Source organism: Mitsuokella sp. AF33-22 (assembly GCF_003475755.1).
Taxonomy (GTDB): Bacteria; Bacillota; Negativicutes; order Selenomonadales; family Selenomonadaceae; genus Mitsuokella.
In genome coordinates this window covers 57,672-115,342 of sequence record NZ_QRQA01000002.1, presented here as the reverse complement: position 1 = coordinate 115,342, position 57,671 = coordinate 57,672, and the positions used below count along the sequence as shown (strand labels likewise).

Here is a 57,671-nt window from a genome sequence, read left to right as displayed (position 1 = left end):
GCTTTGCTGACTGGACAAAAATCATCTGGTAGAGTAAGATGAATAGGTATACACTGGTCACTTTGTATCGTTGTAAGGGTGGCCGGCAGTAGAAAAAAGTATTTCTTATAAATGGAGGGAGAAATTTGGAATCACGCGGGAGTTTCTCGACACGGCTCGGCTTTATCCTGGTATCGGCCGGCTGTGCCATCGGACTCGGTAATGTCTGGCGCTTCCCCTATATCACGGGACTTTATGGCGGCGCATCATTCGTTTTGATTTATCTGGTATTCCTGGCCATCCTCGGCCTGCCCATCATGGTCGCGGAGTTTGCCGTCGGCCGCGCGAGCGTGCGCAGTGCCGCGATGTCCTTCGACGTGCTGGAACCGAAGGGGACGAAATGGCACTGGTACAAGTACGGGGCCATCGCGGGCAATCTGCTGCTCATGATGTTCTACACGACGGTTTCCGGCTGGATGTTCTACTATCTTTACAAGATGGCGACGGGGGCCTTTGACGGGCTCGACGCTGACGGTGTCGGTGCCGTCTTCAGCGGCCTTCTGGCCGATCCCGTCACGATGGCCGGCTGCATGATCCTCGTCGTGCTGCTCTGCGGCGGCGTCTGCTATCTCGGTGTCGAGGCCGGCGTCGAGCGCATCACGAAGTGGATGATGCTCTGCCTGTTCCTGCTGATGGCCGTGCTCGTCATCAATTCCATCATGCTGCCGAACAGCGAGATCGGCCTCAAGTATTATTTGTATCCGGATTTCAACAAGGTCGTGGAATACGGCGTACAGGAAGTCGTCTTTGCGGCCATGGGGCAGGCGTTCTTCACGCTGAGTCTCGGCATCGGCGCCCTGGCCATCTTCGGCAGCTACATCGGCAAATCGAAGCGCCTGACGGGCGAGGCCGTCTGGGTCATCATCCTCGACACGTTTGTCGCCATCATGGCCGGTCTCATCATCTTCCCGGCCTGCTTCAGCTATGGCGTCAACCCCGGCAGCGGCCCGAACCTCCTGTTCGTGACCCTGCCGAACGTCTTCAACCATATGGCCTTCGGTCATCTCTGGGGCGCGCTGTTCTTCCTGTTCATGGCGTTCGCGTCCATGTCCACGGTCATTGCCGTCTTTGAGAACCTCATCTGCTGCTTCCTGGAGCTTCTGCGCAAGGACCGCAAGGTCATCATCCGCTGGGGCATCCTCGTCATTATCCTGCTCTCGCTGCCCTGCGTGCTGGGCTTCAACCTCTGGAGCGGCTTCACGCCGTTCGGGCCGGGATCCAACGTACTGAGCCTCGAGGACTTCCTCGTCAGCAACAACCTGCTGCCGCTCGGCAGTCTCGTCTATCTGGCGTTCTGCACGAGCCGTTACGGCTGGGGCTGGGATAACTTCATCAAGGAAGCCGATACGGGCTACGGCATGAAGTTCCCGAAATGGATCCGCTTCTACGTGACCTGGATCCTGCCACTCATTGTGCTCTACATCTTCGTGGCGGGCTATTACGCGATGTTCTTTAAATAAGCGATTCATCGAAATAAAAAAGTCCCCCGGACATCGGAGTTTCCATCCGATGTCCGGGGGACTTTGTATGTCTGATCAGATATTTGTCAAATCAGAAGAAGAACTGGACACGACCCCAGAGCGTATCTACATCGCGGTCGGAATCAATGCCTTTGCCGTTGAAGTACTTGGCCGTAGCGACTACGTTGCGGAACGGAGCGTAGTTGGCACCGACTTCCCAGCCCTTAGCGCCGACTACCTGAGCATCTTCCGTGCCGAAGATGGAGGTGTAGGTACCGAGGTAACGGTAAGCGGCATAAGCACCCCACGTGCCCTTGTTCTCAGCCTGAGCACCCTTGTAGTTGTAGAGAACCTGCCAGGACTTGTCGAGGTTGTCAGCCGTGGTGTTGTTGGCATAAGCGGCGAACAGGCGGCTCGTGCCATCGAAGTTGTAGCCGAGGTTTGCAGACCAGATGTTGGCGTTATCCTCGTCGTTGCTGTTCGTATACGGATCTTTGCCGTTCAGTCCAACTGCTTTAGCGCCTTCCTCATATACCTTCTTGAATGCGTCAGAATTCAGATGATAGTAAGCGGCACCGCCGGTCCACTTGCTGGCCGGGGATGCATACTGCAGCGTGATGCCCTGCATGTTGGCAGCATCATCCTTATCCAGGCCGTTGTAGAGGCCCTTGTCATCGCTGACGTCGATGCGGCCAGCATAGAGCGTAGCCTTGAGATCTTTGCCGAACGATACGTTGGCACCGGAGAGCTCATCATCGAAGACGAGGCCCTGCTCCGGCGTGTAGAGACCGAACTTACCGAGCTGCGTCTGGAAGTTGCCGTAGTTGCCCTGTGCGTAGATACGCTGCAGTTTAACCTGCTCTTCATCATGGTTAGTGCCCGAGCCTTTATCGTCGGACATCTCCGTCGTGGCATCGAGACGGGCATTTACATGCCAATTGCTGTTGACTTCAGCGGACGGCTCGAGACGGAACAGCAGCTTATCGGAGTTCGTGCGGTTCTTGTGGCCGTCTTTGTTTGCATCCTCAGCGCGGAGGCTGCGGTACGTGTAACGTGCCTGGCCGTTCCATTTTACCATGTCGGCATTGCGCTCGAGGTTGCTGACGCGGACGCCGAGGTTGTTGAGCTCATCGGAGAACTCAGCAGCGAGTTTGTCGATGAGGGCCTTATCAGCAGCGGAGACATCGCTCTTGGCCATAGCCTTGGCGATCATCTGAGCCATTTCATAACGCGTGATGTTCTGATTGCCACGGAACGTCGTGTCGCCATAGCCTTCGATGACGCCGTCAGCTGCGAGCTGGGATACAGCATCATATGCCCAGTGATCAGCCGGTACATCGGAGAACGGGTTGGCAGCTGCAAACGTCGTGGAAGCAGCGCCGACGACGAGAGCCGTCGTCAAAGCAGATACGAGAGTCTTTTTCATGAGAATCTCCTCCTAAAATAAAGATAAAACGGTTAGTTTTGCAGGAGATTCAAAAGCATTCACAAGTGTCCATGTTTCCTTGGTCTTCTTTTGAACATCCTACTAAGCTTATCTTAATCCATAGTTTGCAAAGTGTCCATTATTAAACGATTAGATTTGTATTATAGATTGTATTGAATTTTTAATAATCCTGTCTATATTGGATGGCCAGACAAAAAAAGAGCTCCTGGAAAAATCCAGGAGCAAATGCATAGAAAATAGTAAGAATGGTTATGAGAGAAGAAGCGCCTCGTGAACGACATGAGGGAAAGAAAAGAAGATGTGTTCACGAGTTTTGCCTCTTACTGGCAATTTAGTGATGGGTGATTTTTAACCTGTATCACGCTGTTAATGTTATAGTAATATGTAATTTGCTAAATGTCAACTATTAGTTTGCGAAACGTCTGCTATTTGAACAGAATGCCACGTCGATGCATGGCAGGAAACCTTGTTCAAGAGGACGTTCTATACTATAATGATAGACGTAATTTTATGTTAGTAAAGAGGGAATTTTATGTCATTTCAACGTGCACGCAAAGCGGAACAGATTCAAGAACGGCGGCAGGAGATCCTCGATGCTGCCTGGGACCTCTTCGTGGAGGGCGGACTGGAGATGGTGACGTTCTCGACGATAGCCAAGAGGATTTCCTTTACGCGCCAGACCATTTATACGTATTACCGGTCGCGGGAAGAAGTCCTGCTCGATTTGCTCGGCATACATGTCGAGAAATTCTACGACTATGTCAGGCACATGTTCCCGAAGGATAAATACATCACGCAGCACGAATTCTGCCAGCGGCTGACGACGCATGTGCTGACGCACAAGAAGATGCTGCTGCTGTTTTCCCTGCATATTACGCTGGAGCAGAATTCGCGTTATGAGAACATCCTGGAATTCAAGCGCATCATGTACGAGGCTTTTCCCACGTTCTGTGATATCCTGCGCGGACAATGCCCGGAGGAGAAAGATGAAGCCTTTTGCCATTTCTGCATCACGATCATGATTTACATCGGCAGCATCTACCCACTGATGGATCAAAACCCGCTGCAGCTGAAGGCGCTGAGTGAAGCGATGGGTGGCCTGGAGGTTCCGTCGGTGGAGGAAACGGTGATGTCGTCCCTGCTGCTCATGACGGCGTCCTTCCGTTTTGTCGGCGATGCACTGGCAGGTGCCTCGGAACAGAACTGAGGTGCATGCGCTGAGCAGCAGCCGGTAAAGCAGAAGAATACGACTAGCAAAGAGAGGATGGACAAAAGGATGCGCAATCGCAAGAAACGCTGGGGAACACTGCTGGCTGCCATCGCGATGATGACGGTGATGCTGGCGGGCTGCGGCAATTCTGCCGGGGAGCAGGGACAGGCCGCGGAGGAAAAGACGCTCGATGAACAGGTCGATGACATCGTCGCTTCGATGTCGATGACGGAGAAAGTCGGGCAGATGGTCATGATTGGCGTCAAGGGCACGGAAGTCAATGATGACAGCCTCTACATGCTGCATCAATACCATATGGGCGGCATCATCCTGTTTGACCGCAATATGGAGTCGGCTGAGCAGACGAAGAAGCTCATCGCCGATCTGCAAGCGCAGGCCGAGCAGAAGGTGCCGCTCTTCATCGGCGTCGATGAGGAGGGCGGTGACGTGGTGCGAGGCAAGAGCTTCCTGACGCCGCCGCCGTCGCAGCGGGAAATCGGCCAGACCGGCGAAGTGACGAAGGCAGAGGATTCGGCAGACAAGACGGCCGTGGCACTCAAGAAGCTGGGTTTCAACGTCAATTTCGCGCCGGTGGCCGATGTCGATAGCGATGCACGCTCCTTCGGTCCTGACGGCGAGCAGACGACCAAGTTCGTGCAGGCGGCGTCCCAGGGCTATGAGAAGAACCGCGTGATGTATGCCCTCAAGCATTTTCCGGGCATCGGCCGCGGCACGGTGGACTCGCATCAGGACATCTCTACGATCGCGGCTTCGAAGGAGGAGCTCGAGAAGCGTGACCTCCTGCCGTTCAAGGCCATCATCGATGAACGCCAGCCCGAGGATTATTTCATCCTCGTCTCGCATCTGCGCTATCCGGCCTACGATGCCGAGAACCCGGCCAGCCTTTCGAAGGCCATTCAGACGGATCTTCTGCGCGGCGAGCTCGGCTACCGTGGCCTCATCATTACGGATGATACGGAGATGGGAGCGCTCGCGAAGCATTACAGCTTCCGTGAGCTCGGCGTGCGTGCCGTGACGGCCGGTGCCGACGTCGTCATGGTCTGCCACGAGTACGAGCATGAGACGGACGTTTACCTCGGCCTGCTGGATGCCGTGAAGGACGGCACGATTTCGGAAGACCGCATCAATGAATCGGTGCGCCGCATCGTCAAGGCCAAGCTGCTGCATGCGAAAACAGAGGCGTAAAAAAATGGGTGAGCTCACGATTGGCAAGTGAGTTCACCCTTTTTGTTTTGCCGGCCGAGGCGGCTGGCATCAGCGGCGTACATGTGCCAGGCGAATCTCCGGCACGTGGTCGATGAGATTCATCTCATGTGCGAGCCGGTAGAAGGTCCTGAGCCCGTCGAGATACTCGTCGGTCAGTTCCCAGCGGATCGTGGGACCGAGATAATGGTCGAGCTGTTCGTAGGTAAACGGCTTATGCGGCAGCACGGCTTCGATGGCCTCTTTTTTATGGGTCAGGCCCGTGGCGAAGGCATGGTGGATGCGGTCGTAAACGAGCTGGAGGAGTTCAGGGGATTCTTCGGCGAATTTCCTGCTGGCCACCCAGAGCGCATAGACCATTTTCTTGCCCGTGAGCTTCTTCCACTCACGGCCCAGGTCGTAGTAGTAATAGCCAGGCTGCCGGTGGTAGTAGAGCCAGAGCGCATCGTCGCCGATGAGCAGCGAGCCCGTCGCGTCCTCGGGAATCGGGTCCTCAGGGGTGATGTGGCGCACATAATAATTGGGGATGGCACCGTATCCGAGGCGCAGGATGATCTTGAGCAGACAGTGCGACGTGGCGGATTTTGCCGTGAGGATGAGCTTGTCATCCTGGAGTTCTTCAATCGGCTTGCGTGAAACCAGAAGGATGCTTTCGACGTCGCCATCCGTCGAGACGCAGACATCCGGCAGTACGACGAGCTCCTCGCTCTGACGAGCGTAGACGATGGACGAGACATTGCTGACATCGAGGCGGTGATTGATGATGTCGTTATTGAGCACGGCGGGCACGCCACGCGTGATCGCAAGTTCCCGGTCCGCGCCGTGTGCGTAGCTCCAGGAAAGCGGCAGTACATTCAGGAAATTGATGTGTCCGACTCTTGGGTAAGGCATGAAAGGTCCCCTTTCTTGTTTCGATGCTAGTGTTTCCATTATACACGTTAAGCGTCGCAAAATACATGACATTTCTTTATGTATACCGTATTTCTGTTGAACATGGTGTTCCAATATGCTACAATGGGCATGTATGATAATTGATTGAATCAACTTAATCAAAGAGGAAGCAATGAAAATCTGCCAGGGGATAGGCGGATGCATGCTTTTGAGGGGAGGAATTATCATGGATGAGTATATCAATATCGGGCGCTGGTTCTCGGTGCTGCACCGGCGTTCTCAGATTTTTGTCGTTGAGGCCAGTGCCAAACTGAAACTGACGTATTCTGAGAACGTCATGCTGCTGCGGATCTTCGATCATGAGGGCGCGCGCCAGGATGAGCTGGCGGCGATGCTATATCTCGACAAGGCCGTCGTGACGCGCACGATGAACATGCTGCAGCAGAAGGGCCTCATCTACCGCGAACAGGACCCGAATGACAAGCGGGCCAAGCACGTCTATCTGACGGAGTATGGCCGTGAGCAGCACACATACCTGCGCAATATTATCCAGCGTTGGGTCGATTACCTCGTGGAGGGCATGGACCCTGCGGAAGTCGATACGATCGTGCGCGGGCTCGACCGTCTCGTGGCGCGGGCCTGCAGCGCGGATATCCCGCAGCTGGCCAAGGATATACCGGCTGACCATCCGATTGGAGGGAAACATGTTGGGGAAAAATAAGGGAATCGTCCTGCTGCTCCTGCTGGCCATGGCCTGTGCACTGCTGACGGGCTGCGGCAAAGATGCCAAGCAGGCGGATAAGGCGCCGCTCGTCAAGACCCAGCAGGCCGGCAGCGGCACGGAAAACAATCAGGACACGTACTCAGGTACCGTGCGCGGCCGCTATGAGACAAACCTTTCCTTCCAGGTCGGCGGGCAGATTCTCGCGCGCAATGTCCAGGCGGGCAGCCGGGTCAGTGCCGGTGATGTGCTCATGGTCATCAATGCCAAGGATGTTGTACAGAAGGCCAATGAGGGCGATGCGCAGGTATCGCAGGCCCGCGCGCAGCTCGACCTGGCTCAGCGCAATTTAGCCCGCTACAGCGAACTCTATCAGGAAGACGCCGTCGCGGCGTCCGTGCTCGACCAGTATCAGGCCAATTACGATGCGGCGTTTGCCACATATCAGCAGGCTCTCGCGGCCGCTGCCCAGGGACATAACGCCGTGGGCTATACGAATCTGACGGCCGGCGCGGATGGCGTCATCTCCCAGGTTGCGGCGGAGGAAGGCCAGGTGGTCGCCGCCGGACAGACTGTCATGACGCTCGTGCAGACCAGCGAGCTCGAGATTGAGATCAACGTGCCGGAAAACCGCATCCAGGGCATCCAGACAGGCATGCCGGCCACGGTTTCCTTCTGGGCGCTCTCCACGACGGCCGACGGCGTGATCCGCGAAATCTCGCCGATGGCGGACAGTGCTTCCCGCACATACAAGGTGCGCGTCTCCGTGCCGCAGCCGCCCGAAGGCATGCAGCTCGGCATGACGGCAAGCGTGACCCTGGCGGATATGCCGGTGCGCCGGCACCGGGGGCCGTGCTGCCGCTTTCCGCCATCTACCAGACGGGCGATACGCCGCAGGTCTGGGTCGTCACGGATGACGACACGGTCGAGCTCAAATCCGTCGAGGTCGAGGATTTTGGCGATAACACCGTGCTCGTCCACGGCCTGCAGCCGACAGACCTCGTGGTCACGGCCGGCGTGCACAAGCTGCGTGAGGGCCAGGCCGTGCGGACGGAGGCGGGACAATGAGAAATCTGACAGAAGTCTCTCTGAAGAACAAGGTTCTCGTCTGGTATTTCATCATCGTGACGGCCATTGGCGGCATCTTTGCCTACAATGAGCTCGGCCGCATGGAGGACCCGCAGTTCACGATCCGTCAGATGGTCATCTCGGCGGTCTGGCCGGGCGCGACAGCCCAGGAAATGCAGGACCAGGTCACGGATAAGCTCGAGAAGCGCCTGCAGGATACGCAGGGCCTCGACTACATCAAGAGCGAGACGCGCGACGGGCAGACCGTCATCTACATTTCCCTCGATGAGACGCTGCCGAAGGCCAAGATCCGGGATACCTGGAAGGATGTGCGCAATCTCTGTGAGGACATCAAGAAAGATCTGCCGGAAGGCGTCTACGGCCCGTATTACAATGACCGTTTCGACGATGTCTATGGCTCCATCTACGCCGTGACCGGCGACGGGTATTCGTATGAAGAGATGCGCCAGCAGGCGGAAAAGACGCGGCGGCTGCTCCTCAATGTCGACAGCGTCCAGAAAGTCGAGCTCATCGGCGTGCAGGAAGAGAAGGTCTACGTGGAGATGGACCGCGCGAAGCTCGCGGAGCTCGGCATCAGTCCGCAGGTCATCGCCGATGCGCTTTCCTCGCAGAATGCCATGACGCCGGCTGGTGAGATCGAGACGGATACCGACAATGTCTACATCCGTGTGACGGGGCAGTTCGATGATGTCGAGGCCATCCGCCAGATGCCCGTGAATGCAGGCGGCAAGATCCTGCGGCTCGGCGATATCGCCAAGGTGGAGCGGCGCTACGAGGAGCCGGCGGAGCCGAAGATGTTCTACAACGGTGAACCGGCCATCGGCATCGCCGTTTCGATGGAAAACGGCGGCAACATCCTGAAGCTCGGACAGGACCTCAAATCCCTGATCGGCACAATCCAGCAAGATCTGCCGGTCGGCCTTGAGATCCACCAGGTATCGGATCAGCCGAGCGTCGTCGATGAATCCATCCACGATTTCGTCAAGACGCTGGTTGAGGCCATCGTCATCGTGCTGGCCGTGAGCTTCCTGTCCCTCGGCTTCCGCACGGGCCTCGTCGTGGCTGGCTGCATCCCGCTCGTGCTCTGCGGCGTCTTCGTCGTCATGTATGCTGCGGGCATTGATCTCCATAAGGTTTCGCTGGGCTCCCTGATCATCGCGCTGGGCCTCCTGGTCGACGATGCGATCATCGCCGTCGAGATGATGAGCGTCAAGCTTGAGATGGGACTCAACCGCTTCGATGCGGCCTGCTACGCCTTTCGGGCGACGGCCAAGCCGATGCTGACCGGCACGCTCATCACATGCTGCGGCTTCATCCCCGTGGCCTTTGCCGACGGCATGGCGAGTGAGTTCTGCAGTGCGCTCTTCCCCGTCATCGGGACGGCTCTGCTGCTCTCCTGGATCGTATCGGTCATGGTGGCGCCGCTTTACGGCTACTATCTGATTCGCGTGGACGTCAAGAAGGATGCGGAAGGCAGGATCGATCCGTATCAGAGCCGGTTCTATACCTGGTTCCGCGAGATCCTCACTTGGTTCATGACGCACCGCAAGCTCGTGCTCGTCACGACGGCCTGCGTCTTTGCCGTTTCCGTGTTCATGATGAAATTCATCAAGCAGGAATTCTTCCCGCCGTCGCTGCGCCCGGAAATCCTCGTGGAGCTGCAGCTGCCGAATGGCTCTTCAATGGCGGCTTCGCAGGAAGTCTGCGACCGCATGTCGGCGTTCCTGCAGGAGCACAGCGATAAGCTGGAAAATTACTCGTATTACGTCGGCCAGTATGCGCCACGCTTCGTGCTGACCGTTGATCCGAAGGCCTCGGCCGACAACTGTTCGCAGTTCGTCATCGTGGCCAAGGATACCGAGGCGCGTGAAGCGCTCAAACAGGAGCTCGAGAATGCTCTGCAGAATGAGTTCTCGGATGTGCGCGGCAATATCCAGTACATCCAGACGGGGCCACCGGCCGACCATCCGCTGATGCTGCGGGCCACGGGCTACACCGTGGAGCAGGCCAAGGAGATCGCGGCGGATGTCGCGGACATCGTGGCCAAGGACCCGAACAACTACAACATCGGCATGGACTGGGGCGAGAAGAGCAAGGTCCTGCACCTGGAACTCGATCAGGACAAGCTGCGCTCGCTGGGCATCTCGTCTGAGGTTGTCGCCAAGACCATCTACACGGAGGTCACGGGAGCCAAGGCTGCTGAGTTCTACACGGGCGACCGCACGATCGACATCGACCTGCGCCTCGCGGCCGTCGACCGCAGCAACCTCGCCGAACTCAAGGACCTGCCCGTCTATCTCGGCCAGGCCGGCTATGTGCCGCTCGGGCAGATCGCCAAGATTTCCTACGATGCGGAGGAAGGGCTCATCAAGCGACGCAACCTCATGCCGACTGTGACGGTTTACGCCGATGTCCATGAGGGCACGGCCAACGACGCGACAAAGAAGGCGTACGACGCCACGGAAACGCTGCGTCAGGATCTGCCGCTCGGCTGCTCCATCGAGGAGGCTGGTTCCCTTGAGGACAGCAACAACTCGATGAAGTACCTCGTCAAGCCCATCCCGGTCATGATCTTCCTCATCATGACGCTTTTGATGTTCCAGCTCAGGAATGCCAGGGACATGGTGCTGACCCTCCTGACGGCACCGCTTGGCATCATCGGCGTGACGGCGGGCATGCTGCTGCTCGACAAAGCCATGGGCTTCGTCGCCATCCTCGGCGTCCTGGCACTGTCGGGCATGATCATCCGCAACTCCGTCATCCTCATCGACCAGATTCAGAAACATCTGGCCGACGGCGAATCGCCCTGGGATGCCGTCGTCGACTCGGCCGTCCTGCGCTTCCGGCCTATCATGCTGACGGCTGCGGCCGCTATCCTCGGCATGATGCCGCTGATGGCCAGCACTTTCTGGGGCCCGATGGCCGTCGCCATCGCCAGCGGCCTGCTCGTCGCGACCGTGCTGACTCTGCTCGTGCTGCCGACCATGTATGTGGCCATGTACAAGATCCATAAGGACAGCGACTGATACCATCAACGAAAAAACTCCGCCCGGATTGAGCGGAGTTTTTTTAATACAGGTTATGGCAGATTCGGGATGTTGCGGCTTACGGCCGTATGGCGGATGATGTCATCGACGCGCAGGTCGGTGGCCAGGGCCTCCTTGTGCAGGCTTTCGGCCTTGGCAAACTCGTCGGGGTTGTCATCGGAGATGCCCTGCAGGAAGTGCTGCCAGGCTTCAATCGTGATCGCGGTGGCCTGCTGGCGCTGCGAAGCGAGGTAGCGGGCTCCTGAGGGGACGTCGATGGCGTCGAGCTTCTGCTGGCGCTCCTGCAGGGCCGGGATGACTTCCTGCTGCAAAAGGGCCGTGAGACTCTGTTTCTGGGCCGGTGTGAAATTGCCGGGGCCGGCGCTCGCAAGTGCCGTGAAGCGCTGCTTGTATGCTTCGAATTTTTCGTTATAGGCCGCGACGATATCCTTCGTGCTGTCGATGTACTGGGCGATGTCGTTATTGTGCAGCGGAGTGACGGCATCGAGGTAGGCGCGGTAATTCTTGATGTAGGTGACCTGCCAATGGCCATCGGCCGCCTGCTCCATCGCGAGCTCCAGCGTGAACTCCGTCTGGGTGTCCTCGTCCCTTATGGTCATCTTCGCCGTGGCTGTCGTGCCGTCGCGTTCGACCTTGCCGAACTGAACAAAGGAGGTATGACGCATCTGCGTGCGTTCGAGGAAACGCTCGTAGTCAATGCCGAGCTGGCGTCCCTTGAGAATATCGGTCCCTTCGGGCATTGTCCAGCTGCCGTCTGCCACGCGGCGCATGATAGTATCTTCTGTACCGCTCGTGAGCTGCGGCTTCACCATGATGTAGAATTTCTCATAGGAAGCCTTGGTGGCCGCGGTCAGCGTCGCGTCGTAGGAAAAGAGATCGGCCGTGAGGTCGTCGTAGGCGCGCGAGGTCAGGAGGTCGAGATTGACGTAATGACGGAATGTATCGGCGTCGTGCTTCTCGATGGAGGTCTGGATTTCCTTTAGGGCGTATGAAGGCGAGTGGCGCTGGTTGTAAAAATACCAGGCTGTGCCCGCGATGGCGGCAATGATCAGGAGCACGACGAGCCCGAAGACTTGCCGGTTCCGATGGATGCGCCGCCTGCGTATCGTTTTTTTCCAAGTATAGTCGTCCATTCTAGTCCTTCCATTTCGTTTGTACTGCGTGCTGTTATTACCAATTCATTATACTATACTGTCCTGCCCGCGTCCAAGGGGACTGGGAAAAGGCTTGTGGCACGCAGTCCGGACGATAAATTTCGTCGATTTTGTGCAAGGATTGTGATAAGATTGGATAAAGAAGAAAATGAGAAGGAAGGGGTTTCGTTTTTTTATGAAATGGGTCAATCACCAGGTGCTGACGGGCGTGATCGTCTATGCCGCGACAGATGATATGCTGCTGACGATTTACAGCATGGCGGGGGCTATCCTGCCGGACAAGGTGGAGGGTAATCCGCGCTCCGGCAATTATTGGCGCTGGCGCAGCCGCCACCGCGGCTGGTCGCACTGGCCCATCCTGTATCTCGGCATCATCGGGCTGATCCTGCACTGGGAGACGCAGCCACTGGCGAATCTTCCCATGACGGATCTTTCACGCATCGGTATCTTCCTTTGCGTCGGCGCCCTGCTGCATATCGCAGAGGATGCGGTCTGCGGCAAGGTGCCGTTTTTGACCCCGTATCAAAAGATTGGCATCCGGCTTTTCCAGGTGGGATCCGTAGCGGAATACCTATTCACGATTGCGGCCGTGCTGCTCTGCTACGGACTGCGCACGTACATGGCCTGAAATCCGGGTGGAAGACTTGGATGGAATCAAATAGAAGTGGCATAAGATAGGGTAGAAACTGTTTCTAGCGAATGGAGCGATGCAGCATGATGTATCTGAACGATCCCAACACCGGCAAGAAAGTCAGCAAGATCCTGCGCCTGATGGCAGAGAAATATCCCACGAAGGAAGCCGTTTACGAGAAACTCATCTATTTGCAGTCTTACCTCTCGCTGCCCAAGGGCATCGAGCATTTCATGAGCGACCTGCACGGCGAATACGCGTCATTCTTCCATATCCTCAACAACTGCTCTGGCGTTATCCGTGAAAAGGTCGATTACGTCTTCGGCGTACGGCTGACGGAGGAGCAGAAAGCGGAGTTCTGCACGCTCATTTATTATCCGCAGGAAAAGATAGAGCAGATGCGCGAGTCGCGGCGGGCGACGCCGGCCTGGTACCGGGAGAATCTCGCGCGGCTGCTGGAACTCGCCAAGCTCATGAGTTATAAATATCCGGTTTCAAAGGTCAGCGGCTTCATCCCGCAGCGGTATGCCTCGGTCATCGTCGAGCTCATGAATACGCGGCCGGAGGCCGATCAGGCGCAGTTCATTTATCTCAAGAAACTGTTCAACACCATCGTCCAGATTGACAGCGGCGCGGAATTCATCGAGGCGTTCACGGTGCTCATCAAGCGGCTGGCCGTCGACCGGCTGCATATCGTCGGCGATTTCTTCGACCGCGGCAACCGGCCCGATGCCATCCTCAATCTTTTGATGCAGCACCCCGCGGTCGACATCCAGTGGGGCAATCACGATGTGCTCTGGATGGGCGCGGCGCTCGGCAGCGAAGCGTGCATTGCGACGGTTGTGCGCAATTCCCTGCGCTATCACAATACCGATGTACTCGAACGCGGCTACGGCATCAGCCTGCGGCCGCTCACGACATTTGCCGCGCGCATTTACCCCGATGAGGCACCGCTCAAGGCGGCAGAACGGGCCATCACGATGATGATGTTCAAGCTGGAAGGCCAGCTCATCGCCCGCTGCCCGGATTTCCAGATGCAGAGCCGCCGCCTGCTCGACCGGATCGATTTTCGTTCTTCGTATGCGGAGCTCGGCGACGGGAAACGGTATGAGCTTGAAAGCGCGTATTTCCCGACGATTGACACCTCGAACGCGACGACCGATGTCTATGCGCTTACGGAGGCCGAGCAGGCCATCATCGCCGATTTGCGCTCGTACTTCCTTGAGAGCACGGTACTGCACCGTCATGTGGATTACCTCTATCAGAAGGGCAATATGTACCTGCGCTGCAATGGCAATCTGCTCTTCCATGGCTGCGTGCCGCTCAACGAAGACGGCAGCTTCCGCACCATCGTGTATGCGGGCAGGGAATACCGCGGGCGCAGCTGGTTCGATTTCTGCGAGCAGATGGCGCGCTCGGCCTGGCTGCACGGCGGGCAAGAAGCCCTCGACTTCATGTACTTTCTCTGGTGCGGGCGCCTGTCGCCGCTCTCGGGCCGCGAATTCAAGACGTTTGAGCGGGCTCTGATTCCCGATGAAAGCACCTGGAAGGAGCCGTCCGACCCGTATTTCCGCTATATCGATACCGTGGAATGCTGTGAGCATGTCCTGCAGGAATTCGGCCTGGACCCGCAGCGCGGGCACATCATCAACGGTCATGTGCCGGTCAAGGTCAAGAAGGGGGAGAGCCCCGTGAAGGCAGGCGGCCGGGCCATCATCATCGATGGCGGCTTCTGCCGGGCCTATCACAGCAAGACAGGCATCTCCGGCTACACCCTGATTTCCAATTCCCGCGGCCTCCGGCTCCTGCAGCATCAGAAGATTGCCGATGTCCGGGAGGCACTGCGGGCCAATCACGATATCGAGTCGGTGTCGGAGACCCTCGAGCTCCAGTCCTGCCACAACACGGTCGGTGATACGGACCAGGGCTGTGCCATCCAGGATGAGATCACGGATCTTTACAATCTGCTGCTGGCCTATCAGAATGGTCTGATCAAGCCGCAGGCCTGAGATTCATCATCATCGCGTTTGTTTATATTATTGAGGAGAAATATCCATGGAAGAACCAATTCGTCCGGAGCTGGCTGAGAAATATGAGAAGCTGCAGGATATCCTGCGCAGCCTCGGGAGCGTGGCTGTCGCGTTCTCGAGCGGCGTGGACTCGACCTTTCTCGTCAAGGTTGCACATGATGTGCTCGGTGAAAAAGCCGTGGCGTTCACGGCTGCGTCCGATTTCGTGCCGCAGCGCGACGTGGAAGAGGCTGCGGCCTTCACGAAAAAGGAAGGCATCGAATTTCACCGTGTGCCGTTCCCCATCCTCACAGTGCCGCATGTCAAAGAGAATCCCTCGGACCGCTGCTACTACTGCAAGCATGCGCTGTTTTCCCATATGAAGGAACTGGCGCAGCAATACGGCCTGTCCTGTGTCGTCGACGGCTCGAACCTCGATGACGACGGCGATTACCGGCCGGGGCGCCGTGCCCTGCGGGAGCTCGGTATCGTGAGCCCGCTGCATGAGGCCGGGCTCCATAAGCAGGATATCCGCGACCTTTCTCATATGCTGGGGCTGTCGACCTGGGACAAGCCGTCGTTTGCCTGCCTGGCTTCGCGTTTCCCGTATGGCATGGAGCTCACGCCAGACGGGCTCAAACGCGTCAATCAGGCCGAAGAATTCCTGATGGCACGCGGCTTCCGGCAGCTGCGCGTGCGCTCGTACGGCGACATGGCGCGCATCGAACTTTTGCCCGAGAATATCCCGCGCATGCTGTCGCGCAATCTGCGGGAGGAAACCGCGGCTTTTTTCAAGAGCATTGGCTTTTTGTACACCTCGCTGGATCTTCGCGGGTACCGCACGGGCAGCATGAATGAAGAACTCGCGCAGCACTGATATTTGCGCTGCGGGCGGCTATGATGTACTATAGAGGTTAGCAGTCTTTTTTGAATGGAGATTTTTTGGATGAAGGTATCAAATAAGATTTTATCGGGCTTGATTGTCGCAGCCCTGTGCGTGCCGGGCACGGTCAGCGCTGCGACGTACCGGTCCGATTCCGATACGAGCCTCGGGCTCCTCGACTACCTGGAAAATGAACATCGTGCTGCCCGGGACAAGCAGAAGGTGACGCCGGAAGAAACGCAGCTCCTCAAGGATACGGCGGAGATGGCCAAGCACCTGCGCTATCCGGTGGATCCGACGAAGGCCGCTCCTGTGGCTTTTGAGGGCGACGACCTGACCTGGAATCAGGCGACCGGCGATTTCGAGGCCAAGGGCAAGGTCAAGATCACGCAGCTTGATAATCACCGCTTTACGGGGGAGGATGTCGATGGCAATACCATCACGCAGCGCATCCATATTCCCGGCAAGGGGCATATGATGCAGCTGACGCCGGGCCAGACGAAGGTGCTGCTCGACGGCTACGAGACGAATTACAACTACAAGGACCGCACGGGCACGATGGAGCGCGCCAAGGGCCAGGTCGCGGACAGCTACATGTCGGGCAAGCGCTTTGAGTTCTATCCGGATAAGATCATCATCTACGATGGCACGAAGACCAAGTGCAGTGCGCAGCATCCGGACTACAACCTTTACGCGCAGAAGATAGAAATCTACCCCAACGACAAGATGGTCATGCACCATGTCAAATTCCTGCTCAAGGGCAATGTCATCATGACGAAGTCGAAATATGAGGTGGATTTGACGAAAGACCAGAACCCGACGGACTGGCTGCCGCGCGTCGGCTACGACAAGACGAATGGCGTCTGGGTCGAGCAGAGCTACCATACGCCGGTCGCACCGCATGTGGATGCCAATCTCAACCTCATGTATACGACGAAAAAGAGCTGGCGCAACGATGTCAATATGGGCTGGTCGAACCGTACCGTCTACACGCGTGTCGTTTACGGCTATTTCGATGACAACGATGATAACTGGCTGAAAAAGGAACCATCCCTGCTCTGGGGCCATAACCGGCGCATCGGGCATACGCCGTTCCATTACGGCATCAATGGCGAGTACGGCCGCTGGTATCAGAACGGCATTCGCAGTAATCACAACCGCTATACATTCGGCATCAGCCGTGATGCCATTACGTTCGCCGGCTGGCGCCTGCACCTGAGCTCCAGCTATGAGGTCACGAAGGAATCGTACGATGATTCGACGGTTCGCGGCTTTAACTATGATGCCGTACTGATCAAAGACTTTGATGACCGCTGGTCCGGCTATGCGGCTTATCGTTATCAGAAGAACAACACCCAGAATTCGCTTTTCGATTTTGATAACGACAGTTTCTCCCGCAAGATTGAAACAGGCTTCAGCTATCGCCTGGATGATAAGAACCGCATTGCGTTCGGTGCAAAATATAACGTAGAGGGCAGTGACTGGGACAAGCTCGATTACTACTGGTTCCACGATATGCACTGCTCGCAGCTCATCCTGCATTATGAAGGCCGCGACAACACCTGGAAGGTCAAATGGCATTTCCTGCCATTCTGACCGCGAATACCGATAATAGAGAAATGACGCAGAAAGGAAGAGATACATGAAGCAGGAATTCAGTTCCGTGATCGCAGCTTTGCAGGGGAAACGCATCCTGGTCATCGGGGATATGGTGGCGGACATCTACCTCGACGGACGCATCTCGCGTATCTCCCGGGAAGCGCCGGTACTCGTTCTGGAACAGGTCGGCGAGAAAATCGTGGCGGGCGGTGCAGCCAATGTCGTCAACAATATCGCGACGTTAGGCGGCACGGTCTATGCGGCCGGCCTCGTCGGTGCGGATAAGGGTGCCAAAGGGCTCAGGGACATCCTCGAGCAGAATGGCGCGCACACGGAAGGCATGCTGACCGATCCGTCGCGGCCGACGATTTCCAAGACGCGCATCATCGCGGGCGGCCGCGCTACGGTCAGCCAGCAGATCGTGCGGATTGACAAGGAGAGCCGCGAGCCCATGAGCCCCGTCCTCGAGGCGGAGATGGAGCGCTATCTGAAGAAAGTCCTGCCGGAAATCGATGGCGTGGTCATTAGCGACTATGGAGCCGGTACGGTGACGGAAGGCTTGCAGCAGGCACTCATCACGTACTGCCGGCAGCACGATCTGCCGAGCATCGTGGATTCACGCTATGCCATTCGCCGCTTCCGCCATATCGGCTACGTCAAGCAGAATGATGCAGAGCTGGCGGCCGCCGTCGGCCGTTCGCTGCATGGCGCGGAGGAAATCATTGCCGCGGGGCGTGAACTCCTGCAGGATCTGGAGGCTGACGGCGTGCTCGTGACGCGCGGGGAACTCGGCATGATCCTCATTGAGAAGGATGGAGCCGTACACGACATCCCCGTTTCAGATAAGAGCGAGGTCTTCGATGTCTCCGGCGCCGGTGATACCTGCGTGGCCACCGTCATCCTCGCCCTGGCAGCCGGCGTGCAGCCGGCCAGAGCAGCAGAGCTCAGCAACATCGCCAGCGGCATTGCCGTGCGCAAGCTGGGTACGAGCACCGTTTCCTCGCAGGAACTCCTGCAGGCCCTGCAACGCTGACACGGAATCATCCATTCACTCATTCAGAAGAAAGACACTTGCCGTGACGGATAAGAGAGAGGAAGGAAAACATGCTGATCGATGGCAGAGATATTGCCGAATTTTGCCGCATCCTGCGGGAAGCGGGCACGAAAATCGTATTCACCAACGGATGCTTTGACATCCTGCACGCCGGCCATGTCCGTTACCTGGAAAAAGCGCGTTCCTTCGGTGATGTGCTCGTGCTGGGACTCAACACCGATGCTTCCGTGCGGGAAAACAAAGGGCCGACGCGTCCCATCAATCATGAGCTCGACCGTGCGGAGGTGGTCGGCGCGCTGAAGGCTGTGGATTACGTCGTCCTGTTCGGTGAGAAGACGGCAGAGACAATCATCGCACAGGTCAAGCCGGATGTTTACGTCAAGGGCGGCGACTACACGCTGGATACTCTGCCTGAGGCCAAGATCGTGCAGAGCTACGGCGGTGAAGTCAAATTCGTCAACATGGTGGAGGGCCGCTCCACGACGAACATCATCAAGAAGATTCAGGCGGAGAGTTAAGAGCATCATGAAGAATATCCTGATTGTCAAACTCAGCTCCATCGGCGATGTCATCCATGCCCTGCCCGTCAGCCATGCCATCAAGGAAACGTATCCTAAGGCACATCTGACCTGGGTCGTGGAGCCGCCGGCCTATGACATTGTGGCGATGGCTGACTGCGTCGATGAGATCATCGTCTTCCATAAGAAGGAATTTCGTTCACTGGGCGGCTTCCTCAGCCATATCGGCCCCTTCCGGAAGAAAATCCAGGAGCGCACGTACGATGTCGTCCTCGATCTGCAGGGCCTCTTTAAATCGGCTGCCATCGCTTACCTGGCCAAGGCACCAAAAAAACAGAAATTCGGCATGTGGAATATGCGCGAGGGCAGCCAGCTCATCTCGCAGCCTGTTCGAGGCGCACACGTCCACGACCATGTCATTGAGCGCTATCTCGATACGGCCCGTGCCATCGGCTGCAATGTGCAGGATGTCCGGCTGCCGCTTTCCGTGCCGGCGAAGGAACAGGACCTCACGCGCCGCATCGTTGCGCAGGCCGGCGCCGATATGAAGAATCCCTGCGTCGTGCTCGTCGTCGGTGCCAGCTGGCCGACAAAATGCTGGCCGGACAAGCACTTTGCCGCACTCGGCGACTGGCTTTATGAGCAGAAGATCATCCCCGTGCTCGTGGGCAGCGGCCCTGTGGAATCGCAGAAGGCTGCCGCGATTGCCGCGCAGATGGAGATTCCGCCCATCAATCTCGTGGGCAGTCTGAATTTCAAGCAGCTCGCCTATCTGTTCCAGCAGGCTGCTGCCGTCGTGGGCGGCGATACGGGCCCAACGCATCTCGCCGTCGGGCTCAAGGCGCCGACCATCATGATGATGGGCCCGACGCTGCCGAGGCGAACCGGCCCCTACGGGCAGATGGACAATCTCCTCGTCGCCGATCGCAGCTGCAAGGAATGCATGAAGCGCGCGTGCCCGCTCGGTCATGACTGCCTCGACATCATCACGCCGGCACAGGTGGAAGAGAAGCTGCTGCCAATCCTGCGGAACGGCACGAAGAAATCATCCGCAACTGCAGCCAAGTGATCAATCGTCAGGAAGAAGAAAGGGCTTTTCATGTATCAGAATATCCTGGTCATCAATACGATGCACATTGGTGACCTCATGCTGGTGACGCCGGCGCTCCGGACTCTCCGGACGAATTACCCGCAGGCGCATATCGCACTGCTCACGGATAAGCCGCTCGGCGATCTCGTGCGCTGCAACCAGAATATCGACGAATGCATCCTCATCGACAAACACGGCAGGGACAAGGGCCTGCTGGCCCTCCTGCGCTTCATCCACAAGATACGCCGGCGCCATTTCGACCTCGTGATCAATTTCCATCGCAATGAGCGGGCTTCGGCTATTGCGGCCTTTTCGGGCGGGAAACGCATTGTCGGTTATTCTCAGCCGGGCTTCAAGCGGTTCTTCGACCAAGTACTGCCGAACTGCGCCATGGCGGATACGCCGCAGGACAAGGTCAAGCATCAGGTGCTCTGTCATCTCGATGTGCTCAGAGAGGCCGTCGGCGTCAAGACCATCGATGACCGCGGCCTTGAGATGTGGCTGCCGCCTGAAGCTGAAGCGGAAACGCAGCGCCTCTGGCAAAAGGAAATCGGGCCGGATGCCAAGGTCGTGGCTTTCAACATCGGCGCGAGCTGGCTGACGAAACGCTGGCTCGACAGCTATTTTGCCGCCTGTGCCGACCGTCTCATCCGCCGCGGCTATGACATCGCTTTCCTCGGCGGCCCGACCGACGTGTCCATCGTCGACAAATGCGTGGCACAGATGGAGGAGCGCGAGAGTCCGCGCATCCATATTTTCACGGGCAAGGTCAGTCTGACGGTGCTTGCCGGGCTCCTGCGGCGCTGCTGCCTGTTCCTCACGACGGATTCCGGCCCCATGCATGTCGGTGTCGCCATGAACGTCCCGATTGTCACGATGTTCGGCGCGAGTCCGGTGCCGACCTTCTATCCCTATGATGGCAGGGACGTCCTCATCAAGACGCCGGAGAAATGCCATCCCTGCGGCATCCACGAATGTCCGCGCAAGGGGAAGGATAACATGGCCTGCATGAAGAATATACCCGTAGATGTCGTCATGAAGTACGTGGACGAGCTGCTCGCTGCGTATCACGGGGAACCTGCGTACAAGCTTTCCCGGCCGCAGGGGCAGTACCAATGCCGTGTCGTAGAACTTTGAGTGAGATGCTTGATAAAGCATGGAGTATCAGGAAGAGGTGCCAAATGGATAAGGAAGCCTTATACGATTTCGTTGCCCGTAAGACCGGGAAGTGCAAGATCCTTGTAGTCGGCGATGTCATGCTGGATAAGTATTATTACGGAGAGGTCACGCGTATCTCGCCGGAAGCGCCAGTACCTATTAATCATGTGTATAATACGAAAGAAACGCTCGGTGGCGCTGCCAACGTCGCGCATAACCTGGCTTTGCTTGGCTGTGAGACGAGCATATGCGGCTTCGTCGGCGATGATTACCATTGCCAGAGCCTGCTCGACAAATTCACGGCTCGCGGCATCGACTATCATGGCCTTATTACGACGGACCGGCCGACGACGACGAAACTGCGCGTTATCGGCGGGCATCAGCAGATGCTGCGCCTCGACTTCGAGGAATCGGCACCCATCGACGGTCCCTACGCGGAACGCTTCCTCGGCTACATTCGCCAGAAGCTCAATGAGAGCCTGGACTGCGTGATCATCTCGGATTACGGCAAGGGAGCCTGCACCGAGGACAACTGCCAGAAAATCATCAAACTCTGCCATGAACACGGCGTTCCCGTCGTCGTCGACCCAAAAGGCACGAACTGGGTCAAATACGCACATGCGGACTACATCACGCCGAACCTCAAGGAAATCAATCAGGTCCTGCTGGAACCCATCCGCAACGAGGACAAGCCGGTCGAGAAGGCCGCGCATTACGTCATGCGCAAATTCAAGCTCAAGAACATCATTGTCACGCGTTCGGAGCACGGCCTCTCCCTCGTGCGCGACGGCGAGATCGTCCATATCCCGACGAAGGCGCAAGAAGTCTTCGATGTCTCGGGTGCCGGCGATACCGTTATCGCCGTCTTTGCCATGGCACTGGCCGGCGGGCTCTCGGCAGCCGATGGCGCGTACATGGCCAACCTCGCCGCCAGCGTTGTCGTCGCCAAGCTCGGTACGTATGCCGTCAGCCGCGAAGAACTCCTGAAGGTCCTCGAGGCACTCTGATGGTCTTTTCCTGCCGGGACAATGTGCCTGGCAGTTTTATCTGGAAAGGGGAATTTTTCAATGATTATTGTAACGGGTGGTGCCGGTTTCATCGGCAGTAACATCGTCAAGGAACTCAACCGTCGTGGCCGTTCGGACATCCTGATCGTCGATGACCTCAAGGATGGACAGAACTACAAGAACCTGCGCGGCTTGCAGTTCATTGACTACCAGTACAAGGATGACTTCCTTCAGTCCATCGAGGATGACGACTTCGACGGCACGGATATCGACGCGGTCTTCCATGAAGGCGCCTGCTCCGATACCATGGAATACGACGTCAACTTCATGATGCGCGTGAACTACGAGTACTCCAAATCCCTGCTGCACTTCTGCCTGCAGCATCGCATCCCGTTCTTCTATGCCAGCTCGGCTTCGACGTACGGCGCCGGCAAGCATGGCTTCCGCGAAGGCGATGCATGTGAGGATGCCCTGAATCCGTATGCCTTCTCGAAGCTCGCCTTCGACCGCTATGTGCGCCAGGTCATGCCGGAAGCACACAGCCAGATCGTCGGCCTCAAGTACTTCAACGTTTACGGCCCGCAGGAGCATCACAAGGGCAAGATGGCCTCCATCTTCTATCAGCTCTACAACCAGATCAACGAGACGGGCAAGGCACACCTGTTCCGCGGCTGGGGCGAGATCGCCGGCAAACCGGTCGAGGACGGCGAGCAGCGCCGCGACTTCGTCTACGTCAAAGACGTCGTCCGCGTCAATCTCTGGTTCTGGGAAAACCACGGCCCGTCCGGCATCTACAACTGCGGCACCGGCCATGCGCACAGCTACAAGGAAGTAGCTCAGTCCGTCATCAAGGCCATGGGCAAGGGTGAAATCGCCTACCGCGACTTCCCGGAAGTCCTCAAGGGCAAATACCAGAACTTCACGGAATCCGACCCGACCCACCTGCTCGCCGCCGGCTACGACCAGGGCTTCACGGACATGGACGAAGCCGTAAAGGAATACGTCGACTTCCTCGACAACGGCGGTTACTATGAATACGGAAAATAAGAAGCCTTCCCCTCTGGGGAAGGGGGACCGCAAAGCGGTGGATGAGGTCTTCCGCAGAGCCGTCTTCTTCGACCGCGACGGCACCCTCAACGTCGACATCGCCTACCTGCACCGTCCCGAAGACTTCATCTGGATTCCCGGCGCCAAAGAAGCCATCAAATACGTCAACGACCATGGCTATCTCGCCATCCTCGTGACGAACCAGTCCGGCGTTGCCCGCGGCTACTACCCCGAGAGCGACGTTCGGCACGTCTACGACTGGATGAATGAGGAACTTCAGAGCATTGGCGCCCACCTCGATGCGCTCTACTACTGCCCGCATCATCCACAGGGTTCCGTGCCGGCCTACACCAGGACGTGCAATTGCCGCAAGCCGGCCACCGGCCTCATCGACGAGGCATGTGCCCGCTTCCACATCGATCGCGCTGCCTCGTACTTTGTCGGCGACCGCGAAAGTGACATGCTCTGTGCCAGGAACGCTGGCCTCACGGGCCTGCGCTACGAAGGCGGAAGCCTGTACGATCTCGTCCAGGCAGGCATTTCCTGCTAGACGCCCGCAATCCTATATTGAACGCTGCAAGCCCTGTCAGATGATAGGGCTTTTCGTTTGATTATCGCCAGCGAATAGGGTAGAATGAAAAAGACAGAAACATGCATTGAGATAGAGAGATCATTCATAAGGGATACGACATGCTTGACTACATACATTTAGGAAAAAAGATCTATAATACCGATAACCCGCGCGAGGCCAGACGCATGGCCGTCTTTGTGGTGCGCTGCCTGCTGAACAACAGCCGCATGCAGCGCCTGCATCAGTTCTTCTCGCAGAACGACCTGTATGGAAAAATCGCGGACGAATGCCCGTTTGTCTACGAACAGCCGACCAGAGCCTTCTTCTACAACAAGTCGACGTTCGACGAGCGCGCCCGCCTGGTAGAAAAGCATATGGAGTTCCTCGTCACGCACCTGCAGGAAGATGTTGTTTTAAGCCTTTATGCGGGAAAACCCTATGTGCTCTGGGAAAGCCAGGACGAAATGGGCCATCTGCGCTTTGAGCTCTTTTACCATCCGGGTCAGCGCAAGGAAGGATTGCTGTCCATCGTGCTGCGCCTGGACGAGCATGACCTTTACCAGATGATGTTCTGGATTGCGCCGAACAAGGCCGGTGAATGGGCTCTCTGGATTGGGGCCATGCAGGGGCCGAACATGGACAATGCGAAAGAAGTTGTCAAGAAAGTCACGAAACGCTGCCATGCCTATCGCACGAAAAACTTCATCCTGCATGCGACGCAGGAGGCAGCGAAGGCACTTGGCCTCAAGCAGATTTATGCGGTCACGAACTACGGCTATTACGCGAACAACCACATTCGCCGTGACCGCAAGCTCAAGACGAGCTTCAGCGACTTCTGGAAAGAATCCGGCGGCCGCCCCTGCGCAGACCAGCGTTTCTACGAGCTGCCGATGACCGAATACCGCAAGACCATGGAAGAAATCCCGACGCGCAAGCGCTCGAATTACCGCAAGCGCTACGCCCTGCTCGATGAAGTGGATGCCGCTATTGCTGCCAGCATCCAATCGCTGCTGAAATGAGGAATACTATGAGCTCACTGGCCATCTTGATCCTGACATGTAATGAAGAAGAGAATATTGTTTCCGTGGTGGAGAACGCCAAGAAATGTACGGATGAAGTCGTCATCATTGATTCCGGCAGCACAGACAAAACGGTTGAACTGGCGAAGGCGCACGGTGCAAAAGTCGCGTTCCGCGCCTGGACGAATGATTTTGCCGCACAGCGAAACTTCGCGCTGAAGCAGACGGAAGCGGACTGGGTCCTTTATCTCGATGCGGATGAGCGTCTTAATGAGGAATTGATTGATGAAGTCAATCGTATTTTGGCTTCTGGCAATATGGATGCTCAGTATGCAATTACAAGGAAGTCCGTGGCTTTTGGTGTGACGTTCAATTACGGTGTCCTCTATCCAGACCGTGTTTTGCGCATGTTCCCGCGTCAGGAGGTCTCCTGGGTCAACAAGGTCCATGAACATCCGACGTGTAAACTTCCGGAAAGGCGGTTATCTGGCCATATTGAGCATCATACGTATCGTGATTGGCATGAATGGGAAGAAAAGCTCTGCCTTTATACGACCATCTGGGCAGAAGATGCATATAAACGCGGCAAGAGAATTTCCATGCCGGGTATATTCTTTCACAGCGTGGGCGGATTTTTTAAGATGTTTATCGTTCGCAGAGGATTTCTTGACGGAGGGATAGGAACGTATCTGTGCTGTACCCATTTTTTCTATACCATGCTCAAGTATTTGAAACTTCACGAGTTGCAGCGGAGAGGAGATTGACAGATGAGAGTTGCTATTCTGGAATCCATTGTCATGCCGGCTGGCCACGAGGTGGAATTTGACCGCATTCTTGTCGAAGAACTCCGGAAACAGGGACATGATCCTGTTTTCTTTGTGCCGGAGCGCTTTCCGTTTAAGTTAGATTATCATTGTGATGTCGAATACCTTGAAGGTGGCGAAGTCGTCACCTATGCTGGTGCGGGCAAGCTGAAGAAGATATTTCTGTCTTTGCTGAGAGAGCGCCGTCGTGTTGCCTGGTTTAATTCAGCCTATGCCAAGGCCTGCGCACATCACTGTGACGCCATTATTATCCCCACTGGGACATGGCGGTATATCCGTACAATCTTGCGCAGCAAACTGAAGGATTCGCCGGTTCCCGTGTATATGGTTTTTCATGGTATCAATCCGCATGAGCAGCCAAAATTTGAGAAACAGGCACATCGAGTGGAATCCTGCCACAATATCCATCTCAAGGTCATCACCTTGCGGGATGACTTCAAGAACAGCGGCCTTCATAATATTGATTTGATTCCGCCACCTGTTTTCAAGCCATGGGAATTGCCCGTGAATAAACAACTCTCTTTTAAGCCGCCGATGAAGATTGGCTTCTTTGGCCAGTTTCGCAAGGAGAAGAATCTTGGCTTTTTCCTCGAAGCTTTTACAAAGGCCAAATTTTCAGTGCCAGTTGAGTTGATTGTACAAGGTGCGACGGCCAAACCGGAAGACGGAGAGTTGTTCGAGCAGTTTGCACGGGATTACCATGGTTATGGGAACATCACTTTTTGGCACAAGAATCTCATTGGCTTGGAATGGCAGAAGGCGCTCTTGGGAGTAGATGCCATCATGATGCCTTACGCGGCTGAGCGTTATCGATACCATTGGGGCGCGATGCTGTTTACCGCGATTGGCTTTTACAAACCGGTATTGATTTCTCCAGAACTCAATCCGGAAGTCTTGGAAAACTATACAATTGGGCAGGCCATCCAATTGACATCCATTGAAGACTTTGCAAAACAATTGGAAAAATTTATTGATGATCTAACGAATAATACGACTACCTATCAACATGGGTTGGACTTGGCAAATGCCGCGTACAGTCAGGAACGATTGATTCAAAACATTTTGATGTCCTGATACGGTAATTAGCCCAGACATACGGAGAAGCTATCATGACAAACGTGAAAAATGGGGAATATCGCAATATCTTAGTGAATGCTTTAGTCAATCTTGGCGATGTCGTCCTGACGACAAGTGCGATTGCCTTGTTGAAACAAGCATATCCGAACGCCAGGATTACGATGCTGGCCAGACCCGTCGTCCGTCAGGCTGTGGAGAACAATCCTGTCATTGATGAGGTCATTATATTTGATTACAAGGCAAAACAAAACTCATTCCATAAGATGATGGATATGGTCAAAACCATTAAGTCGCATCATTTTGATCTCAGCATTTCATTTGACCGGAAATTGCGTCCGGCCTTATTGTGCTGGCTGGCAGGCATCCCTGTGAGAATTGGCCCGGATCGTGTTTTTGATGATAAACCGAGCCGTGTAACGTGGCTGTATACGAAAACGATACATATCAAACACAATTTGGAGACTACCCTTCAAGCAGAGACGTATCAGGAAATCGTACGGGGGTTCACCGGACAGACTGGCCATGAACGTCCCGTTTTTGCGCGCATTATGCCTGAAAATGAAAAAAAGGCAGATGCATTAATGGCGACCCTTCCCCTGACAGAAAAGCGTATTGCTTTATGTGTGAAGGGGACCTTCCCCTTAAAGACCTGGCCAAAAGAATATTTTGTCAAAGTAGTGGATGGGCTGAGCAAGGAATATAATGCGAGCTTCTTTATCGTCGGTGCTCCTGGTGACAGGGCTTATGCAGATGAAGTTATTGCGGATATGCATGTACCCGTAGCGAACTTCTGTGGTCAAACCAATTTGGTAGATTTGGCAGCCGTCATCAAAAAATCCGACCTTTTCGTGACTGTAGATACAGGTGCAACACATATTGCAGCGACTACAGGAGTGCCCATGGTTACGATGTACGGCTGTACGAGCCCGAAACGCTGGCATCCGATCAACGAAAATGCCCGTGTACTTACAACGGATGAACCATGCTGTCCGTGTAAATGTCGTGCGGATGAATGTCCGAGCAATCCCAAACCGAACTGCTTATGGCATGTGACACCCGATATGGTGCTAATGAACTGCTATACCTTGTTGACTAGATCGTGTTAATGGCATAAAGGTTTTTTAGTAAAACCTTATAAAACTAACGGAATGAGGAGATTGTATGTGGGATGGAAAGAAAATTTTTATAACGACAGGTGGGGGTATTGGTGATCTTATCATGTTTACGCCTGCTCTACGTAGAATAAAAGAAATGTATCCCACTTGTAAAATTACAATGATGACTATAGATAAGACAGTAGATGTCATCAGTAAAATCCCCTATATTGATAAGGTAGTATGTATAAAACGTGGTCATTTTATGGGAAGATACCGTGTCTTGCCTGATTTGATAGGGCAAGATGCGGTTATATTTACAGATTGGCAACCACATATTTTGCCGTTTTCCTGGTTGTTTGGTATTAAGGTTAGGGCTGGTGTACCAAGACGTGGAAAACTATTTACAAAGTGTTTAACGCATCAATTAATAAATAATGTATTTGCATCTACTCGTTATGCTGCAGAAACGAATGCAAAAATTTTTTCTGAAGCATTGGGTATAAATATAGATGGAGACATGACACGTTGTGATGTATCGATTCCTGATGGAGAAACGAAACATGAAGTAGATTTATTACTTCATTCTATTGGATTGTCAGAAAAAAGTCCATTTATACTACTGACTCCATTTGCAGGGTTTGAAAGAAGGAATTGGCCGGTTAATGAGGTAAATGAATTTATCCAATTAGTCGAGGGAAAATATAATATACCGGTAATACTTACAGGTAAGATTAAGCAAGAGCAAGAACGGCCATCTAATGTTCAGTACGATTTGTTTAATAAAACATCAGTACTTCAATTGATAGAGCTGATCCGACGAGCTAATTGTGTAGTTACTCCTGATAGTGGTCCAATGCATATCGCCGGATCTTTAGGAACTTTTGTGATACCTTTATTTAGTAAGGACTTACCATCTCGGTGGGCTCCAAGAAGGCGGTGTACACCAATATATCTAAATTATACATGCTCACCATGTTCAGATGAAACTGCCAATAGTTGTGATACTGTAAAGTGCATGAGAAATATAACGGGAAGAATGGTCTTTGAATAATTGATTAAAGATAATGAAAAGTATAATTTGTTTTAACCTGTATAACTTTATCTATGATTAATATAATGTAGGGAGAATATTCTTGGTTAAGTAGGACGGATATTTTTATGAAACGCATTGCATTAATTAAATTTGATGATTCAGATAATCCGTGGATGGTATACAAAGATGTAGGGATGTTTTTGTATGAACTTGCTAAGGATTATAAATGGGATTCAAAATATTTATATTTTAATACAATATATAATAATACTGAATGGAATTGTATGTTTGCACAGTATGTAAAACCAATATGTTTAGGGAACGCTGTTGCATATAAAGAGCAGATTAAATTAGCAAAAACTTATTTGAAAAAATATGCTATGGACATAGATGTTCTTATGCTTTTTAATTATGGTAGTACTGTTTGGAAAATTGCTAGATTAGCAAAGAAAGTGAATCCTAAAATTGTTGTATATAGCAAATTAGATATGGGCCATGGAGGGTATAAGCATTTTGTTAATCAAAGATTTGCTAATTCAGTAAAAATATGGTTTGAAAAAATAAAAAGTAAATATGTTGATTTTTTTTCAGTTGAAACAAAATTATATTTTGAATCATTGAAGAAATTGCCTATTTTTAAAAATAGAATCATATATTTACCCAACGGTGTTTCGTTATTAGATGTTGATATTAATACGGTCGAGAAAAATTATAAAGAAAATATAGTTATTACATTGGGGAGACTAGGCGATTATGCGAAGCATAATGAGCTTCTTTTAGATGCTATAAGCTTACTTCCGGATACTATAATAAATACTTGGAAATTTTATTTTGTAGGACCTTCTACAAAAGAATTTGAGTTATACTTAAAGGATTTTATAAATAATAATCCTAAACTAAAAAATAGTATCGTACTAACTGGAAAAATTACGGATAGAACTGAATTGTATACATTATGTAAACGTTCTAAAATAGTTTGTATGACTAGCCGTACAGAAAGTGTATGTATTGCTGTTCTTGAAGCTATGTATTTTGGTGCATATCCCGTATTAACTGATTATAGTGCTTTTGTATTAGATGCAACTAATCAAAAGAGGTTAGGATGTGTGACAGAACAGAATAAAACATCCGTTTCTAAATCATTGATGAATATAATGCAAAATCCACATTTAGAAGAATTAAATTTAGCGTGTCAAAAATATGCAAGGAAACATTTTGACTATAAATATTTAGCTGGCGTTTTAGATGGGATTATAAAAAAATATACATGATGAGGATTGCACAGCATTGATTATCCTTGATTTTAGTAGACAACTTCATTGATAGAATAAAGAAATATTTATATTATTTATTGAAAGAAGAGGAATATATGAGGATATATAAATATCTTTACTATGATATATTACTTATAGCAATAGGGAGTAATATATCAACTTTTTTAACTTTATGGGGGATAATTTTTGGATTCCTTTTTTTGCTGTATATAGGTATGCATGAAAAAAAGAGGCTCGATATTATTTTTGAGGATTCTTTTTTTCGCATAAGTATACTATATTTTGTCTTATGGATTATTCTATCCACTCAGTCTATAGAACCGCTCCATAGTGTGGAAGCAGTAGGTTCTACTGCTTATCGGCTGATACCCTTCTTTTTAGTCATGGTGGGGATATCAAATCAAAAGTATTTAAAAATAACGTGCTTATTCTTTGCCGTATCCGTTCTGCTTACGGACTTAATGGCAGTTTATCAATTAATTACGAATATGATTTCTTTATGGGGGCTGCGTGTATTAGGCTTTAGTCACTCACCTACTTTTTTTGCTACGCATATGCTTATGGCTATTCCTGTGTTATGGTGGTGCGCACATAAGGAATATTTTTCTGGTAAGGAAAAAGGATTTTTCCTGTTTGTAATGCTGCTTTCCTTGTTGATGCTTATAGCTTCTCAAACACGAGGTGCATGGATTTCATTTGTTGTAACAAGTATTATATATGCTGTTTTCTGCAAGAATATGCGAAAGAAAATAGCGATAGGATTGAGTGCCTTATTTCTTTTTGTTGGAGCTGTATCGGTGGCCTACCCCAGTATTCAAGATCGTATCGATAGTATAACGGATATGCAATATACGAGTAATAGTGAACGTGTCTTGATGTGGAAGGCTGCTATTGAGATAACAAGAGATCATCCCTTAGCTGGAATTGGATCTGATGAGTTTGGCTATGTTTACAATACACAGTATATTTCCCCATTGGCGCAGGAACGTCCCAAAACAGATGATCCAAGAAGTGGACATGGACATCCGCATAATAATATCTTAAAACGGTTTTCTGAAGGTGGATTGATTGGTGGAAGCGCCTTTGTTTTGTTTAATTTATATATTTTATATAGATTAATAAAGCAGTACAAACGTAGAGAACGTGGTAATGATTATTCATATGCATTTATGGGAATTTTGATTTTTATCGCAGTTCATGTAGAAGGCCTAACCGATACGAATTTTACAAATGTTCCTATCATGAGAGAATTTTGGCTTTTACTTGGATTGGCATGGATAGGAGATTCTGCCGAAAAAGATAAAAATCAACTACAAGTGTGAGTATAAAGGATATAAAAGATGCTAGCAAATTTCTTTCAGGGAATACAACAGGATATAAAATTGTTTCTTTTTTTCCCTGTACTAAGTGCAATCTTCCGCTTGATTTTTATAAAGGTCTATCAGCCGTACCCTTCTCTTAAAGGTCGTGGCAAGGCATTGCGGGAGTGTTTTCGTTTTGGCTTCTGGTGGGGGATGGACTTTAATGCGTATGTGTTCCTGGCATCGATGGTCCTGGTATCTCTTCCCTCACTGTTTGTCGGCTTTTTTCAGCAGTACGGGCTGGAGCTGCGTATATTTCTGGGCAGCCTTTATGGTGCAATCCTGTATACGGCGTTTGCCGGCAAGATGATTTTTTATCATCATTTTCATGATACCTTCAACTACCTTGTTCACATGGGCAGGAATGCAGAGAAGCATAATCTGGTGGACGTGTTCTTCCATCAGGATCATGGTGGCTGGATTCTCCTGGGGTATTTGCTCTATATCCCGTTTGTCGGGGTGGGCTGCTGGCTGTTTCAGCAGCTGCCGTCGTTTCCTGCCCCTCACATTGCGTCGCCGCTGGCGCAATACGTGCTGACGGCGGGGCTTTTCCTGCTGGCGGTTCTGGGATTTTACTGGGTGCGTTATGGCGGGACGCTGAATCATCGCAATAAACCGGAGTGGGATACGATCCCTTCGCTTGTCAAGGAAGATGCATTCCTGGCCAGGGCCTGTGTGGATGATCTTGTGGCGCTCAAATGGGTGAGACGAAAACCGTTGGCCGAGGAGATGCAGCATAGTGATGAGGAGCTGGAGCAGTCAATCTCGCGCCTCCTGCCCGCCGGAAGTAAGTGGCAGCCGCAGGATAATCCGCTGCAGCTGTTCCGGCGCACGGCGCGTGGTCCTGTGATACGCAAGCCGTCGCAGGTATTTGTCATTGTCGGGGAGAGTGTTCCGCAGTGGGCCTTGGATCCTCTTTATGCCGATCTTCATATCCTGGATGCGACGAAGGACTGGATCGCTGATCCGCATACGGCTTATCTGAAGAATTTTCTGCCGGCTGGCAATATCTCGCGTCCGTCCATCGTTTCTTTGATGAGCGGTATCTATGATGCTCAGCTGGAGCTGAATGAGATGGAATCGTTCTGGCAGGGGCGGACTATTACGTCGTTTGCCGGTCAGATGAAAAAGCTGGGCTATCGGACGATTTACTGGTATGGCGGCAATGCTTCGAACGGGAATTTCAACCATTTCGGCCATGCGCAGGGTTTTGATGAGGTCCGGAGTGCTACGGATTTCTGCGGCCCGGATGCGCCGCGTACCTGGGTCGGTATATATGACCATGTCTTCTTGACGGAAGCGGCCAAGCAAATGGAGACAATGGAGGAACCGACCTTTCATTTTGTTTATACGACTTCGAACCATGGTCCGTACAAGATTCCCATGAATGTGTTGGGCGGTGATCCCGATGAGATGCTGAAGGATGTCGGGACGGATATCCGGGAGAATGAAGAACGCCGCAAGGCATTCAGCACGGCCCGTTATGCGGATCGGGCTGTTCAGTCCTTTATCCGGAAGATCCAGACGCGTTTCCCGGATGCTTTGATTCTCTATACGGGAGATCATTCCAATCTTTATGGCGACTTGAGCAATTCTTCCCTGGTGCCGCGCGATTATATGTATCGCGAGCTTTATTGCACGCCGCTGCTCGTGCATCATCGCGATATTGCGCAGGGATTCTTCGGAGAAAACACCATCGGCACGCATCTGAACATCATGCCGACGGTACTGGAAATGATTGCGCCGCAAGGCTTTACGTATTATTCGCTGTACCCGTCCCTGACGCTTCCGCAGCCGGCCGGCCTCGTTACGCCAAAGCAGTGGATTACGCCGCTGGAAATTGGCGAGGTGGCATCCGGACTGGTGGAAGAAGTCAAAGAGGCAGATCGGGAAGGCACGAAGAAGCATGAGCCCGACAACAAGATGTGGCGCCAGCTGTCGTCGGATATGACGTCACTGACAGCATGGGTGGTTCGTCATGCTGACAAGTGCTTGGAACATGATGTAAGGTGAGTTTATTGCGTTTTTGGAAATCATTGCAGCAGGTCGGCAAGCTGTTCTTGTATATCTACGTCCTGCTCATGGTATTTCGTATTGCATTTTTGCTGATTTATGCCGGCCAGATGCGAAGTGCCGGCTGGGAGGATATTGTCGAGGCGCTTTGGCTCGGGGCCCGCATCAGCTTGAAGACGACGGCGTTTCTGGCGGCGTTCCCGTTTGTGTTCGGTACGCTGCCGTATGCCGTCTGGGCCTGGTGGCCGGAAAAACGGATCCGTGAGATCTTGGGCAGTGCGGCTGTGGCCCTGATGACGCTGCTTTTCATGATCCGCATCCCGTATTATGAAGTCTTTCATCAGGGCTTCAACATCATGCTGTTCAACGGCTGGAAGGATGACCATTCGGCCATCTGGGATACGGCGGTGCAGCAGTATCAGCTTTGGCCGCGCCTGACCGGTGCGGTCCTGCTCATGGCGCTTTTCATCTGGCTCTGGCTCAGGATCGCGCGTACGCCGGTCTGGCTGCCGAAACGCCATGTCCGGCGGTATGCTGTCCTGGCGGCAGTCCTTGTGCCGGTCTTTGGCATTTTCTGCCGGTTTGGCGGAGCGTTTCATTCGGACAGCGGCGTGCCGTGGGAGAGTGCTGCGCGCACGCGATATGTGGTCCTGAATGAAGCGGTGCTCGATGACGGACAGGCGCTTTACCGCGCGTACAGCACGCATGAGCGCGCCACGGAGCGTGCGCTGCGGCCGATTTCGGCGGATGAACTGGATGCGGCTGTTGCTACGCTGGGCGGCGATTTGAATGCCGAGACTGTCGAAGGGGCATTTACCCGTCAAAAGAGTACGGCGCCGCTGACCAGGAGGCCGCATCATGTCGTGGTAATACTCGGCGAGAATTATGCACTCTGGCCGCTTTTGCCGGAGTACCGTTCGCTGGGGCTGGCGCAGACGGGCGAGTGGCTCGAGGCGCATGGTGCGCATACGTATCATTTCCTGCCGAACGGCAACGGCACGATGACCTCGCTCAATGGTTTCCTGACGGGTCTGCCCGATGTGGGGCTGTATGTCAATTATACGATGGGCTTTCAGGGCCATGTCGATGGGCTCGGCATTGGTGCGACGATGAAGCGCATGGGATACAAGACGGTCTTCTGGTACGGAGGACTGCGCAGCTGGCAGGAAATCGGACATTTTACCCTGCGCGAGGGCTTTGATGAATTCCACTGTGCCGACGAATTGCCGGAACAGGGAGAGAGCTCGTCGTGGGGCGTGCCGGATGGCGTGCTGTTCGATGCGATTCGTAAGCAGATGGAGACGGATGAGCAGGATACGTTCTACTTCATCCTGACGACGAGCAACCATCCGCCGTTTGCCTATGATGTGGATGCCGAGGGCTTCCCGCGTAGCGAGGTGGCGGCAAAACTGCCGCCGTCCATCCCTGCGGATAAGGCGACGCTGGATCAGCTGGGCCATATCTGGTATGCGGATCAGGTCATGGGGAAATTCATTCGTCAGGCGCAGCAGGATGATCCTTCGACGCTCTTTGTCGTGACGGGTGACCATGCGGAGCGATTCAATTTCGCGACGGATGTCTCGCTCTGGGCGTTGAGCGGGATTCCCTGCTATTTCTATGGCGACGGCGTGCCCGTGGATCTCTTTTCCGGGCAGCAGGCCGGCAGCCATATCCAGATTGCGCCGACACTGGCGGAGCTCATCCTGCCGGCTGGCAGCAGTTATTCTTCGCTGCTGCCACCGCTCACGCAGTCTGATCGTGCGTTCAACCATCGCCTGTACATCGAAGATGGCGAGATCGGTGAGGAGAAGGATCTGCAGGACCAGGATTTTCATCGGTATATCGAAGCCGCGCGCACCGTTGCTTCCTGGGTCGTGATGCACGACGACGGCACGCGGTGACGGCAGGCTCATGATGGTGCTGGCAGGATGAGGTTTTTCCGGGGTTGTCAGCTGGACGAATTCTTTGTATAATGTATAGATGAAATAAATGGGGTGACATCTATGCAGATTTCAACGAAATTCACGATTGCCGTGCATGTTCTGACGGCTGTCCAATATTTTTCGGGGACGTATAAGATCACAAGTGATTTCCTGGCAGGGAGCATCGGCTCGAATCCGGTCATCATCCGGAATATCATGTCGCAGCTTCGCGAGGCGGGAATCATCGTGGTCAAGCGCGGTCCGGGCGGCATCACGATTGACCGTCCTTTAGCGGAAATCACGTTCCTTGATGTGTACAAGGCCGTGGAGACGAATAGCGAGGAAAATCTCTTCCGTTTCCATGAGAACCCAAATCCGGCCTGCCCAATCGGGCGCAACATCCATCGTGCGCTCGACAAGTCCCTGCGGGAGATCCAGCAGCATTTTGAAGATGATTTGCGCCGTTATACGCTGGCTGACGTATACGACGAGATGGTCGAGGCGGTGCGGACCGAATGACAAAACGCCCCGGTGCAATGGTGCATCGGGGCGTTTGCTGTAGTGTGATCTGAATTCAATTTTTTCGGGGCTGCTCGAGTACCAGCGCCGTTTCGCCGCTGATGCGGCCGGGCAGGACGAGGGAGAGCACCAGGCCGATGAGGACGGGCAGCAGCCAGGCGAGGCTGCTTTCGGCAAGCGGCAGGCTCGTGATGATGCTGCCGGCCCATTCGAGACCGGTGAACTGATGCAGGATGTCGAGCGCCGATACGAGGGCCGCGAGTGCGACTGTCAGGCGCATGCCGAGGCGGGAGAGACGAACGAATTTGTTGAGGATGGTCATCATGACGACGGTGATGGCAATCGGGTAGACGAAGAGCAGGACCGGCAGCGATACCTTGATAATCTGGTTGAGGCCGAGGTTGGCCAGGAGGAAGCTGACGATGCTGATGATTGTGGCGTATTTCTTGTACGATAAGATGGGGAATTCTTCGTAGAAGAAGGCCGAGACGGCGGCGATGAGGCCGACCGTAGTCGTGAAGCAGGTCAGTGTGACCATGATGGCCAGGAACCACATGCCGACGTTGCCGAAGAGCGCGAGCGAGGTCTGGGAGAGCACGTAGGCGCCGAGGTTGATATGGGCGTCACCGTAGACCTGCGGCGGGATGGGGAAGTGGTTGCCAAGCAGGGCCAGACCCAGGTAAAGGGAGCCCATGAGTACGGCTACGGCAAGCCCTGCCATCCAGACGCTGACGTAGTAGGCTCTGGTGGAGGCGAAGGAAATGCGGCGCATCTCGTTGAGTGCGAGGATGCAGAAGGCGAAGGAGGCGAGGGTATCCATGGTGTTGTAGCCCTCGATGAAGCCATTGCCGAAGGCCGAGGATGCGTATTTGCCGAGCGGCGTGATGAGCGCCGGGTCCGTGTAGGTGAGAAGTCCCGCGAGCATGAGCACGACGATGAGCAGGGCGAAGAGCGGCGTCAGGACCTTGCCGAGGCGGGGCAGCAGCTTGCTTGGCGTGATGGCGAGCCACCAGGCAAAGGCGAAGTAGAATAGCGTGAAGATGGCAAGCGGCAGCACGCCGTCGCCGCTGATGGGCAGCACGCCAATCGAGAACGACGTGGCCGCCGTGCGCGGGATGGCCATCAGGGGGCCGATGGAAAGGTAGATGAGTGCGAGCAGCAGCAGCGAGAAGAGCGGCGAGATCTTGCGGCTCATCTCGGCGCGGAAACCGCCGGGATTGAAGGTGCCGATGATGAGCGCGATGACCGGCATGCCGATGCCGGAGAGCAGGAAGCCCAGGATGGCCGGTGTGAACTGGCTGGCAGCCTGGAAGCCGAGCGACGGCGGAAAGATGAGATTGCCTGCGCCGAAGAACATGCCGAATAGCATCAGGCCAATCTGTAAACCATTTTTGAACATAGAACGAGACCCCTTTCGCAACGCCGGCAGCGCTGCTTTGCTGGAATGATAACGTTGTTTATTCTACGGGGTTTCTGCGATACTGTCAAACTTCTGCCGGCATTCAGTCTTCGGCAAATTTCGTTTCGCGCAGGGCTTCCTGCTGCGCTTTGTCGATGGCAATCTTGCCGTGGATGAGACTGATGAGGCCGGCGTCCTTGAGCTTGGTGACGCCGCGGTTCACGGTCTTGACGCTGGTGCCGATGTCGTCGGCGATCTGCTGGCGGCTCGTGTGCAGGATGAAGAGGTCGGTGTCGATGTCGCCGAGGCGCTTGAGCAGGTAATGCTGAAGGCGTTCGAGGCTCGGCTGGAACTTGATGCGGCCGTTCTCGTTGGACGTTGGGTACATCTTGGCTGCGAGCAGACGGGCGACGGCGAAGGAGAAATGGTTGTCGAGCTGCATCCACTGAAGGAACGTCTCAGCCGTCATCGAGATGACTTCGCAGGTGGTCAAAGCCTCGTTCGTCGTGGAAAAGATCGGCTGACCGGCCAGTACCTCGAGGTCGCCGATGAGATCCGGGACATTCTGGCGCGCAAAGGTATAGCGCTGGCCGCTGGCAAATTCGTTGCTGACGCGCGTACTGCCCTTCGTCAGGATATAGACGTGATTAGCACGCTCCCCCTTGCGGACCACGGCTTCACCGGGCAGGAAGATGCGTCGGCTCGTCAGGCGTTTGATTTCTTCCGGCATATGCTCCAGCATGTAGTCGAGTTGCATATCAAATGACATCCTTTCTTTGTACAGATTTTTGAGCGGCAGAGTATGAGACGGTATGATGCCCTCATTATATCATATTTCTTTCCGAAAACAGGTGCGAGAACTGTTTTCAGAAAATAACAAGAAGAAAAATTTTAGGACACTCCGGACGAGTGTCCTTTTTTATTGGAGGCAGAATGAGTAGACTAAAGGTAGAGTCAAAGAATACGAAATTTGAAAGAATCCCCGCTGGGGAATATGAGAGAATGGGCAGAATTGCTTTGAGGAGGAAACGTTATGACGCTGTTCGATGGAGTGCTGAAGGACCGCCGCCTGTGGCAGAGGGAAATCCTCGCGGGCATCACGGCATTCTTTGCCATTTCCTATATTATCGTGGTCAACCCGATGATCCTGGCCGACGCCGGCATTCCTGCCGAGCTGTCCGTATTTGCGACGATCTTCTCGTCGATCATCGGCTGTCTGATCATGGCCTTTGTGGCCGATGCGCCAATCGTGCTGACGCCGGGTATGGGCGTCAATGCGTTTTTCACATATACGATCTGCGTGCAGATGGGACTGACGTGGCAGGAAGCCATCGCAATCTCGCTCGTATCGGGCCTGATTTTTGCGTATGTGGCCTGCACGAAATGGCGGGAGCGCCTCGCCAGCGCCGTGCCGAATTCCCTTAAATGTGCGATTACGGCCGGCATCGGTCTGTTCCTCGTGGAGATCGGCCTTGAGAAGGCGCAGCTCATACGGTCGGGCACGAACGCGATCATCGAGCTCGGTTCGCTGACGAATCCGATGGCGCTCCTCGCCATCTTTGGCCTCATTGTGAGCCTGGCGCTTTACCTGCGCGGCGTGACGGGCAGTTTCTTCCTGGCCATTGTCGTGACGACGGTCGTTGCACAGATTTTCGGCCTGCACGATGAAGTGCCGCTTGATCTCGAATTCTCGCATATCGCAGCGTATCCGCAGCTGCTCTTCCAGGCGGATTTCCATTCCTTCCTGAGCATCCCGTTCCTGCTCTCAGTTTTCTCGATGTCGATGATCATGATTTTTGAGACGATGGGCCTCCTGGAGGGCATCCTGCCGGACCGCAGGAAATTCTCGCGCACGTACATCGGCTCGGCCTTTACGACGCTGATTTCGAGTATCCTCGGCACGAGCCCGACGGTTGCCGCGGCGGAGAGCGCCGCCGGCATCGCGAGCGGCGGACGCACGGGCCTCATGGCGCTGACGGCTGCTGTGCTGTTTTGCATCTCGCTTTTCTTCATCCCGTTCCTTTCCTATGTGCCGCAGGCTGCCATTGCACCGGTCATCATCATCACGGGCGCGATGATGATGCAGCAGCTGCAGTACATGGATTTCAAGGATTTCTCGGAGTGGTTTCCGGCGTTCCTCGTCGTCGTGCTGATTCCGCTTTCGGGCAGCATCTCGACGGGCCTGGCCTTCGGCTTCACGGCATATCCCCTGTTGAAGCTCATGAACGGCCGTTCGCGTGAGATTCATGCACTCAGCTATTGCCTGGGCTTCCTGTTCTTCATGAACCTCATCTGCCAGGCGAGTCTCTAAGAAAATTCCTCCTGGTCATTGGTGACGATGATACTGCGATGGGCTATAATAGTCTTTAGACATGCAGTGTTTCGTACGATGACTAGGAGGAATTTTTTTGCGACCAGCAGCTTTTATCTTTGATATGGATGGCGTTATCATCGACAGTGAACTTCTTCATTCTCGGACTAAACTGGATACTTGTCATCATTTTGGCTTGCCATTTGATGAAAAAGACCTCATTCATTATATGGGGCGTACCAGTGATGATATGTTTGCAGAGGTGATTGCAAGGGAACATCGTAAGGATCTCAGACTTGAAGATCTGGTATCGTATAAACGGGAACATTATCTTAGTTTGATCCTGCAGGGAGAGGCAAAGCCGATTCCGGGCGCCATCGATTTGATTCGAGCACTCCATCAGGTTCATATTCCTTTGGCTTTGGCGACATCGTCGTGGCAGAAAGTCATGGATGCTGTATTGGATTCCTTTGCCATTCGTCCCTATTTCCAGTCGGTATTGTCCGGCAGTACGTTGCCCAAGAGCAAGCCGGATCCGACTATTTATCGGTTGAGTGCTGAGCGGTTGGGGGTCAGTCCGCAGACGTGCATGGTGCTGGAGGATACAAAGAGCGGCGTAACTGCCGCCAAGCGGGCCGGTATGTACTGCATCGGCTTCCGGAGTCCGCATTCTGGAGGCCAGGACCTGAGCCTCGCCGACTGCGTCGTGGACAAGCTGTCGGAGATCGTGCCGGATAAACTCACGCTTTAAGCAATAAAAAAGCGCTGCCGTTCCGCAGCTCTGCTCGATGTATGTGGCAGGGCTGACTGGAACAGGCAGCGCTTTTTGCTTGCTCAGACAATCGGAAACGCCTCGATGATGCCGTACTGGATGTAGTCACTGGCTTTCGTCGGGTCACCATTCAAGATGGCTTCGCGGATGGCCGGGATGTCTTCTTCTTTGGCGTGGATGCGGCCGGCAGCCAGTTCCTCTTCAATCTTTGCGTAGAGAGCCCGGCGGGCAAGCTTGAGGTCACGGTAGATTTCCTTGTTGTAGAACAAGTTCATGGATTTCTGGCTCTTTTCTTCGTCACAGTTGAAGAAGATGTAAGCGTTTTTCTCTTTCATGATGATTCCCCCTTGTGATCATTGAAAAAGGATAATGAAAATGAATGTTCTAGGAAAAAATGAATTACAGCACAATTATAGCATAATTACTGCAATTTGTTTATAGCCGGCCGGATGGGGCGTATTTCCGCCTGGGGCGGCAAGGTGATTGACAAAAAGACGAATAAAGAGTAAAGTGGAATCGCATAGAATTGTCCGAAATGATAAGCAATTCGGCGATATTAAATTCTTCTTGGAGGGATGTATCCATGGCTATTATCAAGAAAGAATCGTTTGGCAAGCTCAGTGACGGACGCGAGGCCGAGCTCTACACACTCCGCAACACCAAGGGGACGGAGGTCAAGGTCACGACGTATGGCGCACGTCTGGTCGGCTGGAGTGCCTACGGCAGGGACTATAAGCGCACGGATATTGTGCTCGGGTACGACAGTGCCGCATCCTACGAGAAGGATGACACGAGCATGGGCGGCCTCGTCGGACGCCATGCCAACCGCATTGCCGGCGGCAAGGTCGTCATTGACGGCAAGACGTATCAGCTGGACCTCAACACGGGCTCGCACAACCAGAACCACATCCACGGCGGCTTCCAGGGCTTCCATCAGAAACTCTGGACGGCAGAGGCGACGGATGAGGGCGTGAAGCTCACGTATCACGCCGCAGATGGCGAGGGCGGCTATCCTGGTAACATGACAGTAAACGTTCTCTATTCGCTGTCGAATGACAATGAATTGTCCATCCGCTACGAGGCAGTGTCCGATGCCGACACGGTCTGCAATCTGACGAATCACGCCTATTTCAATCTCGATGGCTTTGCCGCAGGCCCGGTACTCGACCAGAAAATCCAGATCTTTGCCGACAAATACACCTGGGCCGACGAGGAATCGCTGCCGGATGGCCGCATCCTGCCCGTTGACGGCACGCCTATGGATCTGCGCCAGCTGACGCGCATCGGCGAGCACATCGATGATGATTTCGATGAACTCGTCATGGGCCATGGCTATGACCATAACTGGGTCATCCGCGATGAGAAGCCTGTCGTTGAGCAGAAGCCCGGCATGTTCGGCTTCGACCCGGGCTGCCCAATCGATTACGTCAACGGCGGCCTCAAGAAGGCGGCGTATGCCGAGTCCGACAAATCGGGCTTCACGCTGACCTGCTACACGACGCAGCCGGGCGTGCAGTTCTACACGGGCAATTATCTCGATGGCAGCCTGCCGGGCAAGGATGGCGTGCGCTTTGAGCGCCGCACGGGCTTCTGCCTTGAGACGCAGTATTTCCCGAATGCGTTTGCAAATCCGAATTTCCCGCAGCCGCTCTTGAAGAAGGGCGATACGTGGCGTGCACAGACGGTTTATGTGCTGGGCCGCAAAGACTGAGTGAACGAGTTATCCTTGAGAGGAGGACCCCAAAATGGAAGGCAGATATACCATGACATTTCCGGACTACACGATCGGTGTGGAGGCGTATGAGAAGATTCGCGAGGTCTGTCCGCGCTACGGCAAGGGTGTAGTCGTGATCGGCGGACGCACGGGCATCGAGGTGGCACAGGAGAAGATGGTGCGGGCCGTCGAGGGCGTGGGCCTGGAGTTTACCGGCTTCATCCATGCTGGCGGCCAATCCTCGTATGAGCTCATCGAGAAAATCAGCCGGGATGAGGCCGTGCAGGCGGCCGACATGGTCTTTGCTGTCGGCGGCGGCAAGGCCATCGATACGGCAAAGGCTGTGGCACATGCCCAGCATAAGCCGTTCTTCACGTTCCCGACGGTGGCGGGCAGCTGCGCGGCTGCCGCCAGCATCGCGACGATCTACACGCCGCAGGGCAAATTCCGTGAGTACCTGTACTCCACGGTCCCTCCTGTCCATGTATTCCTCTGCAGCCGCATCATGGCGCAGGCTCCGGTTGAGTATCTGCTGCGCGGCATCGGCGATACGATGGCGAAGTATTATGAGGCGACCATTGCGTCAAGGGGCCGCAAGCTCTGCCACCGCGACGGCATGGGCATCGCACTGGCCAAGATGTGCCTGGATCCGCTTTACAATTACGGTGTGCAGGCTGTCGAGGATAACCGCCGCCATGTCGTCAGCGACGCCTTCGAGGAGGTTGTGCTCTCGATTGTCATAACGAGCGGCCTCGTCTCGAATTTCGCGGCACCGGAATACAACGGTCATATGGCCCATCGCCTGTTCGTGGAGCTGTCTGACCTGCCGGCTGCTGAACAGTGCCGTCAGCACGGCGGCCTCGTGGCGTATGGCACGCTGCTTCTGCTGCTCTGCGATGGCCAGAAGGAGGAGTTTGAGCGCTTCTTCCGGTTCTGCCGCAGCATCGGCCTGCCGACCTGCCGCGAGGATACGTGTGCGAGTGAAGCCGATATCCACCGTGTGTTCCAGGCGACGGAGAAGAAGCAGGATGTCAGCGTGATGCCGTACAAGATCACGCAGGATATGCTGCATGCCGCTGCCCGTGATCTCGAGGCATATCATGCTCAACAGGATAAATCAGAAAAAAATTCGGGTAAAAAATAAGAAAACCTAGACAATATGATATCTTTTGAGATATAATATGCATGTATCGATTCGTTTTGCAATATAAACGATAATTATTGCGCGACAACTGCAAAAATGGCAGTGGGCGCTCAACCCATAAAAAAGGGGGCGGATTGATTTATGAATATCCATGAGTATCAAAGCAAGGCAATCCTGCGTTCGTACGGCGTCAATGTCCCGGAAGGCCAGCCGGCCTTTTCGGTCGATGAGGCGGTACAGAAGGCAGCGGAGCTCGGCACGGACGTCGTAGTCGTCAAGGCACAAATCCATGCGGGTGGCCGCGGCAAGGCCGGCGGTGTCAAGATCACCCATTCGCAGGACGAGGTACGCGCAGCCGCACAGGAACTTCTCGGCAAGACGCTCGTCACGCATCAGACGGGGCCGGAGGGCAAACAGGTGAACCGTCTGCTCATTGAAGCGGGTTCCAACATCGCGAAGGAGTATTACCTTTCGTTCGTCATTGACCGCCAGACGGGCCGTATCGTCATGATGGGCTCGGAAGAAGGCGGCATGGAGATTGAGAAGGTCGCAGCCGAGATGCCGGACAAGATCCTCAAGGAGTTCATTGATCCCGCTACGGGGCTCCTGCCGTTCCAGGCCAGCCGCATGGCATATGGCATGCATTTCCCGCAGGAGACAATCCGCAAGGTCACGAAATTCATGATGGGACTTTATCAGGTGTTCGTGGGCAAGGACTGCAGCCTGGCGGAAATCAATCCGCTGGTCGTCACGAAGGAAGGCGACGTCATCGCACTCGATGCCAAGCTGAATTTCGACGACAGTGCGCTTTTCCGTCATCCGGATATCGAGGCGCTGCGCGATGAGAGCGAGGAAGACCCGAAGGAGCGCCGTGCGGCAAAAGCCGGCCTCAACTACGTCAACCTCGGCGGCGACGTGGCCTGCATGGTCAATGGCGCCGGCCTCGCGATGGCAACGGTCGACATCATCAAGTTCTACGGCGGTGAGCCGGCGAACTTCCTCGATGTAGGCGGCGATTCGACGCCGGAGAAGATTGCGGAAGCCTTCCGCATCATGCTGGACGGCGGTCAGGCCAAGGGCATCTTCGTCAATATCTTTGGCGGCATCAATAAATGCGACCTCGTCGCACAGGGCATCGTCGATGCGGCGAAACTCATTTCGCCGGATGGCCGTTCGCTGCCGGTCCCGGTCGTCGTACGACTGGAAGGCACGAATGTCGAGAGAGGCCGTGAGATTCTCCGGGATACGCCGATCGAGAATGTCATCATGGCGCCGACGATGGAAGGCGGCGCAGAAACCATCGTGCGGCTTGTCAAAGAAGCCGGCGCCAAGGCTTGAGGAGGGTCGCATCATGGGAATCTTAGTCGATAAAGATACAAAAGTCATCGTTCAGGGTATCACGGGCAAGGCCGCTACTTTTCATACGAAGCAGATGATCGCTTACGGCACGAAGATCGTGGCCGGCGTCACGCCGGGCAAGGCTGGTCAGACGGTTGAAGGCGTGCCGGTCTTCAACACGGTCCGTGACGCCGTCAAAGCCACGGGCGCAAACGCTTCCGTCATCTATGTGCCGGCGCGCTTTGCCGCTGACTCCATCATGGAAGCCGTCGAAGCGGAACTCGATGTCGTCGTCTGCATCTCCGAGCACATCCCGGTGCAGGATATGGTCAAGGTACGCCGCTACATGGAAGGCAAGAAGACGCGCCTGATCGGCCCGAACTGCCCGGGCATCCTGACGGTTGATGAATGCAAGCTCGGCATCATCCCGGGCTACATCCACAAGAAGGGCCATGTGGGCGTTATCTCGCGCTCCGGTACCCTGACGTATGAAGCGACGTTCCAGCTCTCGGCGGCCGGCATCGGCCAGACGACGGCCATCGGCATCGGCGGCGACCCCGTCAAGGGCACGGACTTCATCGATGCGCTCAAGCTCTTCAAGGAAGATCCGGATACGCTCGCTGTGCTCATGATCGGTGAAATCGGCGGCACGGCCGAGGAAGAAGCTGCTCAGTGGATCAAGGCCAACATGCCGGAGAAGCCGGTTGCTGCCTTCATCGCGGGCCGTCAGGCTCCTCCGGGCAAGCGCATGGGCCATGCCGGCGCCATCATCTCGGGCGGCAAGGGCACGGCAGCCGATAAGATTGCAGCACTCAATGCCGTGGGCATCGAAGTGGCTGATACGGTTGCTCATATCGGCGTCACGGTTGTCGATACGCTGAAGAAAGCAGGCATTTACGATAAATGCCATACCTGTTGACAGTTCTTCAGGCAGATCCATAGATAATGAAAAAAATCCGCAGTACGTTTTTGCTGCGGATTTTTTATGTGCGACAGACAACAAAAAATCCTGCAGGCTACTGCCTGCAGGATACGATGGCAAATGGAGCGGGCAAGCGGAATCGAACCGCCCTCTAAAGCTTGGGAAGCTTTCATTCTACCGATGAACTATGCCCGCATCGTTACTGACTTAATTATTCTAGCATTTTTTTTGCTTTTTGGCAAGTATGAAGGGGAACGGTCAGTCCTGCAGCGTGGTGACGAGTTCGGCGATATCGTCAAAGATGGCGATATGCGGATAGGAAGCGAGCGTTTCGCGGCTCGTCGTGCCCGTCGTGACGCCTGCGAAGTCCAAGCCGGCGTTGCGGGCGGCTTCGGCGTCGACAAAGCTGTCGCCGATGTAGAGTGCATCCTCTTTTGCAATCTGGAAATGTTCGAGTGCCGTCAGCAGGCCCGTCGGATCGGGCTTGTGCGCCTCGACATCGTTGCTGCCGATGATGAGGTCGATGAGTTCCGGGACGCCGTCGAGGTCGAATTTTTCCTGGATGCGGTGATGCGTCTTGTTGGAGATGATGGCGATCCTGGCGCCGTTTTCGCGCAGCCGGCGCAATGTTGCGACCGTATGCGGGAAAAAGGTCGTGCCGGGTGTCATGTAGCGGTCGGCTTCCGGGGTATAGGCGCGCACGAAGGCTTTTGCCTCTTCCTCATCGTCCGTCGGCAGGATCTTCTTGACGGCCTCGACCATGGGCAGTCCGATGGTGACGCGGATCACATCATCCGTGCGGTCGCCGTAGCCGAGCTTCTGCAGCGTGATATGGAAGCATTTGAGGATGGCCGGCTCGGAATTGACGAGGGTATAGTCAAAATCGAAGAGATAGAGACGGTAAGCGTGCACAGGCAGCACTCCTTTCTGATATGCAGTAAGAATCCTTCCTGTTTTATGATACGCCATCTGTCACCAGAATACAATGCAGGCAAACGGAAGCCGGAAACACACAGGAAAAATGACAAAAAGGCAAATTTACTTGAATGATGGCACGGGATACCTTAGAATAGAGGGTAAGGCACGATAGAATAAAAGGGAGTGAAGTAGGTTGTGAAGTATGTTGTTGTAGATTTAGAAATGAATCCTGTGGACCGGGAATACCGCGAAGTGCGCCGCAAGCTCAGGGAAGAGGTCATTGAGATCGGGGCGGTGCGCCTTGACAGTGCGTTTCAGCAGGAATCCGAATTCCAATGCTATGTGAAGCCGGAGTACGGTCCCATCAAGAAACACATCACAGCACTTACAAGCATCACGCAGGCCATGGTCGACGGCCAGAAACATTATGCCGACTGCTTCCGCGATTTCATCCACTGGGTGGGGGATGAGGAGACGCGCATCTATTCCTGGAGCATGTCGGATATCAAACAGCTCCGCAATGAATGCCGTTTCAAACTGCCGGATTTCGATGTGAACTGGCTCAATGAGCGCTGGGTCGACCTGCAGCAGGAGTTCGATGAACGTCTGGGACTTCACAACAGCCTGGCTCTCAAGCATGCACTCGGTGCCATGGATCATAAATTCGAGGGCACGCAGCATACGGCGCTGGCCGATGCCATCAACACGAGTGCCATCCTTGCCCTGATGCAGGATGACAAGAAGTTCAAGGAGACGATGAAGCCGGTGCTTGATGTGCTGCAGCCGCAGGATACGCTCGCCACGTCCATCGGCGATCTCTGCCCGGATCTCTTGAAGTGGCAGGATAAATTCAAGAGGGAATAACAAATCGTGAGGGGATTGGAAAGCATGAAGAAAATGGGGGTCCTGGGCCCGCTGGGGACGCACAGCGAAGCAGCTGCACACTATTTGACGTCCCGTTTGCCGGAACAGAGAGAACTTGTGGTTTATCCGGATATCTTCGCGGTCATTCAGGCCGTGGAGAGCGGCGAGGTGGATTCCTGCCTCGTGCCGGTCGAGAATTCTCTGGAGGGGGCCATCAACATCACCCTCGATACGCTCGCGCGCAGCGACGATCTGCAGGTCATGCGGGAGCTCATCTGGCCCGTGCACAATCAGCTCATGGCCAGGCCGGGCGTTTCCGCGGTGCGCCGGATCTATTCGCATCCGCAGCCGATTTCCCAGTGCTGGGGCTATCTGCAGGCACATTATCCCGCGGCCGAGGTCGTGAAGGTTGCGAGTACGGCCCGGGCAGCTGAGCTCGTGGCTGAGGAACCGGCGGCAAGCGGCGCCGCCGCCATCTGCACGCAGCGCGGCGGTGAGCTCAACGGCCTCGTGCCGCTCGCGACGGAAATCCAGGACAGCATGTCGAATGCTACGCGCTTCTTTGAATTGCAGCGCCGCAGCGAGGAAAGTGTCCTGCCGCACGAGAAGATGCTCGTCATCTGCGAGATCGACGGCAAGAAGCCTGGTGCGCTTTACGAGGTACTCAAGGAGTTCGCCGAGCGCGGCATCAACATGACGCGCATCGAGTCACGCCCCGCGCGCACGGAGCTCGGCGCCTACATCTTCTTTTTCGATCTGGAGATGGATGACAATGAGGAGGAGCTGCAGGCTTCGCTCGTGGCCGTCCGCCAGAAGAGCAAATGGCTCAAGATGCTCGGCGAGTTCCCGGTCATCGAGGCTCGTCCGTAATCGTTTTTCCACAAAAAAGCTGCTGCCATGCGCATTTGCAGGCAGCAGCTTTTTTATATGGTTCTTATTTGTCGAGCGGCACGACGTCCGGTTTCCTGCCTTCGTCGATGCAGGCTTTCGTGATGATGACTTTGCGCGGCTCGGAGGATTTCGGGATGTCGTACATGACATCGAGCATGACATCTTCGATGATGCCCTTGAGGCTGCGTGCGCCGGTCTTGCGCTCGATGGCTTTCTTGGCCACGGCGCGCAGTGCGTCCTGCTCGAATTCCAGCTTGACGTGGTCCATGGCCAGCAGCTTCTCGTACTGCTTGACCGGCGCGTTCTTCGGCTCCGTCAGGATGCGCAGCAGAGCGTCTTCGTCGAGCGATTCAAGCGTGCAGATGACGGGCAGGCGGCCGATGACCTCCGGGATGATGCCGTAGTGCATGAGGTCTTCCGGACGCACCTGATGGATGAGCTCGTCGAACTTCGGCTTTTCGTCCTTGCTGGCGACTTCGGCACCGAAGCCGATGGAGGAGTCCGCTTTCTGCAGGCGTCTGGCGATGATGTCGTCGATGCCGACAAAAGCGCCGCCGACGATGAAGAGGATGTTTTTCGTGTCAACCTTGATGGTCGGTGCTTCAGGGTGCTTGCGCTGGCCGCGCGCCGTGAACTCGACGACGTTGCCCTCGAGCATCTTGAGCAGGCCCTGCTGGACGCCCTCGTGGCCCGGGTCCGCCGTGATGGAGTTGTTGGCGCCGGACTTGCGGGCAATCTTGTCGAACTCGTCGAGGTAGATGATGCCGTGCTCGGCTTTCTCGATATCCTTGTCGGCTGCATAGTAGAGGTTGCGGACGGCGACCTCCACATCGGCGCCGACGAAGCCGGCTTCGGTGAGCGTCGAGGCATCCGTGACGGCGAACGGCACGTCGAGGAGCTTCGAAAGATGGGAGAGCAGTGCCGTCTTGCCGCAGCCCGAGGGGCCGAGCATGATGACGTTCGATTTCTCGATTTCCGTGCCATCGCTGTTCTCATAACCGTATTTCATGCGCTTGTAGTGGTTGTAGACGGCGACGGACAGGATCTTCTTGGCGCGGTCCTGATTGATGATGTATTCATCGAGATACTGCTTGATGATATGCGGCTTGTTCTTCGCGAGGATCTCATCGAGCTGGCCGGCGAAGTCGTGCTTTTCCTCCTGCTTCGTCTCTGCCTCGTGCATATCAATATAATGATTGATTTCGCGGATGCAGTTCTTGCAGATGGCAAAGCCCGTCGTCGGATCGTAGATCGGCATATCGTATTCGTCGTGGATCGTGACCATGCGCTTGCAGAAACTGCAGCGATGCTGCGTGGTTTTGGTATCGTTTTCCATATTAAGACATCCTTTCTGTAGGATCGTTTGTATACAAGAAAAAACATTACCGCTTGGTAATGATCTCTAAGTTTATTATCCCTTATTGTCTCCTTTTTTTCAAGCAGATTTTGTTTTTGACTGGGATACAGGGCAGATAATGCCTTGCATCTCGCAAAAGCACGTGATATAATAGACCGGTAATGGACGTAGTGACGTCTGTTTCCAAGCCAAAAACTGACTGGCTTTCCCCCGTAGACGGGGAGCTAGGTCTAAACCAAGCCTGCGCCTAGCGGGCTTGTATCCATTCCCAGTTCCTGGGGGGAAAGAGAGGTGTATAGAATGAAGAAGGGTATCCATCCGGATTACTACGAAGCTACCGTTATCTGCGGTTGCGGCAACACGTTCAAGACGGGTTCCACGAAGAAAGAGCTTCGCGTCGATGTCTGCTCCAAGTGCCATCCGTTCTTCACGGGTCGTCAGCGTGACGTCCAGGCAGGCGGCCGCATCGAGAAGTTCAACAAGCGCTATCACAAGCAGTAAGATGCAGCAGGATGAAGCAGAGCAGAGAAATCTCGCTCTGCTTCATTTTATATATGGAAGAATCTACAGACAAAATACAGCAGCTGAGCGTATCGTAATAGAGTAAAGAAAAGAATGTTGGTTTTGTTTTTTGACATACAGGGGGTCCGATTATGGGCAATCATTTAATGGTGGGCGGCCAGGCCGTCATCGAAGGGGTCATGATGCGCGGGCCGAAGCTCACGGCTACGGCGGTGCGCGACCCGGCAGGCAGGATCCAGGTGGAGACGAAGGATGTGCATTCCATTTCCGACCGCTATCCCATCCTCAAGAAGCCGATGCTGCGCGGCACGGTGTCGCTGGTGGAATCCTTGGTCATCGGCATCCGCTCGCTCTCGTATTCGGCCAAGATGGCCGGCGAGGAGGAAGAGCAGCTGTCGGATAAGGAGATGGCCGGTACGATCATCTTTGCGCTCGTGCTCGCGAGCATCCTGTTCATCGCCATCCCGACGGGCGCGGCAAAGTTCTTCCATTTCGTTACGGAAGACCCGTTTTTCCTGAATCTCATGGAAGGTTTCCTGCGCCTGGCAATCTTCTTGGCTTACATCTGGGGCATCTCGCGCATGAAGGACATCCGCCGCGTGTTCCAGTATCACGGGGCCGAGCACAAGACCATCCATTGCTATGAGGCGGGGCTGCCGCTGACGGTCGAGAATGTGCAGAAGTTCTCCCGGCTGCATCCGCGCTGCGGCACAAACTTCCTGCTCATCGTCATGCTCGTCTCGATTTTCGTCTTTGCCTTCCTGGGCTGGCCGAATCTCGCGGAGCGCATCGTGAGCCGCATCGTGCTGCTGCCGGTCGTGGCGGGCATCTCGTATGAGATCATCCGCCTTGCGGGCCGCAGCGAGAATCCCATCATCCAGACGGCCATCAAGCCGGGCCTCTGGCTCCAGTATCTGACGACGCGTCCGCCGCAGGACGATATGGTGGAAGTGGCCATCGAGTCGCTGAAGGCCGTGCTGCCGCCGGAAGAGATCCGCGAGGGCACGGGCGAGTATCGCTATCCGGAACGCATGGAGGCGGCTGCAGAGGATGAAACGGAGATCGGCGTGCCGGCGGCTGCTTCTGTGGAGACGGCTCACTGAGGCGGATCGTGCGTCTGCGCGGCGGATATGGAAAAATGCAAGGCGGAAGATGAGGTGAAAGGACTTGCTGGAGAAGCTCCAAGCAGTAGAAGACAAATACCGGGAGCTGGAGTCGCTCATTAGCGACCCCGCAACCATGGCGGACATGACGAAGTGGCAGCATTATACGAAGGAGCATGCGGCGCTTTCGCCAATCGTGGAGGAATTCCGCACGTACAAGCGCGTCGTCAAGGGCATCAGGGAAGCCAGGGCGATGTTTGCAGAGCCGCTCGACGGTGAGATGCGCAAGCTCGTCGAGGAAGAGCTTGCGGAGCTCACGTCAAAGAAGGAAGAACTCGATGCACGGCTGCCCGTCCTGCTGCTGCCGAAGGACCCCAATGACGACAAGAACGTCATCGTGGAGATCCGCGGCGGCGTGGGCGGCGAGGAGGCGGCGCTTTTTGCCGGCGACCTCTTCCGCATGTATTCGCGCTATGCGGAGAAGAAGGGCTGGAAGGTCGAGGTCATGACGAGCAATGCGACGGGCATCGGCGGCTTCAAGGAAATCACGTTCCTGGTCAACGGCCATGGTGCGTATTCCCGGCTCAAATATGAGAGCGGCACACACCGCGTCCAGCGCGTGCCGGTCACGGAATCCGGCGGCCGCATCCATACTTCCGCCGCCACGGTGGCTGTGCTGCCGGAAGCGGAGGATGTGGAGGTGGACATCAATCCGTCGGACCTGCGCATCGATACGTACTGTGCGTCGGGTGCGGGCGGCCAGTACGTCAACCGCACGGAGACGGCCATCCGCATCACGCATCTGCCGACGGGCATCGTCGTGCAGTGCCAGGACGAGAAGTCGCAGCTCAAGAACAAGGAAAAGGCCATGAAAGTCCTGCGTGCGCGCATCCTCGACCAGGCCCGCCAGGAGCAGGAGGCGGCTGTGGCGGCGGACCGCCGCAGCCAGGTGGGCTCCGGCGACCGCAGCGAGCGCATCCGCACGTACAATTTCCCGCAGGGACGTGTGACGGACCATCGCATCGGCCTGACACTCCATAAGATTGATGCCATCCTGAACGGCGAACTCGATGAACTCATCGCGGCGCTCATCACGGCCGACCAGACGCAGCGTCTCAGAAAGGTGGATGCCAATGAATGACCGGATCTGGACCATCGGCCGCATCCTCAAGTGGACCGAAGGTTACTTTGCGGACAAGGGACTGGAGTCTCCGCGGCTCGATGCCGAAGTCCTGCTCTCCCATGTGCTGAAGAAACAGCGCATCTATCTCTACGTGCATTTTGACGAGCCTTTGCAGCCGGAGGAGCTGGCTGCCTACCGCGAGATGGTGAAAAAGCGTGTCATGCACGTGCCCGTTGCTTATATTCTGGGCGAACGGGAATTCATGGGGCTGACGTTCAAGGTCACGCCGGACACCCTGATCCCGCGGCCCGATACAGAAATCCTCGTGCAGGCAGCCATTGACCGGCTCAAGGCGATGCCAGCGTCGGATGATACAGCCCTGCACATCGCCGATATCGGCACGGGCACGGGCGCCATCTGCCTTTCCGTTCTCCATTACCTGCCGCAGGCGACGGCGGAGACGGTTGACATCTCGCCGGCAGCTCGTGCCGTGGCGGAAGAGAACGCCGAGCAGCTGGGCCTTGCGGACCGCATCACCTTCCATACGGGCGACCTCCTGGTGCCGCTCGCGGGCCGGACGTTCGCCGCCATCCTCTCGAATCCTCCGTATATCCCCGAGGCCGACATCGGGACTCTGGCCCCGGAAGTGCGCACGAAAGAGCCGCATACGGCCCTTTCTGGCGGAGCGGACGGCCTTGATTTTTACCGCCGTCTCGCGGCAGAAGCACCGCAGATGCTCGCACCAAACGGTTTCCTCGCCTTCGAGGTCGGCATCCACCAGGCCCGGGACGTCGCCGCCCTCGCCAAGGCCAATCCCCTGATCGGCAAGACCGAGATCCTCCCCGACTACGCCGGCATCGACCGTGTGGTCGTAGCCTGGAGAAAGGAATGAGGTGAGATGTATCATAAAGCGTCACTCAAGCAGTTGTCACAGAACTTGCGATCCAATATGACGAGAGAAGAACGTCATTTGTGGTATGATTTTTTATGCATGCTGCCGCAGCGGTTCAAGCGACAGGTACCAGTGCGCCGATACATCTTAGATTTTTATTGTCCGTCCTGCCGTTTGTCTGTCGAATTGGACGGAGCGCAGCATTATGAACCGGAACAATTGACATATGATCGCCAGCGAACAAATATTCTTTCTCAAGAGGGAATTCGTGAGCTGCGCTTTACGAATCGCGAAATCCATGAGAATTTTTACGGCGTCTGCGAGAAGATTCGTCAAGTTTTGGAAGAAATTGAAAGGGGATCTCTTCCCCCGCTTTGAGGTCCCGCTTCTCCCTGCGGGGTACGCCGCCAGACAGGACTCGTCATTTGTTTGGTTTGAATTCCGCAAGTCCATGGACCTCTTCCACCGCTGCGCGGTCCCCCTTCTCCCTGCGGGGAGAAGGCTCGGGGCTCGTACTTTTCGGTTATTTGCGAGCGTGACAAAGCGCGCAGCCTTCCCCGCGCACGGGGAAGGTGACCCGAAGGGCCGGAAGAGGTCCTTGAGCTAGCGGGAAAGACCGATGCTTGACTGTAAGTCTTTGCATGCGGCGCAGCCCCGCGCACGGGCGCGAAGCGCGGGATGCCGGGGGCATCCCCGGAGAAGGTGGCCCGAAGGGCCGGAAGAGTCCTTGGGATTTTTATAGATGATAGGGTAGGTGGCAGATATGCAGACAGAAATCGTGACGATAACGGATGTGAACGCGCAGCAGGAAGAACTCCGGCGGGCGGGGAAGATTCTGCGGGGCGGGGGGCTTGTGGCTTTTCCGACGGAAACGGTCTATGGGCTCGGCGCCAACGGGCTTGACGCGGAAGCCTGCGCGCGCATCTATGAAGCGAAGGGGCGTCCCTCGGACAATCCGCTGATCCTGCATGTGGCGGACCGCGCCATGATCGCGGCCATTGCCGCCGAAGTCACGCCGATAGCCGAAAAACTCATCGCGGCCTTCATGCCGGGCCCCATCACGCTGATCATGAAACGCAAGGATATCGTGCCGGACCGCATTACGGGCGGACTTGACACCGTCGGCATCCGCATGCCGGAACATCCCGTCGCACGCGCCATGATCCGGGCAGCCGGCGTGCCCGTGGCAGCGCCTTCGGCCAATATCTCCGGTCGTCCGAGCCCGACGACGGCAGCCTCCGTGCTGCGCGACATGGCGGGCCGTATCCCCATGATCCTTGACGGCGGTGCCTGCCACTTCGGTGTGGAATCCACCATCGTCGACTGCACGGGGCCTGTCGCGACCATCCTGCGCCCCGGCGCCATCACGCGCGAGATGCTGACGGAAGTCCTCGGCGGCTGCCGCCTCGACCCCGCCATCGTCGGGGCCAAGGTCGTGCCCAAGGCTCCCGGCATGAAATACAAGCATTATGCACCGAAGGCTCCGCTGACGCTGCTCGAAGGAGATCCAAAGGGCATGCCCGCCGCCTTCCGCCGCACCGTGCGCCGCCTCCAGCAGGAGGGCCACACAGTCGGTGTCCTCGCGAGCCGCGAGGTCGTGACGGCACTACAGGACCTCGTGCCGCAGGAGCTGTTGGCGGATTACGGTCCGCAGGGCGACCTTCTGACGATTGCCGCCCATATTTATGAAGAGCTCATCGCCTTCAACGATACGCCGGCCGATGTGCTGCTCGGCGAGGGCACGACGGATAAGGGCCTCGGTCTTGCCATCATGAACCGTCTGCACAAGGCCAGCGGCTTTCATTCACTCAGGATTTGAACCGGACGATTACAGCTGCACCGCAGCAGGAAGAGTCTTCTGCGGCCTGTCCCATGGGACAGGCCGCGCAGAAACTCGCCTGCGGCGGTATTTTTTTTGATTCGTCTGTGGTACAATGGTAAACAGTAGAGTGACTGTAGAAAGGTGGAACAGCAGCATGAACATCACGATTGGCAGCGACCACGGTGCCGTGGCCCTCAAGGAAGAAGTCAAGATGGTCCTGAAGGAATATGAGGATATCAAGGTGACGGATGTCGGCACCTTTGGCACGACCTCTGTCGATTATCCGGATATTGCCGAGAAGGTCTGCGCAGACGTCGTCAGCGGCAAGGCTGACCGCGGCATCGTGCTCTGCGGCACGGGCATCGGCATCTCGATTGCAGCCAACAAGATCAAGGGCATCCGCTGCGCGCTCTGCAACGACGTGTATTCGGCCAAGATGTCCCGTCAGCACAACAATGCCAATGTCCTCGCCATGGGCGGCCGCGTGCTGGGCTTCGGTCCTGCAGGCGAGATTGTCCGCGCCTGGGTGGAAGGCGAATTCGAGGGCGGCCGTCATGAGCGCCGCATCAACAAGATCGCCGCACTTGAGGAAAAATAAGAATACAATAGCTTTTGGCTCTGTCAATGACCACTTGGTAAGGACGAATTGTTAAGTAGACGATAACATCGAAAAATGTGCTCATAAGTGGGCAAATATTCTTGTGGGTACATGCTTAACGAGCCGTCTCTAGCCCAAGTGACCGTGTTCAGTGAAAACTGTTTGCGGGATGAACTACGTTATCGGGAAAAGTTAAAAAACCACCTGCGGGTGTACTTTCAGCCTGCTGCTCTGGGAGTGCCAACCAAGAAACACCGCTAATGCCTTGTGGTGACAACAGGGAAACACATGAACTTCCGATGACTTGGGCACGAAGGAAAATTCTCCAAAAATGGAAGGTGGCAGAGATGCCTAATATTAAGAAATATGCGTTCGTTTTGGACGCTGAAGGGGAACAGCTCGACCCCACAATCGAGCAAAATGCTTGGCGACAGGTTCGCCAGCATAAGGCAAAGCTGGTGTCGAGGTTCCCTATGGTTATCCAACTGAATAAGGTGGTGGATATTCCAAATACCGACGAAATCCGTTGCGGTATCGACGACGGTGCGAACCATGTTGGTATTGCTCTAGTGCAGAAGTGCCAGACTCGCAACAAAGTGCTCTTTAAGGGCATAATCGAGCAACGCAAGGACGTAAAGAAAAAAATTGAGCAGCGTCGTAGCTATCGTCGTTACCACAGGTATCATAAGCATTATCGCCCTGCAAGGTTCAACAATCGTGCCTCATCAAGACGCAGCGGGAGGCTTATGCCATCCATTATTCAACGCAAACAGGCAACCATGAGGGTTATTGATCGATTACGTCAGTGGATTCGCATGGATGGGTACTGGCTTGAGGACGTAAAGATTGACATTCGGGCACTGACTGATGGCTATAAACCGTATCACTGGCAGTATCAGAAATCGAACCGTCTGGACACCAACCTCCGTATTGCGGCAATCTTCCGTGACAACTGCAAGTGCATGGAATGCGGCAAGGAAAATACCCGCTTCGAGGTACATCACATCACTCCAAAAAAGAAAGGCGGGGCCGATACGATCAGCAATCTGATTACGCTTTGCCCGAAATGTCATGCTCGAACATTCGGCAGAGAAATGCAATTTGCCGATAAGTATTATAAGATGATTGGTCCCGCAGGTCATATCGAAGGCTTGGACGACGCCCAGCGGGTCATGCAGGGCAAGCATTGGTTTAGGGAACAGCTACAAAGTCGTGCCCCCCTGGTATTAACCACAGGCGGCGACACAGCAAACAAGCGTGAAGACTGGAATATTATAAAGACACATTCCAACGACGCTATTTGTATTGCGGATTTAGAACCTGAATCGGTTGACATTGAGGAATGGTCAATCAAGCCTATGCGCCGAAAAAGCAAGGCTGGTGTGAATGAGGTTTGTGGTTTCCGTCATCGTGATTATGTGTCTTACACATACCGCAACGGGGAAACGCATGCAGGTTATGTGACCGCAATGTATCCGGAGATTCATGCGTTGAATTTCCAAGCCCCAACAAAACACTGCAAAAAGGCCAATGCCTTGAAGTGCAGGCTTATCTGGAGATTCGATAAGATTTATTGGTTCAAATGTGCTTAATGGTTCATATTCGAGCACGTTTGTTTATATTTTTAGAGGGAGGCCCCGCAATGGATTTAATGGAATCGCTCAAACAGTCTGACCCCGAAGTATCGGCAGCAATCGACAAGGAGCTCAACCGTCAGCGCACGAAACTCGAGCTCATCGCTTCGGAGAACATCGTCTCGAAGGCCGTGATGGAAGCTCAGGGCAGCGTGCTCACGAACAAGTACGCGGAAGGCTATCCGGGTAAACGCTATTACGGCGGCTGCGAATTCGTCGATGTCGTCGAACAGCTGGCCATTGACCGCGCCAAGAAGCTCTTTGGCGCTGCGTACGCAAATGTGCAGCCGCATTCCGGCGCACAGGCCAACATGGCCGTTTTCTTCGCCCTGCTGCAGCCGGGCGATACGGTCATGGGC

At 54.8% G+C, this 57,671-nt stretch carries 51 protein-coding genes, 1 tRNA gene and 1 pseudogene (1 of these 53 only partly in view); 44 read left to right on the top strand and 9 right to left on the bottom strand.

The window, feature by feature from the left end:
• Positions 1 to 125 precede the first annotated feature (125 nt).
• Positions 126 to 1,499, top strand: a complete 1,374-nt coding sequence (locus DWZ54_RS01850) for a sodium-dependent transporter (protein ID WP_118474264.1) — start codon at positions 126 to 128, stop codon at positions 1,497 to 1,499.
• A 91-nt stretch (positions 1,500 to 1,590) separates the two neighbouring features.
• On the opposite strand, the gene DWZ54_RS01845 is transcribed toward DWZ54_RS01850, so the two are convergent.
• Positions 1,591 to 2,925: an S-layer homology domain-containing protein gene (locus tag DWZ54_RS01845; protein ID WP_118474263.1), complete on the bottom strand. Its 1,335-nt coding sequence runs from the start codon at positions 2,923 to 2,925 to the stop codon at positions 1,591 to 1,593.
• A 553-nt stretch (positions 2,926 to 3,478) separates the two neighbouring features.
• Between DWZ54_RS01845 and DWZ54_RS01840 the strand changes: the two genes are divergently transcribed.
• Complete coding sequence (locus DWZ54_RS01840; RefSeq protein WP_118474262.1) at positions 3,479 to 4,153, top strand: TetR family transcriptional regulator; 675 nt, start codon at positions 3,479 to 3,481, stop codon at positions 4,151 to 4,153.
• A gap of 69 nt (positions 4,154 to 4,222) precedes the next feature.
• Positions 4,223 to 5,362, top strand: a complete 1,140-nt coding sequence (locus DWZ54_RS01835; protein ID WP_199663163.1) for a glycoside hydrolase family 3 protein — start codon at positions 4,223 to 4,225, stop codon at positions 5,360 to 5,362.
• Between the two features lie 69 nt (positions 5,363 to 5,431).
• Here DWZ54_RS01835 and DWZ54_RS01830 read toward each other — a convergent pair whose 3' ends face one another.
• The gene (locus DWZ54_RS01830; RefSeq protein ID WP_118474260.1) at positions 5,432 to 6,271 is read right to left on the bottom strand and encodes a menaquinone biosynthetic enzyme MqnA/MqnD family protein; all 840 of its coding nucleotides are present in this window, start codon (positions 6,269 to 6,271) and stop codon (positions 5,432 to 5,434) included.
• A 226-nt stretch (positions 6,272 to 6,497) separates the two neighbouring features.
• Here DWZ54_RS01830 and DWZ54_RS01825 point away from each other — a divergent pair, with 226 nt between their 5' ends.
• The 3 genes and pseudogenes from DWZ54_RS01825 to DWZ54_RS01815 all read left to right on the top strand — a co-directional run bounded on the left by DWZ54_RS01825 (position 6,498) and on the right by DWZ54_RS01815 (position 11,107).
• On the top strand, positions 6,498 to 6,992 hold the full coding sequence (locus tag DWZ54_RS01825) for a MarR family winged helix-turn-helix transcriptional regulator (RefSeq protein ID WP_118474259.1): 495 nt from the start codon (positions 6,498 to 6,500) through the stop codon (positions 6,990 to 6,992).
• Positions 6,976 to 8,060: pseudogene (locus DWZ54_RS01820) on the top strand (efflux RND transporter periplasmic adaptor subunit). The gene DWZ54_RS01825 and the pseudogene DWZ54_RS01820 overlap by 17 nt, the downstream one beginning before the upstream one ends.
• On the top strand, positions 8,057 to 11,107 hold the full coding sequence (locus tag DWZ54_RS01815) for an efflux RND transporter permease subunit (RefSeq protein ID WP_118474258.1): 3,051 nt from the start codon (positions 8,057 to 8,059) through the stop codon (positions 11,105 to 11,107). Before DWZ54_RS01820 ends, DWZ54_RS01815 begins: the two are co-directional and overlap by 4 nt.
• A 53-nt stretch (positions 11,108 to 11,160) precedes the next feature.
• Here DWZ54_RS01815 and DWZ54_RS01810 read toward each other — a convergent pair whose 3' ends face one another.
• Positions 11,161 to 12,261: a hypothetical protein gene (locus DWZ54_RS01810; RefSeq protein ID WP_118474257.1), complete on the bottom strand. Its 1,101-nt coding sequence runs from the start codon at positions 12,259 to 12,261 to the stop codon at positions 11,161 to 11,163.
• A gap of 196 nt (positions 12,262 to 12,457) precedes the next feature.
• Here DWZ54_RS01810 and DWZ54_RS01805 point away from each other — a divergent pair, with 196 nt between their 5' ends.
• From DWZ54_RS01805 to DWZ54_RS01705, 21 genes are all read left to right on the top strand, one after another.
• Positions 12,458 to 12,910 (top strand): metal-dependent hydrolase, encoded by a 453-nt coding sequence (locus DWZ54_RS01805; protein WP_118474256.1) that lies wholly within the window; start codon positions 12,458 to 12,460, stop codon positions 12,908 to 12,910.
• Between the two features lie 89 nt (positions 12,911 to 12,999).
• Positions 13,000 to 14,922 carry a fructose-1,6-bisphosphatase gene (locus tag DWZ54_RS01800; protein ID WP_118474330.1) on the top strand — a complete coding sequence of 641 codons (1,923 nt, stop codon included), beginning with the start codon at positions 13,000 to 13,002 and terminating at the stop codon, positions 14,920 to 14,922.
• A gap of 46 nt (positions 14,923 to 14,968) precedes the next feature.
• Positions 14,969 to 15,799, top strand: coding sequence for an ATP-dependent sacrificial sulfur transferase LarE (gene larE, locus DWZ54_RS01795; RefSeq protein WP_118474255.1), 831 nt, complete (start codon positions 14,969 to 14,971; stop codon positions 15,797 to 15,799).
• A 69-nt stretch (positions 15,800 to 15,868) separates the two neighbouring features.
• Complete coding sequence (locus tag DWZ54_RS01790) at positions 15,869 to 17,401, top strand: LPS-assembly protein LptD (RefSeq protein ID WP_118474254.1); 1,533 nt, start codon at positions 15,869 to 15,871, stop codon at positions 17,399 to 17,401.
• Positions 17,402 to 17,447: 46 nt separating this feature from the next.
• Positions 17,448 to 18,437 (top strand): bifunctional heptose 7-phosphate kinase/heptose 1-phosphate adenyltransferase, encoded by a 990-nt coding sequence (locus tag DWZ54_RS01785; protein ID WP_118474253.1) that lies wholly within the window; start codon positions 17,448 to 17,450, stop codon positions 18,435 to 18,437.
• A 71-nt stretch (positions 18,438 to 18,508) separates the two neighbouring features.
• Positions 18,509 to 18,976, top strand: coding sequence for a D-glycero-beta-D-manno-heptose 1-phosphate adenylyltransferase (gene rfaE2, locus DWZ54_RS01780; RefSeq protein ID WP_118474252.1), 468 nt, complete (start codon positions 18,509 to 18,511; stop codon positions 18,974 to 18,976).
• Between the two features lie 7 nt (positions 18,977 to 18,983).
• Positions 18,984 to 20,045 (top strand): lipopolysaccharide heptosyltransferase I, encoded by a 1,062-nt coding sequence (gene waaC / locus DWZ54_RS01775; RefSeq protein WP_118474251.1) that lies wholly within the window; start codon positions 18,984 to 18,986, stop codon positions 20,043 to 20,045.
• 30 nt (positions 20,046 to 20,075) lie between these two features.
• Positions 20,076 to 21,203: a glycosyltransferase family 9 protein gene (locus tag DWZ54_RS01770; protein WP_118474250.1), complete on the top strand. Its 1,128-nt coding sequence runs from the start codon at positions 20,076 to 20,078 to the stop codon at positions 21,201 to 21,203.
• A gap of 44 nt (positions 21,204 to 21,247) precedes the next feature.
• The gene (rfaE1, locus tag DWZ54_RS01765) at positions 21,248 to 22,231 is read left to right on the top strand and encodes a D-glycero-beta-D-manno-heptose-7-phosphate kinase (protein ID WP_118014629.1); all 984 of its coding nucleotides are present in this window, start codon (positions 21,248 to 21,250) and stop codon (positions 22,229 to 22,231) included.
• 60 nt (positions 22,232 to 22,291) lie between these two features.
• Complete coding sequence (rfaD, locus tag DWZ54_RS01760) at positions 22,292 to 23,278, top strand: ADP-glyceromanno-heptose 6-epimerase (protein WP_118014632.1); 987 nt, start codon at positions 22,292 to 22,294, stop codon at positions 23,276 to 23,278.
• A gap of 37 nt (positions 23,279 to 23,315) precedes the next feature.
• On the top strand, positions 23,316 to 23,828 hold the full coding sequence (locus tag DWZ54_RS01755; protein ID WP_233541587.1) for a D-glycero-beta-D-manno-heptose 1,7-bisphosphate 7-phosphatase: 513 nt from the start codon (positions 23,316 to 23,318) through the stop codon (positions 23,826 to 23,828).
• 140 nt (positions 23,829 to 23,968) lie between these two features.
• Complete coding sequence (locus tag DWZ54_RS01750; RefSeq protein WP_118474248.1) at positions 23,969 to 24,868, top strand: VirK/YbjX family protein; 900 nt, start codon at positions 23,969 to 23,971, stop codon at positions 24,866 to 24,868.
• Positions 24,869 to 24,876: 8 nt separating this feature from the next.
• On the top strand, positions 24,877 to 25,632 hold the full coding sequence (locus tag DWZ54_RS01745) for a glycosyltransferase family 2 protein (protein ID WP_118474247.1): 756 nt from the start codon (positions 24,877 to 24,879) through the stop codon (positions 25,630 to 25,632).
• Between the two features lie 3 nt (positions 25,633 to 25,635).
• A complete protein-coding gene (locus tag DWZ54_RS01740; RefSeq protein WP_118474246.1) occupies positions 25,636 to 26,766 on the top strand; it encodes a glycosyltransferase family 1 protein in 1,131 nt (376 codons plus the stop codon).
• Between the two features lie 35 nt (positions 26,767 to 26,801).
• Positions 26,802 to 27,875: a glycosyltransferase family 9 protein gene (locus DWZ54_RS01735; RefSeq protein WP_118474245.1), complete on the top strand. Its 1,074-nt coding sequence runs from the start codon at positions 26,802 to 26,804 to the stop codon at positions 27,873 to 27,875.
• Positions 27,876 to 27,930: 55 nt separating this feature from the next.
• A complete protein-coding gene (locus DWZ54_RS01730) occupies positions 27,931 to 28,917 on the top strand; it encodes a glycosyltransferase family 9 protein (protein ID WP_118474244.1) in 987 nt (328 codons plus the stop codon).
• A gap of 107 nt (positions 28,918 to 29,024) precedes the next feature.
• The gene (locus DWZ54_RS01725; RefSeq protein WP_118474243.1) at positions 29,025 to 30,170 is read left to right on the top strand and encodes a glycosyltransferase; all 1,146 of its coding nucleotides are present in this window, start codon (positions 29,025 to 29,027) and stop codon (positions 30,168 to 30,170) included.
• A 26-nt stretch (positions 30,171 to 30,196) separates the two neighbouring features.
• Entirely contained in the window at positions 30,197 to 31,495 is a 1,299-nt protein-coding gene (locus DWZ54_RS01720) for an O-antigen ligase (protein WP_118474242.1), read from the top strand.
• 192 nt (positions 31,496 to 31,687) lie between these two features.
• Positions 31,688 to 33,547, top strand: a complete 1,860-nt coding sequence (locus DWZ54_RS01715) for an LTA synthase family protein (protein ID WP_233541586.1) — start codon at positions 31,688 to 31,690, stop codon at positions 33,545 to 33,547.
• Positions 33,544 to 35,448, top strand: a complete 1,905-nt coding sequence (locus DWZ54_RS01710; protein ID WP_233541585.1) for an LTA synthase family protein — start codon at positions 33,544 to 33,546, stop codon at positions 35,446 to 35,448. Before DWZ54_RS01715 ends, DWZ54_RS01710 begins: the two co-directional genes overlap by 4 nt.
• A 102-nt stretch (positions 35,449 to 35,550) precedes the next feature.
• The gene (locus tag DWZ54_RS01705; protein WP_118474240.1) at positions 35,551 to 35,988 is read left to right on the top strand and encodes an Rrf2 family transcriptional regulator; all 438 of its coding nucleotides are present in this window, start codon (positions 35,551 to 35,553) and stop codon (positions 35,986 to 35,988) included.
• Between the two features lie 55 nt (positions 35,989 to 36,043).
• Here the strand turns inward: DWZ54_RS01705 and brnQ are convergent, their stop codons facing one another.
• Positions 36,044 to 37,387, bottom strand: coding sequence for a branched-chain amino acid transport system II carrier protein (gene brnQ, locus DWZ54_RS01700; RefSeq protein ID WP_118474239.1), 1,344 nt, complete (start codon positions 37,385 to 37,387; stop codon positions 36,044 to 36,046).
• A gap of 103 nt (positions 37,388 to 37,490) precedes the next feature.
• Positions 37,491 to 38,144 carry a Crp/Fnr family transcriptional regulator gene (locus DWZ54_RS01695; protein ID WP_118474238.1) on the bottom strand — a complete coding sequence of 218 codons (654 nt, stop codon included), beginning with the start codon at positions 38,142 to 38,144 and terminating at the stop codon, positions 37,491 to 37,493.
• Positions 38,145 to 38,420: 276 nt separating this feature from the next.
• Between DWZ54_RS01695 and DWZ54_RS01690 the strand changes: the two genes are divergently transcribed.
• Both DWZ54_RS01690 and DWZ54_RS01685 read left to right on the top strand, forming a co-directional pair.
• Positions 38,421 to 39,698: an NCS2 family permease gene (locus DWZ54_RS01690; protein WP_118474237.1), complete on the top strand. Its 1,278-nt coding sequence runs from the start codon at positions 38,421 to 38,423 to the stop codon at positions 39,696 to 39,698.
• A gap of 97 nt (positions 39,699 to 39,795) precedes the next feature.
• A complete protein-coding gene (locus tag DWZ54_RS01685) occupies positions 39,796 to 40,449 on the top strand; it encodes an HAD family phosphatase (protein WP_233541584.1) in 654 nt (217 codons plus the stop codon).
• 83 nt (positions 40,450 to 40,532) lie between these two features.
• On the opposite strand, the gene DWZ54_RS01680 is transcribed toward DWZ54_RS01685, so the two are convergent.
• On the bottom strand, positions 40,533 to 40,805 hold the full coding sequence (locus tag DWZ54_RS01680; RefSeq protein ID WP_118014695.1) for a hypothetical protein: 273 nt from the start codon (positions 40,803 to 40,805) through the stop codon (positions 40,533 to 40,535).
• A 248-nt stretch (positions 40,806 to 41,053) separates the two neighbouring features.
• On the opposite strand from DWZ54_RS01680, the gene DWZ54_RS01675 reads away from it, so the two are divergent.
• From DWZ54_RS01675 to sucD, 4 genes are all read left to right on the top strand, one after another.
• Entirely contained in the window at positions 41,054 to 42,181 is a 1,128-nt protein-coding gene (locus tag DWZ54_RS01675) for an aldose epimerase family protein (protein WP_118474235.1), read from the top strand.
• Between the two features lie 34 nt (positions 42,182 to 42,215).
• Positions 42,216 to 43,328: an iron-containing alcohol dehydrogenase family protein gene (locus DWZ54_RS01670; RefSeq protein WP_118474234.1), complete on the top strand. Its 1,113-nt coding sequence runs from the start codon at positions 42,216 to 42,218 to the stop codon at positions 43,326 to 43,328.
• Positions 43,329 to 43,469: 141 nt separating this feature from the next.
• Positions 43,470 to 44,666: an ADP-forming succinate--CoA ligase subunit beta gene (sucC, locus tag DWZ54_RS01665; RefSeq protein ID WP_118474233.1), complete on the top strand. Its 1,197-nt coding sequence runs from the start codon at positions 43,470 to 43,472 to the stop codon at positions 44,664 to 44,666.
• A gap of 13 nt (positions 44,667 to 44,679) precedes the next feature.
• On the top strand, positions 44,680 to 45,585 hold the full coding sequence (gene sucD, locus DWZ54_RS01660; protein ID WP_118014707.1) for a succinate--CoA ligase subunit alpha: 906 nt from the start codon (positions 44,680 to 44,682) through the stop codon (positions 45,583 to 45,585).
• Positions 45,586 to 45,709: 124 nt separating this feature from the next.
• Here the strand turns inward: sucD and DWZ54_RS01655 are convergent.
• Both DWZ54_RS01655 and DWZ54_RS01650 read right to left on the bottom strand, forming a co-directional pair.
• Positions 45,710 to 45,783 (bottom strand) — tRNA-Gly (locus tag DWZ54_RS01655).
• Positions 45,784 to 45,846: 63 nt separating this feature from the next.
• A complete protein-coding gene (locus DWZ54_RS01650) occupies positions 45,847 to 46,500 on the bottom strand; it encodes an HAD family hydrolase (protein ID WP_233541583.1) in 654 nt (217 codons plus the stop codon).
• Between the two features lie 201 nt (positions 46,501 to 46,701).
• On the opposite strand from DWZ54_RS01650, the gene DWZ54_RS01645 reads away from it, so the two are divergent.
• Both DWZ54_RS01645 and pheA read left to right on the top strand, forming a co-directional pair.
• On the top strand, positions 46,702 to 47,370 hold the full coding sequence (locus DWZ54_RS01645; RefSeq protein ID WP_118474231.1) for a 3'-5' exonuclease: 669 nt from the start codon (positions 46,702 to 46,704) through the stop codon (positions 47,368 to 47,370).
• Between the two features lie 24 nt (positions 47,371 to 47,394).
• Positions 47,395 to 48,240, top strand: a complete 846-nt coding sequence (gene pheA / locus DWZ54_RS01640; protein ID WP_118474230.1) for a prephenate dehydratase — start codon at positions 47,395 to 47,397, stop codon at positions 48,238 to 48,240.
• A gap of 64 nt (positions 48,241 to 48,304) precedes the next feature.
• Here the strand turns inward: pheA and clpX are convergent, their stop codons facing one another.
• A complete protein-coding gene (gene clpX / locus DWZ54_RS01635) occupies positions 48,305 to 49,597 on the bottom strand; it encodes an ATP-dependent Clp protease ATP-binding subunit ClpX (protein ID WP_118016088.1) in 1,293 nt (430 codons plus the stop codon).
• Positions 49,598 to 49,918: 321 nt separating this feature from the next.
• Between clpX and rpmE the strand changes: the two genes are divergently transcribed.
• From rpmE to glyA, 9 genes are all read left to right on the top strand, one after another.
• Positions 49,919 to 50,119, top strand: coding sequence for a 50S ribosomal protein L31 (gene rpmE / locus DWZ54_RS01630; protein ID WP_118016087.1), 201 nt, complete (start codon positions 49,919 to 49,921; stop codon positions 50,117 to 50,119).
• Between the two features lie 152 nt (positions 50,120 to 50,271).
• Positions 50,272 to 51,243 carry a DUF1385 domain-containing protein gene (locus tag DWZ54_RS01625; RefSeq protein WP_118474229.1) on the top strand — a complete coding sequence of 324 codons (972 nt, stop codon included), beginning with the start codon at positions 50,272 to 50,274 and terminating at the stop codon, positions 51,241 to 51,243.
• Between the two features lie 64 nt (positions 51,244 to 51,307).
• Complete coding sequence (gene prfA, locus DWZ54_RS01620; RefSeq protein ID WP_118474228.1) at positions 51,308 to 52,384, top strand: peptide chain release factor 1; 1,077 nt, start codon at positions 51,308 to 51,310, stop codon at positions 52,382 to 52,384.
• Positions 52,377 to 53,258, top strand: a complete 882-nt coding sequence (gene prmC, locus DWZ54_RS01615; protein ID WP_118474227.1) for a peptide chain release factor N(5)-glutamine methyltransferase — start codon at positions 52,377 to 52,379, stop codon at positions 53,256 to 53,258. Before prfA ends, prmC begins: the two co-directional genes overlap by 8 nt.
• A 6-nt stretch (positions 53,259 to 53,264) precedes the next feature.
• Complete coding sequence (locus DWZ54_RS01610) at positions 53,265 to 53,636, top strand: endonuclease domain-containing protein (protein WP_118474226.1); 372 nt, start codon at positions 53,265 to 53,267, stop codon at positions 53,634 to 53,636.
• A 385-nt stretch (positions 53,637 to 54,021) separates the two neighbouring features.
• Positions 54,022 to 55,077: an L-threonylcarbamoyladenylate synthase gene (locus DWZ54_RS01605; protein WP_118474225.1), complete on the top strand. Its 1,056-nt coding sequence runs from the start codon at positions 54,022 to 54,024 to the stop codon at positions 55,075 to 55,077.
• Positions 55,078 to 55,234: 157 nt separating this feature from the next.
• Positions 55,235 to 55,678: a ribose 5-phosphate isomerase B gene (rpiB, locus tag DWZ54_RS01600; RefSeq protein WP_118016081.1), complete on the top strand. Its 444-nt coding sequence runs from the start codon at positions 55,235 to 55,237 to the stop codon at positions 55,676 to 55,678.
• Between the two features lie 347 nt (positions 55,679 to 56,025).
• Complete coding sequence (iscB, locus tag DWZ54_RS01595) at positions 56,026 to 57,270, top strand: RNA-guided endonuclease IscB (RefSeq protein WP_118474224.1); 1,245 nt, start codon at positions 56,026 to 56,028, stop codon at positions 57,268 to 57,270.
• A gap of 50 nt (positions 57,271 to 57,320) precedes the next feature.
• A protein-coding gene (gene glyA / locus DWZ54_RS01590; protein ID WP_118016080.1) for a serine hydroxymethyltransferase crosses the window boundary here: on the top strand, positions 57,321 to 57,671 show its beginning. Its footprint extends 897 nt past the window's final position; the window shows 351 of its 1,248 coding nt (coding positions 1-351); the start codon lies at positions 57,321 to 57,323; its stop codon lies off the right edge, out of view.

Coding starts and splice junctions, on each gene's coding strand:
- DWZ54_RS01845 (WP_118474263.1), bottom strand. CDS start 2,925: ATGAAAAAGACTCTCGTATCTGCTTTGACGACGGCTCTCGTCGTCGGC.
- DWZ54_RS01840 (WP_118474262.1), top strand. CDS start 3,479: ATGTCATTTCAACGTGCACGCAAAGCGGAACAGATTCAAGAACGGCGG.
- DWZ54_RS01835 (WP_199663163.1), top strand. CDS start 4,223: ATGCGCAATCGCAAGAAACGCTGGGGAACACTGCTGGCTGCCATCGCG.
- DWZ54_RS01830 (WP_118474260.1), bottom strand. CDS start 6,271: ATGCCTTACCCAAGAGTCGGACACATCAATTTCCTGAATGTACTGCCG.
- DWZ54_RS01825 (WP_118474259.1), top strand. CDS start 6,498: ATGGATGAGTATATCAATATCGGGCGCTGGTTCTCGGTGCTGCACCGG.
- DWZ54_RS01815 (WP_118474258.1), top strand. CDS start 8,057: ATGAGAAATCTGACAGAAGTCTCTCTGAAGAACAAGGTTCTCGTCTGG.
- DWZ54_RS01810 (WP_118474257.1), bottom strand. CDS start 12,261: ATGGACGACTATACTTGGAAAAAAACGATACGCAGGCGGCGCATCCAT.
- DWZ54_RS01805 (WP_118474256.1), top strand. CDS start 12,458: ATGAAATGGGTCAATCACCAGGTGCTGACGGGCGTGATCGTCTATGCC.
- DWZ54_RS01800 (WP_118474330.1), top strand. CDS start 13,000: ATGTATCTGAACGATCCCAACACCGGCAAGAAAGTCAGCAAGATCCTG.
- larE (WP_118474255.1), top strand. CDS start 14,969: ATGGAAGAACCAATTCGTCCGGAGCTGGCTGAGAAATATGAGAAGCTG.
- DWZ54_RS01790 (WP_118474254.1), top strand. CDS start 15,869: ATGAAGGTATCAAATAAGATTTTATCGGGCTTGATTGTCGCAGCCCTG.
- DWZ54_RS01785 (WP_118474253.1), top strand. CDS start 17,448: ATGAAGCAGGAATTCAGTTCCGTGATCGCAGCTTTGCAGGGGAAACGC.
- rfaE2 (WP_118474252.1), top strand. CDS start 18,509: ATGCTGATCGATGGCAGAGATATTGCCGAATTTTGCCGCATCCTGCGG.
- waaC (WP_118474251.1), top strand. CDS start 18,984: ATGAAGAATATCCTGATTGTCAAACTCAGCTCCATCGGCGATGTCATC.
- DWZ54_RS01770 (WP_118474250.1), top strand. CDS start 20,076: ATGTATCAGAATATCCTGGTCATCAATACGATGCACATTGGTGACCTC.
- rfaE1 (WP_118014629.1), top strand. CDS start 21,248: ATGGATAAGGAAGCCTTATACGATTTCGTTGCCCGTAAGACCGGGAAG.
- rfaD (WP_118014632.1), top strand. CDS start 22,292: ATGATTATTGTAACGGGTGGTGCCGGTTTCATCGGCAGTAACATCGTC.
- DWZ54_RS01750 (WP_118474248.1), top strand. CDS start 23,969: ATGCTTGACTACATACATTTAGGAAAAAAGATCTATAATACCGATAAC.
- DWZ54_RS01745 (WP_118474247.1), top strand. CDS start 24,877: ATGAGCTCACTGGCCATCTTGATCCTGACATGTAATGAAGAAGAGAAT.
- DWZ54_RS01740 (WP_118474246.1), top strand. CDS start 25,636: ATGAGAGTTGCTATTCTGGAATCCATTGTCATGCCGGCTGGCCACGAG.
- DWZ54_RS01735 (WP_118474245.1), top strand. CDS start 26,802: ATGACAAACGTGAAAAATGGGGAATATCGCAATATCTTAGTGAATGCT.
- DWZ54_RS01730 (WP_118474244.1), top strand. CDS start 27,931: ATGTGGGATGGAAAGAAAATTTTTATAACGACAGGTGGGGGTATTGGT.
- DWZ54_RS01725 (WP_118474243.1), top strand. CDS start 29,025: ATGAAACGCATTGCATTAATTAAATTTGATGATTCAGATAATCCGTGG.
- DWZ54_RS01715 (WP_233541586.1), top strand. CDS start 31,688: ATGGACTTTAATGCGTATGTGTTCCTGGCATCGATGGTCCTGGTATCT.
- DWZ54_RS01705 (WP_118474240.1), top strand. CDS start 35,551: ATGCAGATTTCAACGAAATTCACGATTGCCGTGCATGTTCTGACGGCT.
- brnQ (WP_118474239.1), bottom strand. CDS start 37,387: ATGTTCAAAAATGGTTTACAGATTGGCCTGATGCTATTCGGCATGTTC.
- DWZ54_RS01695 (WP_118474238.1), bottom strand. CDS start 38,144: ATGCAACTCGACTACATGCTGGAGCATATGCCGGAAGAAATCAAACGC.
- DWZ54_RS01690 (WP_118474237.1), top strand. CDS start 38,421: ATGACGCTGTTCGATGGAGTGCTGAAGGACCGCCGCCTGTGGCAGAGG.
- DWZ54_RS01680 (WP_118014695.1), bottom strand. CDS start 40,805: ATGAAAGAGAAAAACGCTTACATCTTCTTCAACTGTGACGAAGAAAAG.
- DWZ54_RS01675 (WP_118474235.1), top strand. CDS start 41,054: ATGGCTATTATCAAGAAAGAATCGTTTGGCAAGCTCAGTGACGGACGC.
- DWZ54_RS01670 (WP_118474234.1), top strand. CDS start 42,216: ATGGAAGGCAGATATACCATGACATTTCCGGACTACACGATCGGTGTG.
- sucC (WP_118474233.1), top strand. CDS start 43,470: ATGAATATCCATGAGTATCAAAGCAAGGCAATCCTGCGTTCGTACGGC.
- sucD (WP_118014707.1), top strand. CDS start 44,680: ATGGGAATCTTAGTCGATAAAGATACAAAAGTCATCGTTCAGGGTATC.
- pheA (WP_118474230.1), top strand. CDS start 47,395: ATGAAGAAAATGGGGGTCCTGGGCCCGCTGGGGACGCACAGCGAAGCA.
- clpX (WP_118016088.1), bottom strand. CDS start 49,597: ATGGAAAACGATACCAAAACCACGCAGCATCGCTGCAGTTTCTGCAAG.
- rpmE (WP_118016087.1), top strand. CDS start 49,919: ATGAAGAAGGGTATCCATCCGGATTACTACGAAGCTACCGTTATCTGC.
- DWZ54_RS01625 (WP_118474229.1), top strand. CDS start 50,272: ATGGGCAATCATTTAATGGTGGGCGGCCAGGCCGTCATCGAAGGGGTC.
- prmC (WP_118474227.1), top strand. CDS start 52,377: ATGAATGACCGGATCTGGACCATCGGCCGCATCCTCAAGTGGACCGAA.
- DWZ54_RS01610 (WP_118474226.1), top strand. CDS start 53,265: ATGTATCATAAAGCGTCACTCAAGCAGTTGTCACAGAACTTGCGATCC.
- DWZ54_RS01605 (WP_118474225.1), top strand. CDS start 54,022: ATGCAGACAGAAATCGTGACGATAACGGATGTGAACGCGCAGCAGGAA.
- rpiB (WP_118016081.1), top strand. CDS start 55,235: ATGAACATCACGATTGGCAGCGACCACGGTGCCGTGGCCCTCAAGGAA.
- iscB (WP_118474224.1), top strand. CDS start 56,026: ATGCCTAATATTAAGAAATATGCGTTCGTTTTGGACGCTGAAGGGGAA.